47 protein-coding genes, 1 tRNA gene and 4 pseudogenes are annotated in these 57671 nt (G+C 68.2%); 35 read left to right on the plus strand and 17 right to left on the minus strand.

The annotated features are described in order from the left end of the window. Window positions 1–268: pseudogene (locus PK606_RS09145) on the plus strand (hypothetical protein); the annotation flags it as partial. Between the two features lie 52 nt (window positions 269–320). Here PK606_RS09145 and PK606_RS09150 read toward each other — a convergent pair. Together PK606_RS09150 and PK606_RS09155 are read right to left on the minus strand one after the other, a co-directional pair. After that, window positions 321–1106: a hypothetical protein gene (locus PK606_RS09150; RefSeq protein WP_324563042.1), complete on the minus strand. Its 786-nt coding sequence runs from the start codon at window positions 1104–1106 to the stop codon at window positions 321–323. Window positions 1107–1234: 128 nt separating this feature from the next. Next, complete coding sequence (locus tag PK606_RS09155) at window positions 1235–3136, minus strand: ATP-binding response regulator (RefSeq protein ID WP_324563044.1); 1902 nt, start codon at window positions 3134–3136, stop codon at window positions 1235–1237. Between the two features lie 215 nt (window positions 3137–3351). On the opposite strand from PK606_RS09155, the pseudogene PK606_RS09160 reads away from it, so the two are divergent. The 4 genes and pseudogenes from PK606_RS09160 to PK606_RS09180 form a co-directional block, all read left to right on the plus strand. Beyond that, window positions 3352–3879: pseudogene (locus PK606_RS09160) on the plus strand (PhnD/SsuA/transferrin family substrate-binding protein); the annotation flags it as partial. A 34-nt stretch (window positions 3880–3913) separates the two neighbouring features. Beyond that, window positions 3914–4327, plus strand: a complete 414-nt coding sequence (locus PK606_RS15945; RefSeq protein WP_502920811.1) for a PhnD/SsuA/transferrin family substrate-binding protein — start codon at window positions 3914–3916, stop codon at window positions 4325–4327. 163 nt (window positions 4328–4490) lie between these two features. Beyond that, window positions 4491–5822 (plus strand): type VI secretion system baseplate subunit TssK, encoded by a 1332-nt coding sequence (gene tssK, locus PK606_RS09175; protein WP_324563046.1) that lies wholly within the window; start codon window positions 4491–4493, stop codon window positions 5820–5822. A 27-nt stretch (window positions 5823–5849) separates the two neighbouring features. Continuing rightward, window positions 5850–7163, plus strand: a complete 1314-nt coding sequence (locus PK606_RS09180) for a DotU family type VI secretion system protein (RefSeq protein ID WP_324563048.1) — start codon at window positions 5850–5852, stop codon at window positions 7161–7163. Between the two features lie 397 nt (window positions 7164–7560). On the opposite strand, the pseudogene PK606_RS09185 reads toward PK606_RS09180, so the two are convergent. Beyond that, window positions 7561–7761, minus strand: a pseudogene (locus tag PK606_RS09185) (transposase); the annotation flags it as partial. 113 nt (window positions 7762–7874) lie between these two features. Here PK606_RS09185 and PK606_RS09190 point away from each other — a divergent pair. Together PK606_RS09190 and PK606_RS09195 are read left to right on the plus strand one after the other, a co-directional pair. Continuing rightward, window positions 7875–8357 (plus strand): TagF domain-containing protein, encoded by a 483-nt coding sequence (locus PK606_RS09190; RefSeq protein WP_502920812.1) that lies wholly within the window; start codon window positions 7875–7877, stop codon window positions 8355–8357. Beyond that, window positions 8266–8463, plus strand: a complete 198-nt coding sequence (locus tag PK606_RS09195; RefSeq protein WP_324563156.1) for a site-specific integrase — start codon at window positions 8266–8268, stop codon at window positions 8461–8463. Before PK606_RS09190 ends, PK606_RS09195 begins: the two co-directional genes overlap by 92 nt. Window positions 8464–8778: 315 nt before the next feature. Here PK606_RS09195 and PK606_RS09200 read toward each other — a convergent pair. The 3 genes from PK606_RS09200 to PK606_RS09210 form a co-directional block, all read right to left on the minus strand. After that, window positions 8779–8869, minus strand: a tRNA-Ser gene (locus PK606_RS09200). Window positions 8870–8925: 56 nt separating this feature from the next. Further along, entirely contained in the window at window positions 8926–9843 is a 918-nt protein-coding gene (locus PK606_RS09205) for an SPFH domain-containing protein (protein ID WP_324563052.1), read from the minus strand. 49 nt (window positions 9844–9892) lie between these two features. Beyond that, window positions 9893–10318: an NfeD family protein gene (locus tag PK606_RS09210; protein ID WP_324563054.1), complete on the minus strand. Its 426-nt coding sequence runs from the start codon at window positions 10316–10318 to the stop codon at window positions 9893–9895. Window positions 10319–10453: 135 nt separating this feature from the next. On the opposite strand from PK606_RS09210, the gene PK606_RS09215 reads away from it, so the two are divergent. After that, window positions 10454–12808, plus strand: coding sequence for an Orn/Lys/Arg family decarboxylase (locus PK606_RS09215; protein ID WP_324563056.1), 2355 nt, complete (start codon window positions 10454–10456; stop codon window positions 12806–12808). A gap of 50 nt (window positions 12809–12858) precedes the next feature. Then, window positions 12859–13092, plus strand: a complete 234-nt coding sequence (locus tag PK606_RS09220; RefSeq protein WP_324563058.1) for an HP1242/YdcH family protein — start codon at window positions 12859–12861, stop codon at window positions 13090–13092. Window positions 13093–13225: 133 nt separating this feature from the next. On the opposite strand, the gene fabI is transcribed toward PK606_RS09220, so the two are convergent. Beyond that, complete coding sequence (gene fabI, locus PK606_RS09225) at window positions 13226–14029, minus strand: enoyl-ACP reductase FabI (RefSeq protein WP_324563061.1); 804 nt, start codon at window positions 14027–14029, stop codon at window positions 13226–13228. A gap of 163 nt (window positions 14030–14192) precedes the next feature. Between fabI and PK606_RS09230 the strand changes: the two genes are divergently transcribed. Further along, complete coding sequence (locus PK606_RS09230) at window positions 14193–16007, plus strand: extracellular solute-binding protein (RefSeq protein WP_324563064.1); 1815 nt, start codon at window positions 14193–14195, stop codon at window positions 16005–16007. Between the two features lie 74 nt (window positions 16008–16081). Here PK606_RS09230 and mltB read toward each other — a convergent pair whose 3' ends face one another. The 4 genes from mltB to PK606_RS09250 form a co-directional block, all read right to left on the minus strand. Next, entirely contained in the window at window positions 16082–17179 is a 1098-nt protein-coding gene (gene mltB / locus PK606_RS09235) for a lytic murein transglycosylase B (RefSeq protein ID WP_502920813.1), read from the minus strand. Window positions 17180–17186: 7 nt separating this feature from the next. Next, complete coding sequence (locus PK606_RS09240) at window positions 17187–19232, minus strand: transglutaminase TgpA family protein (protein WP_324563066.1); 2046 nt, start codon at window positions 19230–19232, stop codon at window positions 17187–17189. After that, window positions 19229–20212, minus strand: coding sequence for a DUF58 domain-containing protein (locus PK606_RS09245; protein WP_324563069.1), 984 nt, complete (start codon window positions 20210–20212; stop codon window positions 19229–19231). Before PK606_RS09245 ends, PK606_RS09240 begins: the two co-directional genes overlap by 4 nt. A 96-nt stretch (window positions 20213–20308) precedes the next feature. Then, the gene (locus PK606_RS09250) at window positions 20309–21229 is read right to left on the minus strand and encodes an AAA family ATPase (RefSeq protein WP_324563072.1); all 921 of its coding nucleotides are present in this window, start codon (window positions 21227–21229) and stop codon (window positions 20309–20311) included. Window positions 21230–21282: 53 nt separating this feature from the next. Between PK606_RS09250 and PK606_RS09255 the strand changes: the two genes are divergently transcribed. The 7 genes from PK606_RS09255 (at window position 21283) to PK606_RS09285 (ending at window position 29497) form a co-directional block, all read left to right on the plus strand. Further along, the gene (locus tag PK606_RS09255; protein ID WP_324563074.1) at window positions 21283–22236 is read left to right on the plus strand and encodes a histone deacetylase family protein; all 954 of its coding nucleotides are present in this window, start codon (window positions 21283–21285) and stop codon (window positions 22234–22236) included. A gap of 292 nt (window positions 22237–22528) precedes the next feature. Further along, window positions 22529–23341 carry an enoyl-CoA hydratase gene (locus PK606_RS09260; RefSeq protein WP_324563076.1) on the plus strand — a complete coding sequence of 271 codons (813 nt, stop codon included), beginning with the start codon at window positions 22529–22531 and terminating at the stop codon, window positions 23339–23341. Next, window positions 23323–24708 carry a mechanosensitive ion channel family protein gene (locus PK606_RS09265; protein ID WP_324563078.1) on the plus strand — a complete coding sequence of 462 codons (1386 nt, stop codon included), beginning with the start codon at window positions 23323–23325 and terminating at the stop codon, window positions 24706–24708. Before PK606_RS09260 ends, PK606_RS09265 begins: the two co-directional genes overlap by 19 nt. A 136-nt stretch (window positions 24709–24844) precedes the next feature. Further along, complete coding sequence (locus PK606_RS09270; RefSeq protein WP_324563080.1) at window positions 24845–25594, plus strand: electron transfer flavoprotein subunit beta/FixA family protein; 750 nt, start codon at window positions 24845–24847, stop codon at window positions 25592–25594. 23 nt (window positions 25595–25617) lie between these two features. Further along, window positions 25618–26550, plus strand: coding sequence for an electron transfer flavoprotein subunit alpha/FixB family protein (locus tag PK606_RS09275; RefSeq protein WP_324563082.1), 933 nt, complete (start codon window positions 25618–25620; stop codon window positions 26548–26550). 106 nt (window positions 26551–26656) lie between these two features. Next, window positions 26657–28444, plus strand: a complete 1788-nt coding sequence (locus tag PK606_RS09280; RefSeq protein WP_324563085.1) for an acyl-CoA dehydrogenase — start codon at window positions 26657–26659, stop codon at window positions 28442–28444. Window positions 28445–28540: 96 nt separating this feature from the next. After that, on the plus strand, window positions 28541–29497 hold the full coding sequence (locus PK606_RS09285) for an NAD(P)H-dependent flavin oxidoreductase (RefSeq protein WP_324563088.1): 957 nt from the start codon (window positions 28541–28543) through the stop codon (window positions 29495–29497). 253 nt (window positions 29498–29750) lie between these two features. On the opposite strand, the gene PK606_RS09290 is transcribed toward PK606_RS09285, so the two are convergent. The 6 genes from PK606_RS09290 to PK606_RS09315 all read right to left on the minus strand — a co-directional run bounded on the left by PK606_RS09290 (window position 29751) and on the right by PK606_RS09315 (window position 34506). Next, window positions 29751–30569: a peptidylprolyl isomerase gene (locus PK606_RS09290; RefSeq protein ID WP_324563090.1), complete on the minus strand. Its 819-nt coding sequence runs from the start codon at window positions 30567–30569 to the stop codon at window positions 29751–29753. Window positions 30570–30655: 86 nt separating this feature from the next. Next, on the minus strand, window positions 30656–30922 hold the full coding sequence (locus tag PK606_RS09295) for a BolA family protein (RefSeq protein ID WP_324563092.1): 267 nt from the start codon (window positions 30920–30922) through the stop codon (window positions 30656–30658). After that, entirely contained in the window at window positions 30919–31482 is a 564-nt protein-coding gene (locus PK606_RS09300; RefSeq protein ID WP_324563094.1) for a septation protein A, read from the minus strand. The genes PK606_RS09295 and PK606_RS09300 overlap by 4 nt, the downstream gene beginning before the upstream one ends. Before the next feature lie 12 nt (window positions 31483–31494). Further along, entirely contained in the window at window positions 31495–31902 is a 408-nt protein-coding gene (gene msrB, locus PK606_RS09305) for a peptide-methionine (R)-S-oxide reductase MsrB (protein ID WP_324563096.1), read from the minus strand. Then, a complete protein-coding gene (locus tag PK606_RS09310) occupies window positions 31899–33383 on the minus strand; it encodes a protein adenylyltransferase SelO (protein WP_324563098.1) in 1485 nt (494 codons plus the stop codon). The genes msrB and PK606_RS09310 overlap by 4 nt, the downstream gene beginning before the upstream one ends. A gap of 112 nt (window positions 33384–33495) precedes the next feature. Next, on the minus strand, window positions 33496–34506 hold the full coding sequence (locus PK606_RS09315; RefSeq protein ID WP_324563100.1) for an AraC family transcriptional regulator: 1011 nt from the start codon (window positions 34504–34506) through the stop codon (window positions 33496–33498). Window positions 34507–34678: 172 nt separating this feature from the next. On the opposite strand from PK606_RS09315, the gene PK606_RS09320 reads away from it, so the two are divergent. From PK606_RS09320 to PK606_RS09400, 18 genes and pseudogenes are all read left to right on the plus strand, one after another. Beyond that, the gene (locus tag PK606_RS09320) at window positions 34679–36391 is read left to right on the plus strand and encodes a carboxylesterase/lipase family protein (RefSeq protein ID WP_324563102.1); all 1713 of its coding nucleotides are present in this window, start codon (window positions 34679–34681) and stop codon (window positions 36389–36391) included. 110 nt (window positions 36392–36501) lie between these two features. Further along, a complete protein-coding gene (locus PK606_RS09325) occupies window positions 36502–38130 on the plus strand; it encodes a 3-(methylthio)propionyl-CoA ligase (RefSeq protein ID WP_324563104.1) in 1629 nt (542 codons plus the stop codon). Window positions 38131–38259: 129 nt separating this feature from the next. Further along, window positions 38260–39492, plus strand: coding sequence for a branched-chain amino acid ABC transporter substrate-binding protein (locus tag PK606_RS09330; RefSeq protein ID WP_324563106.1), 1233 nt, complete (start codon window positions 38260–38262; stop codon window positions 39490–39492). Window positions 39493–39645: 153 nt separating this feature from the next. Then, window positions 39646–40680, plus strand: a complete 1035-nt coding sequence (locus PK606_RS09335) for a branched-chain amino acid ABC transporter permease (RefSeq protein ID WP_324563108.1) — start codon at window positions 39646–39648, stop codon at window positions 40678–40680. Continuing rightward, window positions 40680–41990, plus strand: coding sequence for a branched-chain amino acid ABC transporter permease (locus PK606_RS09340; RefSeq protein WP_324563111.1), 1311 nt, complete (start codon window positions 40680–40682; stop codon window positions 41988–41990). Before PK606_RS09335 ends, PK606_RS09340 begins: the two co-directional genes overlap by 1 nt. Window positions 41991–42076: 86 nt before the next feature. Next, window positions 42077–42523: pseudogene (locus PK606_RS15950) on the plus strand (ATP-binding cassette domain-containing protein); the annotation flags it as partial. 99 nt (window positions 42524–42622) lie between these two features. Beyond that, on the plus strand, window positions 42623–42778 hold the full coding sequence (locus tag PK606_RS15955; protein WP_502920814.1) for an ABC transporter ATP-binding protein C-terminal domain-containing protein: 156 nt from the start codon (window positions 42623–42625) through the stop codon (window positions 42776–42778). 1 nt (window position 42779) lies between these two features. Beyond that, complete coding sequence (locus PK606_RS09350; protein WP_324563115.1) at window positions 42780–43475, plus strand: ABC transporter ATP-binding protein; 696 nt, start codon at window positions 42780–42782, stop codon at window positions 43473–43475. 156 nt (window positions 43476–43631) lie between these two features. Next, on the plus strand, window positions 43632–45743 hold the full coding sequence (locus tag PK606_RS09355) for a 3-hydroxyacyl-CoA dehydrogenase NAD-binding domain-containing protein (protein WP_324563116.1): 2112 nt from the start codon (window positions 43632–43634) through the stop codon (window positions 45741–45743). 61 nt (window positions 45744–45804) lie between these two features. Further along, entirely contained in the window at window positions 45805–46980 is a 1176-nt protein-coding gene (locus PK606_RS09360) for an acetyl-CoA C-acyltransferase (RefSeq protein WP_324563118.1), read from the plus strand. Window positions 46981–47176: 196 nt separating this feature from the next. Then, entirely contained in the window at window positions 47177–49006 is a 1830-nt protein-coding gene (locus tag PK606_RS09365; protein WP_324563120.1) for an acyl-CoA dehydrogenase, read from the plus strand. A 130-nt stretch (window positions 49007–49136) separates the two neighbouring features. Further along, window positions 49137–49928, plus strand: a complete 792-nt coding sequence (locus tag PK606_RS09370; RefSeq protein WP_324563122.1) for an SDR family oxidoreductase — start codon at window positions 49137–49139, stop codon at window positions 49926–49928. A gap of 166 nt (window positions 49929–50094) precedes the next feature. After that, window positions 50095–50532: a PaaI family thioesterase gene (locus PK606_RS09375; protein WP_324563124.1), complete on the plus strand. Its 438-nt coding sequence runs from the start codon at window positions 50095–50097 to the stop codon at window positions 50530–50532. A gap of 25 nt (window positions 50533–50557) precedes the next feature. Beyond that, the gene (locus tag PK606_RS09380; protein ID WP_324563126.1) at window positions 50558–51574 is read left to right on the plus strand and encodes an NADP-dependent oxidoreductase; all 1017 of its coding nucleotides are present in this window, start codon (window positions 50558–50560) and stop codon (window positions 51572–51574) included. A 12-nt stretch (window positions 51575–51586) separates the two neighbouring features. Beyond that, a complete protein-coding gene (locus PK606_RS09385) occupies window positions 51587–53245 on the plus strand; it encodes an isovaleryl-CoA dehydrogenase (RefSeq protein ID WP_324563128.1) in 1659 nt (552 codons plus the stop codon). An 18-nt stretch (window positions 53246–53263) separates the two neighbouring features. Next, the gene (locus PK606_RS09390; protein WP_324563130.1) at window positions 53264–54175 is read left to right on the plus strand and encodes an SDR family oxidoreductase; all 912 of its coding nucleotides are present in this window, start codon (window positions 53264–53266) and stop codon (window positions 54173–54175) included. A gap of 71 nt (window positions 54176–54246) precedes the next feature. Beyond that, complete coding sequence (locus tag PK606_RS09395) at window positions 54247–55104, plus strand: diacylglycerol/lipid kinase family protein (RefSeq protein ID WP_324563132.1); 858 nt, start codon at window positions 54247–54249, stop codon at window positions 55102–55104. Between the two features lie 98 nt (window positions 55105–55202). Next, on the plus strand, window positions 55203–57578 hold the full coding sequence (locus PK606_RS09400; protein ID WP_324563134.1) for a Tex family protein: 2376 nt from the start codon (window positions 55203–55205) through the stop codon (window positions 57576–57578). Window positions 57579–57671 lie beyond the last annotated feature (93 nt).

Genomic DNA, 57671 nt, shown 5'->3' on the forward strand with positions numbered 1-57671 from the left:
GCCACCACCGCCACCACCGCCACCACCGCCGCCGCCGCCGACCGTGGCTTCGTTCGTGCCGGAGATCGTGCGCGAGGACAGCAACACCTACACCTTCGATCGCAACATCGCCCAGGCGCCGATCTGCCTGGCGTCGGCGCCGCTGGACGGCGAGCGCGACGAGGCGGCCAGCGATTCGCTGGCAAGGGAGTGGGCGCGCGTGCGGTCGAAGCCGCAACTGACCAATTGCGTCGACTCGCAGCGTCGCAACAGCTGCAGCGATTTCTGATCCGCGGCCTGCGGTACGGGGCGGGGCCGCGGTGCGCCGCAGTGACGCGCGGTCAGCGCAGACCGGCGCGCTGACGCATGGCCTGCTCGAAATCGCCGCCGAAGGTCTTGTGGCCGGTGTGCGTCAGTCTTGATCGCGCATCGGCGAAGATCCTGCCGCCGATGGCGCGCCAGCGGCGGCAGAAGGCGAAGTCCTCGCTGACGTAGGCGCCCGTGGCGGCGTCGATATCGACGTCGAAGAAGCGGTAACGGCAGTGGTCGCGCCCGTCGGGTGTGCTGCCGGGGCTGCGGTAGCGCAACTCGGCGTAGTGCTCGGCCATGCGTTCGAAGACGCGGCGCGCGATCAGCATGAAGCCGGTGCCGATCTCCTGCACCTCGACGAAACCGTCGGTGTCGACCGGCTGTGCGTCAGGCAGGACGTTGACGCAGAAGCGCGCATGGCGGGCCTCGAAATCCGCCTGGGTGGCACCGGCCGGCAGTGCCTGCGCCAGGCCGCCGGGCGGCCAAGCGTCGATGCGCAGCGGGTAGATGCCCGCGACCACGTCACGCCCGGCCCGCATCAGGCGCAGGGCCGCTTCCGGCTCGAAGCCGATGTCGGCGTCGATCCAGAACAGATGGGTCCAGGTTGCATCGGCCATGAACTCGGCCACCAGTTCATTGCGCGCCCGGGTGATCAGCGCGTCGCCGTCGACGAAGCGCGTGAGCAGCGGGAAGCCGTAGGTCCACGCGGCGTTGCTGAGTGCCAGCAGGCTGCGCACATAGTGGGTCGTCAGCGTGCCGCTGTACGCCGGGGTGGCGATGAAGGGGCGGATGGGGTCGATTGCAGTTGGTCGAGACATGAGGGAACGGATGGTTCAATAGTCGAGCAGGTGCGGCCTCGGTGTGGCGTGCGCCGGCCGGTTCCTGGTGGGGGAGGCGATGCCGGCCAGGCAGGGTATCGTCGGTCGCGCCGCGCGCGATCCGGTGTCTATGCCAGCGCTTCGACCACCGGCGCGCGCGGTGCGATCGTTGCGACCGGTGCGCGCGGGCGATTGCTGCGTGCAGCCGCCAGCTGCTGCTGGATCGCACGGCGCAATTCGGTCGGCGTGAGCGGCTTGTGGAATACCGGGATGCCGCTTTCGCGAGAGCAGCGCACTGCGTCGATCTCGGTGTCACCGGTGACGAAGATCTGTGCCGTGCGCGGGCCGATGCCGTGCGGATGCTGCCGCAGCGCCGTCAGCGCGTTCATGCCGTGCTCGCCATTGCGCAGCCGCAGGTCGATCACCACCACATCGGGCGGTGCGCGCCAGCGTGATGCCAGCTCGAGCGCCTCGGCGCCGTCGCGCGCGCACAGCACGCTCGCGCCCCAGCCGGAGAACACCAGGCGCAGTGCCGCCAGGATGGTCGGTTCGTCGTCGACGACCAGCACGCAGAGGCCTGCCAGGCTGTCGCTGGCCGGCATTCCGATGGCCTCGGGAGCGAAGATCGGGGCCGCTTCGCGATGGGGGGTTGCGGCGGCAATGCTGACGCGCACGCTGGTGCCGCGCCCGGGTGTCGAGCGCAGGGTGACGCCGGCCTTCAGCAGGCCGGCCAGGCGCTGCACCGTCGCCAGCCCCAGTCCCATGCCGCATGTCCGGCCATCAGGGCGGTTGTCGACCCGGTAGAACTCCTCGAAGATGCGTTGCTGGTGCTCGGGTGCGATGCCGACGCCGGTATCGACGACCTCGATGCTGACCTGCGTGCCGCGCCGGCGTGCCGCCACCAGCACGCCGCCGGCCGTCGTGTGCCGCAGCGCGTTGGAGACCAGGTTGCCGACGATGCGCGACAGCATGTAGTAGTCGCAGTTGACCCACAGGTCGGTCCGGCGCACCACCAGCCGCAGTTCCTGGGCTTCCGCGACCGGGCGGAAGTTGCGGCTGATGTCGTCGAACAGGCGGTCGAGCGCGAAGTCGCTGCGCTGCGGCTTGAGAACGCCGGCATCGATCTGCGAGATGTTGAGCAGCTCCAGGAACAGGTGGTCCAGCGACTCGACGCATTCGCGCACGTACTTGATGCGCTGCAGCCGTGCTGGATCGGTCTCGCCGGTGGCCAGGCTCTCGGAAAACAGCGTCAGTGCGTGCAGCGGCTGGCGCAGATCGTGGCTGGCGGCCGCCAGCAGCCGCGTCTTGGCCTGGCTGACCAGTTCGATCTGGCGGTTCTTCTGCTCGAGTTCGGTGGTGGCCTGCCGCACGCGCGATTCCAGCGTGCGCCGGCTGTCCAGCAGCGCGGCGGCAGCGCGGTTGAAGCCCTCTTGCAGCCGGCGGATCTCGGCTGTGCCCTGCTGTCTGACCCGTGCCGCCTGGCCGGCGCCCAGTTGATCCACCGCCGTGGCCAGTTCACGCACCGGGGCGCTGATGCGTCGTGCGGCCCAGGTGCCGACCAGCACCACGCCCGCCAGGCACGCGGCCAGCGCCAGCAGCACGTTCAGCCAGGCCCGATGCGCGGCGGCACGCACCTCCGCCAGGCTGAAGTCGATCACGACCTGGCCCCTGGGTTCGGTCAGGCCGATCGGCGCCGTGACCTGCAGACCGGGTGGTCCTGTGCGGTGTCGCTGGATGCCGCCGCCAGCAATTCGCCGTCCCAGGACCAGATGTGCACCTGCTGGATCAGGGTCTGCGACGCCCCGGAACGGGCCACGCGCAACAGCGCGCCGGTCCATCTCGGTCATCGGGCCTTGCGCCCATTGCGCCAGTTGCCGTGCCGCATTGCGGGCGTTGGCCTGGCTCAGCTCGCGCACGTCGCGCAGGTGCTGGCTTGCCATGACCAGCACCATGGCCGCGGTGGCCAGGATGGCCGGCACGACGGCAAGCAAGGCCAGTTGCAGCGTCAACGACGATCGGATCGCACGCATGGTGCCTGGTGATGGCGGCTCATCGGCGCTGAGCCAGTATGTAAACAGGTTGTAAAGGATTTCAATATTAAACTAGTCTTATGTCATAAGGTCATCACCTAAATGAATGAGCAACCGGCGCAGATCGGCGCGACAAGATCCATGCCGTCGGGCCAATGACACGCGCGCAGGATGGGGGGAACATGTTCTCGAGCAAGCGACGAAGGATGGCGTGGATGCTGCTGTTCGCGCTGGCTGGCGCGCCAGTGGCCTCGGCACGGAGCGTTGCGGAAAGCAGTGACCGAGTGCGCTTTGGCATCTTGCCGTTGGGAGGCGCCGTCGACTCCCGCAGCGACTGGGAGCCTCTGCTGGCGGATTTCGGACGTGCCATTGGCCGGTCGATCAGCCTGCTGTCCGTCGGTACCTATGAGGCTCTGGACCGTGCCATCCGTGCCGACGAGGTCGACATGGCGTTCCTGTCCGGCAAGATGGCGCTGGACGCGGTGGTGCGCCGCAGCATGCGGGTGGTGGCGCAGGTGCGCCGCCACGACGGCCTGGATGGCTACCGCGCCACGCTGCTGACGCGACGCAGCGGTGACTTCACTTCGCTGCAGCAGTTGCTGGCGCAGCCCGAGCGGTGGCGGCTGGCGCGTGGCGAGCCACGCTCGCTGTCGGGATTCGTGGTGCCGCAACTGCAACTGTTCCTGCCTCACCGCATCGCCATGGAAACCCGGTTCCAGAGCGAGATCGTCGGCACGCACCAGCGCACGGCACTCGCCGTCGCCAACAACGAAGCCGATGTGGCGACCAACAACACGGCGGACTTCGGCGCTTCAAGCTGCAGTTTCCCGCCGAGGCGCGCGGCTGCAGGTGATCTGGGAGTCGGATCTGGTGCCGCACGGGGCGATCGTGATCCGGCGCGACTATCCAGCCGGGTTCCAGCGTGCGGTGCAGCAGTTCCTGGTCGACTACGGGCAGCAGCCGGGCCCCTTGGGCGATGCGCAGCGCCGCGTGCTGAAGTCGCTGCACGATTTCGCCGGCTTTTCGCTGGCGGATGACCGCATCCTGCTGCCGGTGGCGCATCTGAACCACCAGCTGGCGCTGCAGCAGGCCGAGCAGGCGCAGTGGATCAATGCGGCAGCCAAGGCCGCGCGCCTGCGGCGCGTCGAGGCAGAGTACGCCGAACAGATCAGGATGCTCAAGGCGGATTGATCGAAGGCAGCGCAGCGTCTGGCACGCGGGCGCAGCGTAAGACCTTCGCGATAGGTGGGCCGGGCGGCTAGGCCGTAAGTCGGATTGGCCGACGCCGGGGCCGGCGATGACACTTGCTGCAGCGGCGCGCTGCGTCGCGACGCACGTCCCGACGGAGCCCCCATTGACCTGGCAATCGAAAGTGGTGTGGAGCGAAGGCATGCTGCTGCAGCCGCAGCACCTGCAGCAGACCGAGCGCCACCTGGACCACGTACGACACCTGACGCTGCGCGCCAGCACGCCGTACGCTTGGGGCTTCGTGGCGCTGGAGATCGACCAGGCGGCGCTGGCGCTGGGCAAGCTGGCCTTGATCAAGGCGGTTGGCGTGTTCGGCGATGGCACCGTGTTCGACATGCCGGCGGTCGATCCGCTGCCGCCGCCGCTGGAAGTGCCGCCAGACATGCGTGACGAACTTGCCGTGCTGGCGCTGCCGCTGCGTCGCCCGGGCGCGCGCGAGGCCGATGTCGAGGCGCCGGACGAACTGGTGCGCCACCGGGTGCTGGAATCCGAGGTGCCCGATTCCAACACCGCCGGCGAGCGCACCACCTTGCTGCAGCTCGGGCAGCTCAACGCACGGCTGGTGCGCGCCGGTGATTCGACCGACGCCTGGGCGACGCTGAACCTGGTGCGCGTGCAGGAACGGCGGCAGGACAACCAGCTGGTGCTCGACCGCGGCCGCATCCCGCCGCTGCTCGATTGCGCCGCGCATGCGGTGATGCGGTCCTGGCTCGACGAACTGCTCGGCCTGCTGCGCCAGCGTGCCGAGGCGCTGGCCGGGCGCATGACGCAGGGCGGCACCGGCGGCGTGGCCGAGATCGCCGACTTCATGCTGCTGCAGACCGTCAACCGGCACCAGGCGGTGTTCGGCCACCTGCACACCATGAACACGCTGCATCCGCGCGATTTCTACGAACACGCGCTGGCGCTGGCCGGCGACCTGGCGACGTTCAGGGACAGCCGCCGCGTGCGCGACTTTCCACCCTATGTGCACGACGACCTGGAAGCCACGTTCCGGCCCCTGATGGACGACCTGCGCCGCAGCCTGTCGATGGTGCTGGAGCAGTCGGCGATCCGCATCGAGCTGCACGACCGCAAGCATGGCGTGCGGGTGGCGCTGATCCCGGACGTCGAGCTGCAGCGGCACGCGACCTTCGTGCTGGCGGTCAACTCGCAGATGCCGGGCGAAGCCTTGCGCGCGCGCTTTCCGACCCAGGTCAAGATCGGTCCGGTCGAGCGCATCCGCGACCTGGTCAACCTGCACCTGCCGGGCGTGACCCTGACGCCGCTGCCAGTGGCGCCGCGCCAGATTCCGTTTCACAGCGGCGCCAGCTACTTCGAGCTGGAAACGCGCCAAAGCGATCTCTGGCGCCAGCTCGAGCAGTCCGGCGGCATGGCGATGCACATCGCCGGCGAGTTCCCGGGCCTCGATCTCGCGTTCTGGGCGATCCGGTCCTAGCGCCGGCGTGAGTGGAGGTTTGCCGACATGTCCTCGCCCGATCCCTTTGCCGGCTACGAGCCCGAGCGCACCATCATCAAGCCGACGCCGCGCAGCGGCACCGCGCCGCCGGCCATGGGTCGTAGCAGCACACCCGAGGTGGCCGACGCGGCCGGCGCCGACATCGCCCAGCTCAGCATCCTCAATCCGCTGGTCTCGGCTGCCGGCAAGCTGCTGGCGCTGGCGGCGCGCTTGCGCGGCCTGGCCGCGGTGCCCAACGTGGGCACGCTGCGTGCCACGGCGGCCGATGCGGTGCAGCGCTTCGACGCCGATGCGCGGCGCGCCGGCGTTCCCAACGAGTCGGTGCTGGGCGCGCGCTACGTGCTGTGCACCGCGGTCGACGAGGCGGTGGCCAACACGCCCTGGGGCGTGCAATCGGGCTGGAACAAGCAGAGCCTGCTGGTGCAGTTCCACAGCGAGACCTGGGGCGGCGAGAAGGTGTTCCAGCTGCTGGCGCGGCTGGCCCAGGACGTGCCCGCCAACCGCCAGCTGCTGGAGCTGATCTACTGCGTGCTGGCGCTGGGATTCGAGGGGCGCTACCGTGTCATCGACAACGGCAAGGCGCAGCTCGACACCTTGCGCCAGCGCCTGGCCGACCTGATCCGCAAGGATCGTCCGCCGGTGGAGGCCGAGCTGTCGCCGCACTGGCGCGGCCTCGGCGGCGGCACGGCGCGCCTGCGCGAGACGCTGCCGCTGTGGGTGTTCGGGGTCGGCTTTCTGCTGCTGCTGGCGCTGGTGTTCTTCGCCCTGCGCATGTGGCTGGCCAACCGCTCGGACGCCACTTACGCCGCGCTGTCGGAGCTGCGGCCGCCGGCGATGCAGATCGCGCCGCCGGCGGTGAAGGCCAAGACCCCGCGCCTGGCGCGTTTTCTGGAGCCCGAGATCCGTGAAGGCCTGGTGACGGTGACGGACGAGGTCGATCGCAGCGTGGTCAGGCTGCGCGGCGACAGCTTCTTCGCCTCCGGCAGCGCCGCGCCAACCAGTCGGTCGCTGCCGGTGCTGGGGCGCATCGGCGCCGCGCTGGCCGAGGTCAAGGGCGAGGTGCTGATCACCGGGCACTCCGACAACCAGCCGATCCGCTCGGTGCGCTATCCGTCCAACTGGCACCTGTCGGCGGCGCGCGCCGAGGCCGTCAAGGCGGCGCTGGTGGCGCAGGTCGAGCCGGCGCGCATGCGCGCCGACGGCCGCGCCGACTCGGAGCCGGTGGCCGCCAACGACAGCGCGGCCAGCCGCGCCCTGAACCGGCGCGTCGACATCATCCTGATCACCGGCGCAGCGACGCCGCAGGGAGCGGCGCGATGAGGAAGTTGCTGAGCCTGCTGTGGCAGCCGCTGCTGTTCGTGCTGCTGGCGCTGCTGGTGCTGTCGGTGTTGATCTGGTGGATGGGTCCGCTGGTGCGGATCGGCGCACTGGCGCCGCTGGCCAGCGAACTGGCGCGTGCACTGCTGATCGGCGCACTGGTGCTGCTGGTGCTGGGGCGCTACCTGTGGCGCCGCTGGCGCGCCCGCAGCGCCAGCCGGCAACTGGCCGAGGAGCTGGTCAAGCCGGAGCCGGTGGCCGCCACGGCGCTGCCCGATGCCGCGGCCGAGGAGCAGAAACTGCTGGCCGGGCGCTTTGCCGAGGCGATCCAGACGCTGCGCAAGATGCGCCTGCAGCAGGCCGGCGGCAAGCCCGGCTGGCGTGACTGGCTGTCGATCTCGGCCGCGAGCGCACCGTCCTTCTCGAGCCTGCGCCAGTGGAACAACTGGTTCGGGTTCACGCCATGCTGTCGCGCCACGAGCGACACCGACATCCCAGGCTCGTACGTCTGGCGCACCATCGACAGCTTCTCGGAGGCCGTCCACCGCCTGCGGCGCTGGACGGCCAACACTTCGACTTCTTTGCTCTTCGGACTAGTCATAGACACAGCTCTTTGCCTACCTCTTAGGTTAAGACAGAACATGCGTCCGGAGATTCAGGGGGCTACTTCACGAGTGGGTCGAGTCCTACCTCACGGCGCCGGTGTGGTGCTTCGTGCTGGCGCCCGGCATGCTCGAGCTGCGCGGTGCGCAAGGGGTGCTGATGCCCTCGGTGGACCGGGTCGGCCGCTACTTTCCCTTGACGCTGCTGCGCTGGCTGGCCGACGGCGACGCGCCATGCCGGCGCTGGTGGACGCTGGCCGGCCAGGCGGCGCTGGGCGGACTGCACGGGGACCTCGACGCGAACGACTTCGACCAACTGCTCCAGCGCAGGTTCTCGGCTGCCGACGCGGCAGCGGATGGCGCCGCGGAGCCGATGCTCGAACTGCCGCCGGCCGGCCACAGCCTGTGGGGCATCTTCGATGACGGCGGCGTGCCTACCAGTTCACTCAGCACTGGGGGAGTTGATAGATCGCTTGATGGGTGCAAGCCAGGATGGCTACCTCTTGTCCGGGCTGACCTTCAACAAGTATGGGGATCGCTCCAACGCCATCGGCAAACGCTTTGGGCGACTGAAGCAGTCTCTCGGGTTCTCTGAGAAGAAGGTCTTCCATTCGATCAGAAAGACCGTGGTCACCCTGCTGGAAGACGCAGGGGTCACCATTCCAGCAGCAATACGCCCACGCGTGCCGACGCGACAGTGACGCGTGCCGACGCGTGGCGTTGCATGGCGTTGCATGGCGTTGCCACAGCATGAAACCCACGGGAAACCAGCCACCCGAGAACACCGTTTCGGGGGTCTCGACAATGCACGCGCGTGGGGCATCCGACCTCGACCCCCGAAACGGGGTTGCAGGTCAAGGCACTGCTGCTAGCAAGGGGCGTTTGCCGACTTCGCCAACTGGCAAAAAAAGAGCATTACCCACGCCTACCGCAGTTTGCGGCATGGGTAGAAACGTGGGTAGACGCGAGCAGGCAAGAAAAAAGCCTAAGTGAATCAATCACTTAGGCTCTTGTAATGGCGGAGAGGGCGGGATTCGAACCCGCGGTGGGCTATTAACCCACACACGCTTTCCAGGCGTGCGACTTAAACCGCTCATCCACCTCTCCGGGAACCGGCAATTGTAGCTCGCACCAAGCGCTCGGCCATGTGGACGGCCGCGCGATCAGGCGCTGGTGCTTTGCGCCTGCACCATCTTCATGGCCGAGCTGACGAGGGTGGCAACTTCGGTCATGTTGCTGGGTACCACCAGGGTGGTCTTCGACTCGGCAGCGAGCCGGCTGTAGGCGTCGACCGCCTTCTCGGCCACCTTGAGCTGCACCGCGTCTTCGCCACCGGGTTCGCGGATGGCGGCGCCGACGCGCTCGATGGCGAATGCGGTGGCGTTGGCGACCTCGGTGATGGCGGCGGCCTCGCCCTGGGCGGTGTTGATGGCAGCCTGCTTGTCGCCCTCGGAACGCGCGATCGCGGCCTGCTTCTGGCCCTCGGCCAGGTTGATTTCCTCCTGCCGCTTACCTTCGGAGGTGGCGATGACGGCGCGCTTCTCGCGCTCGGCTGTGATCTGCGCCTGCATGGCGCGCAGGATCTCGGCCGGCGGCGTCAGGTCCTTGATCTCGTAGCGCAGCACCTTGACACCCCAGTTCAGCGCTGCTTCGTCGATCGCCTCGACCACCTTGGCGTTGATGATGTCGCGCTCCTCGAAGGTCTTGTCGAGCTCCAGCTTGCCGATCACGCTGCGCAGCGTGGTCTGCGCTAGTTGCGTGATCGCCATGACGTAGTTGCTCGATCCGTAGCTGGCGCGCATTGGGTCGGTGACCTGGAAGTACAGCACGCCATCGACCTGCAGCTGCGTGTTGTCGCGCGTGATGCAGACCTGGCTCGGCACGTCCATGGGGATTTCCTTCAGGCTGTGCCTGTACGCGACACGGTCGATGAAGGGCACCAGGAAGTTCAAGCCGGGCGACAGCGTGGTGCTGTACTTGCCCAGGCGCTCGATCACCCAGGCGTTCTGCTGCGGCACGATCTTGACGGAACGGGTGATGAAGATGACGGCGATGATGAGGAGGATAAGGGCGATTTCCACGGCGTGCCTTTCAGGTACTGGGGCTAGTAGAACAGACGATCGTGTCGGTTCAGACCGGATCGACCAGCAGCCGGCTGCCGACCAGCTCAGCCACGCGGTGCGGTCCTGGGCGCGGCTCGGTGCCGGGGCGGGCGATCGCCGTCCACTGGGCGCCGCGGTAGCGGATCTGTGCGGTGCCGTCGGCGTTCCAGCCGTCGATCTGCACGGTTTCACCGACGTCCAGATTGACGCTGCGCTCGGCGCGCGGCGAGGGATCGCCGGGGCGGCGCCGGCGCACCAGGTAGCAGGCAAAGGCCGCGACGCCGCCGATCACCGCCGCCACCGCCAGCTGGATCGGCAGCGGCGCACCGGCGTGGGCCGCCAGCGCGCCGGCGACGCCGCCGATGGCCAGCATCAGCAGATAGAAGGTGCCGCTGGCCAGTTCCAGCGCCACCAGCACGCCGGTGGCGATCCACCAGAGGGTCGATTCAGCCATGGGGTCTCCGATTCATGCCACTATCGGCGCTCATGTGTCTTCATTTTGCGATGCGCGTGCGTTTGACAAGGCCCTGCCACGGCAATTCCGTACACTTCGCCGCCACGCCGCCGCATCAAAGCTAGAGTCTGCCCCATGAAATTCCGCTTTCCCATCGTCATCATCGACGAAGACTACCGCGCCGAGAACACGTCCGGCTTCGGCATCCGGGCGCTCGCCGAGGCGATCGAGGCCGAGGGCTTCGAGATCCTGGGCGCCACCAGCTACGGCGACCTGAGCCAGTTCGCGCAGCAGCAAAGCCGCGCCAGCGCTTTCATCCTGTCGATCGACGACGAGGAACTGGGCACCGACCCCGAGGCCTCCCCGGCAGTGCAGGACCTGCGCAACTTCATCGTCGAGGTGCGTCGCAAGAACGCCGACGTGCCGATCTACCTGCACGGCGAGACCAAGACCAGCCAGCACTTGCCCAACGACGTGCTGCGCGAACTGCACGGCTTCATCCACATGTTCGAGGACACGCCCGAGTTCGTGGCCAAGCACATCGTGCGCGAGGCCAAGAGCTACCTGGAGGGCATCCAGCCGCCGTTCTTCAAGGCCTTGCTCGACTACGCCGACGACGGCTCGTACTCGTGGCACTGCCCGGGCCACTCGGGCGGCGTGGCGTTCCTGAAGTCGCCCATCGGCCAGATGTACCACCAGTTCTACGGCGAGAACATGTTGCGCGCCGACGTCTGCAACGCGGTGGAGGAACTCGGCCAGTTGCTCGACCACAACGGCGCCATCGGCGAGAGCGAACGCAACGCGGCGCGCATCTTCAACGCCGACCACTGCTTCTTCGTCACCAACGGCACCAGCACCTCGAACAAGATCGTCTGGCACCACACGGTGGCACCAGGCGACGTGGTGGTGGTGGACCGCAACTGCCACAAGAGCAACCTGCACGCCATCATCATGACCGGCGCGATCCCGGTCTTCCTGAAGCCGACCCGCAACCACTACGGCATCATCGGCCCGATCCCCAGGAGCGAGTTCGAGCCCGAGACGATCAAGGCCAAGATCCGCGCCAACCCGCTGCTCAAGCACGTCGATGCCGACAAGGTCAAGCCGCGCATCATGTCGCTGACGCAGTCGACCTACGACGGCGTGCTGTACGACACCGAGGCCATCAAGAGCATGCTCGACGGCTACGTCGACAACCTGCATTTCGACGAGGCCTGGCTGCCGCACGCCGCCTTCCACCCGTTCTACGGCTCCTACCACGCCATGGGCAAGAAGCGCGCGCGGCCGACGCAGAGCGTGGTGTATTCGACCCAGTCGATCCACAAGCTGCTGGCCGGCATCAGCCAGGCCAGCCACGTGCTGGTGCAGGACTCGCAGCACGTCAAGCTGGACCGCTTCCTGTTCAACGAGGCGTACCTGATGCACACCTCGACCAGCCCGCAGTACAGCATCATCGCCAGCTGCGATGTCGCCGCCGCCATGATGGAGCCGCCCGGCGGCACCGCGATGGTCGAGGAAAGCATCGCCGAGGCGCTGGACTTCCGCCGCGCCATGCGCAAGGTCGAGCAGGACTTCGGCCACGGCGACTGGTGGTTCAAGGCCTGGGGCCCGGACGAGATCGCCGAATCCGGCGTCGGCCGCGCCGACGACTGGATCATCAAGAACGGCAGCGGCAAGAAGAACTGGCACGGCTTCGGCAAGCTGGCGCCGGGCTTCAACATGCTGGACCCGATCAAGGCAACCATCGTTACGCCGGGCCTGAACCTGAACGGCAAGTTCGACAAGACCGGCATCCCGGCGTCGATCGTCACCAAATTCCTGGCCGAGCACGGAGTGGTGGTGGAGAAGACCGGCCTCTACAGCTTCTTCATCATGTTCACCATCGGCATTACCAAGGGCCGCTGGAACACGCTGGTGACGGCGCTGCAGCAGTTCAAGGACGACTACGACCGCAACCAGCCGATGTGGCGCATCATGCCGGAGTTCTGCGCCCAGCACCGCCGCTACGAGCGCATGGGCCTGCGCGACCTGTGCCAGCACGTGCACCAGCTCTACGCCAAGCACGACATCGCGCGCCTGACCACCGACATGTACCTGAGCGAACTGACGCCGGCCATGAACCCGGCCGACGCCTATGCCTGCATCGCGCGGCGCAAGGTCGAGCGGGTCGAGATCGACCAGCTGGAAGGGCGCATCACCACCGCGCTGGTGACGCCGTATCCGCCCGGCATCCCGCTGCTGATTCCGGGTGAGGTGTTCAACAAGAAGATCGTCGACTACCTGAAGTTCGCACGTGATTTCGCGCTCGAATGCCCCGGTTTCGAGACCGACATCCACGGCCTCGTCGAGATCGAAGAGGACAACGGCCGCGTCCGCTACTTTGCCGACTGCGTCGCTGCCGATGGCCGCAAGCACAAGGTGAAGCCGCTTTCCACCACGCAGGACATGCTGGCCACGGATAAGGATTCACCCTATTCACGCTTCATGTGAGGCCGGCGCTCGCTTATGATTTTGGTCCGTGTCATCGAAAAGGAGAAACGATGTTTCCTGAATACCGCGACCTGATCACCCGCTTGAAGGGCGAGGGCACGAACGCCCGCTTCCTTCACCTGTTCGAGAAACACAACGACCTGGACCACCAGGTCAAGGCGCTGGAAGACCACGACGCCGGCGGGACCCACGCCGAGATCGAGACCCTGAAGAGAGAGAAGCTGCGCGTCAAGGATGAGCTGTACGCCATCCTGCGCCAGGAGTCGGCAGCCGCCGGCACCTGAGCGGCTGCCGCGGTCATGCCGAAGCGCCCGGCCCGTGCAGGGCCCAAGTGCGTGAAAGCCCGCAGCGATGCGGGCTTTTTCACGTCCGGGGGCAGCTGGATCGTCGTCTGCCGCCGGACCGATCGACCAGGCGTCAGCCCACCATGTCGGCCGACAGCCCCGCCGTCTGGCTGAAGCCGCCGTCGACGTAGGTGATCTCGGCCGTCACGCCACTGGCCAGGTCGCTCAGCAGGAAGGCCGCCACGTTGCCGACGTCGTCGATGGTGACGTTGCGGCGCAGCGGCGCGGCGGCGGCGACGTAGCCCAGCAGCTTGCCGAAATCCTTGATGCCGCTGGCCGCCAGGGTCTTGATCGGACCGGCGCTGATGCCGTTGACGCGCACGCCCCTGCCGCCCAGCGCTTCGGCCATGTAGCGCACGCTGGCCTCCAGCGACGCCTTGGCCAGGCCCATGGTGTTGTAGTTGGGGATGCTGCGCAGCGCGCCCAGGTAGGACAGCGTCAGCAGCGCGGCCTTGTCGTTCAGGTAGGGCAGGGCGGCCTTGGCCATGCCGGGAAAGCTGTAGGCGCTGATGTCGTGCGCAATGCGATAGTTCTCGCGCGACAGGCCGTCGAAGAAGTTGCCCGCGATGGCCTCGCGCGGCGCGAAGCCGATGGCGTGCACGAAGCCGTCGAATTTCGGCCAGGTTTGCGACAGGTCGGCGAACATGCGCTCGATCTGCTCGTCGCTGCCGACGTCGCAGTCGAACACCAGCTTGGAGTCGAACTCGGCCGCGAACTCGCTGATGCGGTCCCTGAAGCGCTCGCCCACGTAGCTGAAGGCCAGCTCCGCGCCCTGCCTGCGGCAGGCGCGCGCGATGCCGTAGGCGATCGAGCGGTTGGACAGCACGCCGGTGATCAGCAGCTTCTTGCCTGCCAGGAAACCGGTGGGTTGGGTCATGGGGTCTAGCTCCTCAAGGAAATCGGGTGGAGCACTGCGATCGGCAGTCCGTTGGGCTTCTCACCCGCCGTTCGCCCTGTGCCGGCCGAAGGGCTTCGACAGGCTCAGCCCGAACGGACTGGAAACATCGCGGTGCCGGTTTGAATGGCGGCAGAATTGTCGCATGCGTGTTTTGCCCGCCCTGCTCGTGTCGCTGCTGCTGGCCGCCAGTGCGGCATCCGCCTTCGCCGCCCATGGCTACGCCCTGTGGGGCGACATGAAGTACCCGCCCGGCTTCGCGCATTTCGACTACGTCAACCCCGACGCGCCCAAGGGCGGCGAGATCCGGCTGGTCAGCAACCTGCGCCTGTCGACCTTCGACAAGTACAACCCCTTCACCATCCGCGGCGGCGCGCCGGCCTACCTGAGCCAACTCATGTTCGACAGCCTGCTGGCCGGCTCGCTGGACGAGGAGGGCGCCGGCTATGGCCTGCTGGCCGAGGACGTCGCGGTGGCGCCCGACGGACTGTCGGCCACCTTCCGCCTGCGGCCCGAGGCGCGCTTCCACAATGGCGACCCGGTGCTGGCACAGGACGTCAAGCACAGCTACGACACCCTGGTCGGCCCGCACACCTCGCCCGGCTACAAGACGCTGCTGATCGACGTCGCCGGCGTCGACGTGGTCGATGAGCGCACGGTGCGCTATCGCTTCCGGCGCGCCAACCGTGAACTGCCGCTCACGGTCGGTGGCCTGCCGGTGTTCAGCCGCAAGTGGGGCGAGGGCAAGCCCTTCAACGAGGTGGTGATGGAACCGCCGATCGGCTCCGGCCCGTACCGCATCGGCCCGGTCAAGTTCGGCAAGGACATCACCTACGTGCGTGATCCCGGTTACTGGGCGCGCGATCTCAACGTGCGCCGCGGCACCGCCAACTTCGACCAGATCCTGGTCAAGATCTACAAGGACAACACCGCGCGGCTGGAGGCGCTGAAGGCCGGCGAATTCGACCTCATGGCCTTTTATTCCGCCGGCGACTGGGCGCGGCGTGTCAACGGCAAGCGCTTCGACACCGGGGAACTGGTAAAGGGGGAGTTCCAGCACCAGTTGCCGACCGGCTTCCAGAGCTACGTGCTGAACACGCGCCGCGCCCTGCTGCAGGACGTGCGCGTGCGCGAGGCACTGGGCCTGGCGGTCGACTACGAGTGGATGAACCGCCAGATGTTCTACAACTCCTACACGCGGGTGCGCGGCCTGTTCGGCAACACCTCGTGCGCCGCCAGTGGCTTGCCCTCGAGCGAGGAACTGGCGCTGCTGGAGCCCTGGCGTGGGAAGCTTCCCGATGCCGTGTTCGGCCGCGCCTACGCGCCGCCGCGCACCGATGGCGACAGCAGCCTGCGCGACAACCTGCGCCGGGCGCAGAAGCTGCTGGCCGAGGCCGGCTGGCAGGTCGAGAACGCCACCCTGCGCAACGCCCAGGGCCAGCCCTTCGTGCTCGAATACCTCGACAGCAACGAAACCGGCGCCCGCGTCGTGTCACCCTGGATGCGCAACCTGGAAAAGCTCGGTGTCACGCTGCGCTTTCGGCCAGTCGATTTCGCGCTCTACCAGCAGCGCCTGCAGAAGTTCGACTTCGACATCACCACCATCGCCTATGCCGGCACCGCCAACCCCGGCCAGGAGTACGCTGACCTGTTCGGCAGCGCGGCAGCCGATACCGAGGATTCAGGCAACCTGGCCGGCGTCAGGAGTCCGGCGGTCGACGCCATTCTCGACCGCATGGTCGGCGCCAGGACCAGGCCCGACTATCTGGCCGCCTGTCAAGCGCTCGAGCGCGTCATCACCCACGGTCACTACCTGATCCCGCAGTGGTACGCCGGCACCCACCGCATGGCCTACAACGCCTGGCGGCTGGAGCGGCCGAAGGTGACGCCGCCGTACTTCCGGGGCGAGACCTGGGCGATCGATACCTGGTGGGCGAGGAATCCGCCGGGGTCGCGATAGCGCGCGTGATGCGCATCGGCGGCCGATCAATCGTGATCCGACCCCGATTGGAGTGCGGCCAGCCTGCCGCAGCATCAATAGCTGCCCTGCGCCAGCGCCGCTGCCACCTCCTGCCCCAACTCGATCACGGCCATGGCGTAGTAGCTGCTCCAGTTGTAGCGCGTGATGACGTAGAAATTCTCAGTGCCGGCGACGTGGCTGGCCTCGTTGCCGGCGATCGCGGGATCGCCGTTCTGCAGTTCGATCAGGGCCAACGGGCCCGCGTGCCCGCGCCCGGCTGCGCCCAGGATGGCGCCCCTGGCGCCGAAGTCGGCGACGCTGAAAGACGGCAGGATGTCGGGCGCCAGCAGCGTCCCCATGTCGGCTTCGGGCGCCAGGTACACCGGGTAGTGCGTCGGCAGGCCCGGCTGCCAGCCGTGCCCCTTGAAGTAGCTGGCGACCGAGCCGATCACGTCGGCCTCGCTGTTCCACAGGTCGATGCGGCCGTCGCCGTCGAAGTCGATCGCGTACCTGACCCAGCTCGAGGGCATGAACTGCGGCATGCCCATGGCGCCGGCGTAGCTGCCGAGCGGCTCCAGGGGGTTCAGGCCATGGCGCCGGCTCAGATCGAGGAACTGCTCCAGCTCGCCCTGGAAATAGGCCTGGCGCACCTCTGCGCGCGGGTGCGCTGCGGGCAAGTCGAAGGTCAGCGTGGCCAGCGCATCGATGACGCGGAAGCTGCCCATGTTCTGCCCGTAGATGGTCTCGACGCCGATGATGCCGACGACGATCTCCGGCGGCACGCCGAACTGGCTCTCAGCGCGGGCCAGGGTGCTGCGGTTGCGCTCCCAGAAGCGGGCGCCGGCGCGGATGCGCACCGGGTCGATGAAGCGGCTGCGGTAGACGCGCCAGTTCTTGGCCGTGCCGCGCGGCGGCGGCAGGATCAGGCGGGCGATGGACGGGATGAAGGCGGCCTGGCCGATGACTTCGCGCACCCACGCCGCATCCAGGCCGCGCCGCTGCGCCACCTCGTCGGCCCAGCGCATGGCCTCGTCGCGGCCGGCGTAGGTGCGCGGCTCCGGGGTTGGCGCCGTGCGCCGGGAGCGGCCTTGCGTCCAGGCCAGTTCGGGTTGCAGCAGGCCGGCGGCCAGCAGCGATGCGAGTGCGCGGCGGTGAACAAGGGTGCGGGACATGCAGGGGTCAGGCCGGGCGTGGCCAGGCGATTTGGCGGTACTCGCGCCGCAGTTTAGCCAGTCGCGATGCCATGTTGCCGGCAGCCGCCGGTGCGGTGGGCGCGTAGCGCAGGCGCTCCATGGCCAGCAGCCAGGCCTGCAGCTGCGACGACAACTCCGCCGGCAGCTGGCTGGCGGCGACGGCGCTCGCCAGCTGACGCGGCGAAGCCTGCGGTGGCACCGCCACCCCGACGCGCGTCAGCCGGTCGCGGGCGCGCGCCAGCAGGCGCAGCCAGGGGTCATGCTGGCTGCGTTCCCAGCGCGCCCAGGCGATGCCGACCAGGGTGGCGGCCACCAGCAGGCCGGCCAGGATGCGGCCCAGGTCCTGCCAACCCGGGCTGGCAAAGCCCAGGCGGCGCAGCAGGTCGAACTGGCGCGTCTGCGTGTAGTTCAGCACCCACTGGTTCCAGCGGTTGTTGGTGGCCTCCCAGACCGTGCGCAGCTGTGCCAGCAGGGTCGGGCTCAGGGTGCCGAGGGCGCCGGCCATCAGGCCGTCGGGCGCGCGCAGGCGCTGGAACTGGCCGATGCGGCCGGGCGACACCGCGCTGGTGGGATCGACGCGCACCCAGCCGCGCCCGGCCTGCCAGACCTCGGCCCAGGCGTGGGCGTCGGCGTTGCGCACGGTCCAGTAGCCGTCCACCACGTTCAGCTCGCCGCCCTGGAAGCCCGTGACGATGCGCGCCGGCACGCCGGCGGCGCGCATCAGCACCACGAAGGCCGAGGCGATGTGCTCGCAGAAGCCGGCCCGGGTGTCGAACCAGAACTCGTCCGCGCTGTGCTGGCCGCTGGCGCCGGGCTCCAGGGTGTAGCGGTAGCCGCCGCTGCGCAGGCGCTGCAGCGCCGCCTGCACCAGCGCCTCGGGATCGGCGTCGGGCTGCTCGCGCCGCAGTTGCTCGGCCAGTTCGATGGTGCGCGGGTTGAAGCCGGACGGCAGCTGCAGGTAGGCGCCGAGGTCCTGACGCGGCGCGCCGTCCCGGCCGCTGAGCCCGTACCGGAATCGCGGATAGCTCTCGGCGCGGTAGCGCAGCAGGTCGGTGATGGGCGTGAAGCTTAGCCACTGCAGGTCGGCCGTCATGCGCAGGCGGCGCTCGCCGGGCAGCTCGGGCGCCTTGGGCGCGACGTCCAGCGTCAGCAGCCAGGGCCGGCGGCTCGGCTCCAGCGTGACCTCGTAGCCGACCGGCGTGCCGCTGACCTGCAGGTCGGCCGCACCGGGCATCAGCGTGGCGTCGAATCCGGCGCCACCGCGCGCGCTCCACTGGCGGCCGTCGAAGCGGCTCAGCACCGGGCCCCGGAAGTAGAGCTGCTGGCGTGGCGGCGGTGCGCCGTCGAAGCGCACGCGCAGGGCGATGCCATCGTCCAAGGCCAGTTCGGCCACGTTGCCGACCTCCATGGTCGACGACAGCCCGGTGCGGCCCAGCAGGGCGTCGCCGGGGATGCCCCACAGCGGCGCGAAGCGCGGGAAGAACAGGAACAGCGCCAGCATGACTGGTGCGCCGGCCAGTGCCATCTTGCCGGCCACCAGCGCCGATTCGCGCAGGCTAGGGCGGCCGGTCGGCCGGTGCGCGTTGACCAGCGCTGTCAGCAGGCCGAGCAGGGCCAGCAGCATGGCCGCCGCCGTCGGCAGCGACTGCGAATGGAAGAAGTTGGTCAGCATGGCGAAGAAGCCGAGGAAGAACACCACCAGCGCATCGCGCCGCGCGCGCAGCTCCAGCGTCTTCAGCGTCAGCAGCACCACCACCAGCGTGACGCCGGCGTCGCGCCCGAGCAGGGTCCGGTGCGTGGCCCAGGTCGCGGCCAGCGTGATCGCGAGCAGCCCGAGCAGCCACCAGCGGGGCGGCAGCGGCCGGCCGGTCCAGGCGAGCCAGCCGCGCCACAGCAGCACGCCCGCCGCCAGTGCCGTGCACCACGGTGGCAAGCGGCCGACCTGGGGCAGGATCACCCAGCCGATCACCACCAGCAGGAACAGCGTGTCGCGCGTGTCGCGCGGCAGGTGGGCGAGGGCGGCGAGCTTCATGCCCTGGCCAGTGCTTCCAGGCAGCGCAAGCGCTGGGCCGGGCCGCCCGCCGGCGCGATCTCGACACCTGGCAGGCGCAGGCCGTAGTCCAGCCCCTGCGCGTCGGCCAGCAGCACCCAGGCCGCCAGGCGCGACAGGCGCGCCTCGGCAGACAACGCACCGGCGCGCGCGAAGTCCAGCCACAGCGCCTGGCGCTGCATCTGCTGGGTGTCGCGGCTGATCAGCTCGCTGGACTTGGCGAACTTCTTCCACACGATCAGTTTCATCGGGTCGCCGCGCTGATAGGGGCGCACGCCATCGAATTCGCCGCTGGCGCGGGGTCCGGCTGCCGTGCCGCTGCCCGAGCGCGGCTCGCCGGCCGGCAGGGCCGGTGGCAGCGGCTCGGGCGCTGGGTAGACCAGCAGCTGAGCGGCCGGCCGCCACACGGTCCAGATGCGGAAGGTGCCGAGCGGAAAGCGTGTTTCCGCCGTCAGCGCGGGCACGCGGTGCAGGCCGCGTCGCGCCGGCTGCAAGCTGATCTGCACCGTGGTCTGCCCTTGCGCCGGCACGTCGGCCCAGGACCAATGGGCGCTGTCCAGCAGCGCCACGCCGATGGCGTGCCGGGGCGTGCGGCGCCGGTTGAGCAGCTGCACGTCGAGCACCGCCAGCCCGCCGGCGAACAGCGGTTGCGGTGGCAGCAGCTGCAGCGTCAGGCCGCGCAGCGTGCCGTGACCCAGCACCATGCCCGCCGCCGCGCTGCCGGCCAGCAGGAAGGTGAGCAGGTAGCCCAGGTTGAGCTGGTAGTTGATCGAGCCGACCAGCAGCACGACGAGCGTGCTGGCCAGCATCCAGCCGGCGCGCGTGGGCAGGATGTAGATCCGGCGCTGCGTCAGCGTGAGGGTGTCGGACCGCGGCAGGCGCTCGAGCCACCACTGGCGCAGCCATGCGCGCATGCGGGTGCGCCAGGCCCACCAGGGAAGTGCGGTGACGGCGGCGGTCATGCGGGCGGCCTCGGGTATTGAGCTGCTGGGGGCTTGGGCGCCACGACGTTGCGCTTCACGCGTCGAGCACGCACGGCCGGGCGCTGCCGCCTTGTTTCATGGCAAGGGCACGTCATCGATCATCGCCCGCACCTGCTCCACCGCACCGCGGCCGGCGTTGCCGACCGGGATCATGCGGTGTGCCACGCACTGCGGCAGGATCGCCTGCACATCGTCCGGCGCCACGTAGTCGCGGCCGCTGATCAGCGCCTGCGCCCGGGCCGCGCGCATCAGCGCGATGCCGGCGCGCGGCGACAGCCCTTGCAGGAACCAGCGGCCGTCGCGGGTGGCGGCGATCAGGTCCTGCACGTAGTCGAGCAACGGCTCGGCCACATGCACGCGCTCGACCGCCTGCTGCAGGCCGGCCAGTTCGGCCGCCGACAGCACGGCCGGCAGCTGCGCCAGCAGTTCGCGCCGGCCGTTGCCGGTCAGCAGGGCGCGCTCGGCGGCGCGCTCGGGGTAGCCCAGGCTGATGCGCATCAGGAAGCGGTCGAGCTGCGACTCGGGGAGCAGGTAGGTGCCGAGCTGGTCGTGCGGGTTCTGCGTGGCGATGACGAAGAACGGCCAGGGCAGGGGGCGCGTCTCGCCCTCGACGCTGACTTGCTTTTCCTCCATGGCTTCCAGCAGTGCGCTCTGCGTCTTCGGGCTGGCACGGTTGATCTCGTCGGCCAGCAGCACCTGGGCGAACACTGGGCCCGGGTGGAACACGAAGCGTTCCTGGCCACGCTCGTACACCGACACGCCCGAGAGGTCGCTCGGCATCAGGTCGGCGGTGAACTGAACGCGCGCGAAGCGCAGGCCCAGGCTGCGGGCCAGCGTCTGCGCCAGCGTGGTCTTGCCGACGCCCGGCACGTCCTCGATCAGCAGGTGGCCGCCGGCCAGCAGGCAGGTTACGGCGTCGCGCACCTGGGCCGATTTGCCGACGATCACCGTGTTAAGCTGATCGAGCAAGGCGTTGAGCGTTCGTGTCACGTCCATGCAAGGAAGGTAACGGATATTCGGCGCCGCACCGTGAAACGAGGAGACAAAACGTGGGCAAGACCGGGTTCTACACTCATCCCGACTGTCGCAAGCATGACATGGGCGCCGGCCACCCGGAGTGCCCGGAACGCATCGATGCGATCGAGGACCGGCTGCTGATCACCGGCGTCGGTGACGCGCTTGACCGACGCGAGGCCACGCCCGCCGCCATGGGCGAATTGCTGCTGGCGCACGGCCGGCGCCACGTGGCGGCGCTGCGCGGCCTGAGCGAGATCCTGATCGAGGAGATGGAAGCCGGCGGCCCCGACCGCTACTCGCTCGATCCCGATACCTCGATGAACAGCTACACCTACCGCGCGGCGCTGCTGTCGGCCGGCGCGGCCATCGATGCGGTCGACGCGGTGATGTCCGGCGAGCTGGAGAATGCGTTTTGCTGCACGCGTCCGCCCGGCCACCATGCGACGCGCAACCAGGCGATGGGTTTCTGCTTCTTCAGCAACGTCGCCGTCGCCGCCAAGTACGCGCTGGAGCGCCATGAGCTGCAGCGCGTGGCGATCATTGACTTCGACGTGCACCACGGCAACGGCACCGAGGACATCGTCGCCGGCGACGAGCGCATCCTGATGTGCAGCTTCTTCCAGCACCCGTTCTACCCCGAGGGCGGTGCGCAGAAGCACGACGCCAACCTGGTCAACTGCCCGGTGCCGGCCTACACCAAGGGCATGGACATCCGCGAGCTGGTCGAGATGATGTGGATGCCGCGGCTGGAAGAGCACAAGCCGGAGCTGATCTTCATCAGCGCCGGCTTCGACGCCCACCGCGAGGACGACATGGGGCAACTCGGCCTGATCGAGTCGGATTACGCCTGGATCACCGAGCGCATGAAGTCGGTGGCGCAGCGCTTCGCCCAGGGTCGCATCGTGAGCTGCCTGGAAGGCGGCTACAACCTCAGCGCGCTGGCGCGCAGCGTCGAGGCCCATGTGCGCGTGCTGGCGGATGTTTGACGCGCTCCCTGTGCCGCTGACGCGGCTTTCTCCCAAGGGGGACAACGCGGGTGCTCCGGGGACCCCGAGCACGGCGTTCCGGCAACGACCTGCGCTGCGACCATCTGAAGTGGGCTTGCTGCGCAGCCCACGAGATTTCTTTGCGATTGGAAGGCAAGCCGGCCTGGTCCGTGATCCGACGGCGAGGGCCGGGTAACGCAGCCCGCACCATTGGAATTTTGACGGTGGTGGCGTCTGCGCCCCTATTTGCGGTCAAATGCGGCCATCCGCGTAGCAAATTGGAAGGCTTGTGATGTCCACATCGATCGATACCTCAACGGCGTCCGATGCGCCCGTGCTGCACCGGCGCGATGTGCGCGGCGTGCATGTGCTGACGCTGAACCAGCCCAGGTCCTTCAACGTGCTGAGCGAGCAGGTGCTGGGCGAGTTGCAGCGCCGGATCGACCTGATCGCCGCCGACGAGCAGGCGCGCGTGCTGGTCATCGCCGCCGAGGGCAAGGCCTTCTGCGCCGGGCATGACCTGAAGCAGATGAAGGCCAGCCCGCGGCTCGACTACTACCAGGACCTGTTCGGGCAGTGCAGCCGCGTCATGGTCTCGCTGCTCAAGCTGCCGATTCCGGTGATCGCGCGCGTCCAGGGTCTGGCGACGGCAGCGGGCTGCCAGCTGGTGGCGCAGTGCGACCTGGCTGTGAGCGTCGACAGCGCGCGCTTCGGCGTCAACGGCATCGATGTCGGCCTGTTCTGCTCCACGCCCAGCGTGCCGCTGGTGCGCAACATGCAGCCCAAGCAGGCGATGGAAATGCTGCTCACGGGCGGCTTCATCAGCGCGGCCGAGGCGCAGGCGCGTGGTCTGGTGAACCGCGTGGTGCCGGCCGAGCAGCTGGACGCCACGGTGGAGGAGCTGGTCGCCGCCATCCTGGCCAAGCCGCGCGCGGCGATTGCGGTCGGCAAGGAGTTGTTCTACCGCCAGCGCGAGCTCGGCATCGAGGCCGCCTACCAGCTGGCCGGCCAGACCATGTCCTGCAACATGATGCTGGAAGTGGCCCAGGAGGGCCTTCAGGCCTTCATCGACAAGCGGGAACCCGCGTGGCGCAAAGCGGGCTGACCAAGCTGGCGACACCCGAGCTGGCGCGCAGCGCCGGCCTGAGCATCGACGACTGGCAGGCCTGGTGGGAGGCGATTACGCAGCCGGAAACGCTGATCGAGATCGGCGTCATCGCGGTCTGCGGCCTGCTGGCCTGGGCGCTGGTGCAGTTGCTGCAGCGCGGCTGGCACGCCGATGCGCAGCAGGTCCGCGCGCCGATCCTGCTCGGTCATCGCGGCTTCGATGGCGCGCTGTTTCCGCTGCTGTGGCTGGGCCTGACCTGGGTCGCCAGCCTGGTGATGGCGCGCCTGGACATGGTGACGCTGCTGTTTCGCATCGCGCTGCCGGCGCTGATCGCGCTGGCCGCGATCCGGCTCGGCGTCAAGGTGCTGCGGCAGGTTTTCCCCGGGGTGCACGGCGTGCGCATGCTGGAGCGCACGCTGTCCTGGCTGGGCTGGATCGGCGTGGTGCTGTGGGTCAGCGGCCTGCTGCCAGTGCTGCTGGAAGAGGCCGATGGCGTCAGCTGGCAGTTCGGCGAGGACGACCTGACGCTGCGGGAACTGATCGAGGGTGTCCTCAACGTCGGCCTGGCGCTGCTGCTGGCGCTGTGGCTGTCGTCGGTGGTCGAGAACCGGCTGCTGCGCGGTGCGGTGGGCAGCAACCTGTCGCTGCGCAAGGTGCTGGCGCAGGGCTTGCGCGCAGTGCTGGTCTTCATGGCGGTGCTCATCGCGCTGACCGCGGTCGGGATCGACCTGACGGCGCTGTCGGTGTTCGGCGGCGCCATCGGCGTCGGCATCGGCCTGGGTCTGCAGCGGCTGGCGGCCAACTACGTGTCGGGCTTCGTGGTGCTGACCGAACGCGCGGTGCGCATCGGCGACATGGTGCGCGTCGACGGCTTCGAGGGGCAGGTGACCGACATCCGCGCGCGCTACACCGTGGTGCGCGCGCTGAGCGGACGCGAATCCATCGTGCCGAACGAGATGATGGTGACGCAGCGCATCGAGAACATGTCGCTGGCCGACCGGCGCATGTGGCAATCGACGGTGGTTTCGGTGGCCTACGACGCCGATCCCGAACAGGTGCAGCAGTTGCTGCGTCAGGCGGCGCTCAGTTGCGAGCGCGTGCTGCGGCAGCCGGCGCCGTCGGCGCTGCTGACGGGGTTCGGTGCTGACGGGCTGGAATTCACGGTGGGCTACTGGATGGACGAGCCGACCGCGGGGCAGCTCGGGCTGCGCTCGGAAGTCAACCTCGCCGTCCTGGCCGCGCTGCGTGCACACGGTATCGACATCCCGTACCCGCAGCGGGTGGTGCACCAGCTGCCGGTGCCCGGCGCAGTGCCCCCGCCGTCGCCGCATGCCGAGCCGGCGCCGCCGCTGTCGGCCGCCTGAGTGCGGGCGGTTGTCACCTGCGGGATGCCAAGGGGCGGAAGGCCGATGCCCCTGAACTAAAATCCCCAATGGTCAGCCCGTGCGGCAAGCGCCGCGCGAGGCCTGAGTCAGTGTTCAAGAACCGGAGAACCCAGCCATGAAAGCCCTCGTTGCCGTCAAGCGCGTAGTGGACTACAACGTCAAGGTGCGTGTGAAGTCGGACCAAAGCGGTGTCGACATCGCCAACGTCAAGATGAGCATGAACCCCTTCGACGAGATTGCCGTCGAAGAGGCCGTGCGCCTGAAGGAGAAGGGCGTCGTCACCGAGATCATCGCCGTCTCCTGCGGCGAGGCCAAGTGCCAGGAAACCCTGCGCACCGCCATGGCCATCGGCGCCGACCGCGGCATCCTGGTCGAGACTGCTGAAGAACTGCAGCCGCTGGCCGTCGCCAAGCTGCTCAAGGCCCTGATCGACAAGGAGCAGCCCCAGCTCATCATCCTCGGTAAGCAGGCCATCGACGACGACGCCAACCAGACCGGCCAGATGCTGGCCGCGCTGGCCGACCTGCCGCAGGCCACCTTCGCCAGCAAGGTCGAGATCGACGGCGGCCAGGCCAAGGTCACGCGCGAAGTCGACGGCGGCCTGGAAACCATTGCCATCAGCCTGCCGGCCGTCGTCACCACCGACCTGCGCCTGAACGAGCCGCGCTACGTCACCCTGCCCAACATCATGAAGGCCAAGAAAAAGCAGCTCGACGTCTTCAAGCCGGAAGATCTGGGCGTCGACGTCAGCCCGCGCCTGAAGACCCTCAAGGTGATGGAGCCGCCCAAGCGCGGCGCCGGCATCAAGGTGCCTGACGTCGCCACCCTGGTCGACAAGCTCAGGAACGAAGCCAAAGTCATCTGAAACCAGCAGGGAAGACCAACAACATGACCGCACTCGTCATCGCTGAACACGACCACGCCGCCATCAAGGGCGCCACTCTCAACACCGTCACCGCGGCCCTTGCCTGCGGTGGCGACGTCCACGTCCTGGTTGCCGGCCACAACGCCGGTGCCGCCGCCCAGGCCGCGGCGCAGATTGCCGGTGTCGCCAAGGTCCTGCGCGCCGACAGCGAAGCCTTCGCCCACGGCCTGGCCGAGAACGTTGCCGCTCAGGTGCTGGCGCTGGCCGGCGGCTACAGCCACATCCTGTTCCCGGCCACCGCCAACGGCAAGAACGTCGCCCCGCGCGTGGCCGCCAAGCTGGACGTCGCCCAGATCAGCGACATCACCAAGGTCGACAGCCCCGACACCTTCGAGCGCCCGATCTACGCCGGCAACGCGATTGCCGTGGTGCAGAGCCAGGATGACAAGAAAGTCATCACCGTGCGCACCACCGGCTTCGATGCCGCGGCAGCCGAGGGCGGCAATGGAGCTGTCGAAACCGTCAGCGCCACGCCCGACAGCGGCAAGAGCAGCTTCGTCGGCCAGGAGATCGCCAAGAGCGACCGGCCCGAGCTGACCGCCGCCAAGGTCATCGTCTCCGGCGGCCGCGCGCTGGGCAGCGCCGAGAAGTTCGACGAATTCATCATGCCGCTGGCCGACAAGCTGGGCGCTGCCATCGGTGCCAGCCGCGCCGCGGTCGATGCCGGCTACGCGCCCAACGATCTGCAGGTGGGGCAGACCGGCAAGATCGTCGCGCCCGAGCTGTACGTAGCGGTCGGCATCTCGGGGGCGATCCAGCACCTGGCGGGCATGAAGGACTCCAAGGTCATCGTGGCCATCAACAAGGACGAGGAGGCGCCGATCTTCAGCGTCGCCGACTACGGCCTGGTGGCCGATCTGTTCCAGGCCGTGCCGGAGCTGACCAAGGCCCTTTGACTGGTGTGGTGGCCGCGCCGGATGGCGGGCCGCCTTCCATCCTTGCAAGGGCGTCGCGTGCGATGCCCTTTGTTTTTTCGACCAAGAGCTGTTTGAGGAGCGAACCATGAGCTACAAGGCGCCCGTCAAGGACCTGCTGTTCAACATCGAGCATCTGGCGCGCATCGACGAGATCGCGCAGATCCCCGGCTTCGAGGACGCCGGCCTCGAAACCGCACAGGCCGTGCTGGAGGAGTGCGCACGCTTCAACGAGGAAGTGGTGGCGCCGCTCAACTACGAGGCCGACAAGGCGCCGTCCTCGCACGCCGGCACCGAGGTGACCACCAGCGCCGGCTTCAAGCAGGCCTACCAGCAGTACACCGAAGGCGGCTGGCAGGGCCTGCAGCACCCGGCCGACTTCGGCGGCCAGGGCCTTCCCAAGACCATCGGCGCAGCCTGCGGCGAGATCCTCAACTCGGCCAACCTCAGCTTCGCGCTGTGCCCGCTGCTGACCGACGGCGCCATCGAGGCGCTGCTGACCGCGGGTGGCGATGAACTCAAGGCGACCTACCTGGAGAAGCTGATCTCCGGCGAGTGGACCGGCACCATGAACCTGACCGAGCCGCAGGCCGGCAGCGACCTGGCCATGGTGCGCTCGCGCGCCGAGCCGCAGCCGGACGGTACCTACAAGGTGTTCGGCACCAAGATCTTCATCACCTACGGCGAGCACGACATGGCCGACAACATCGTGCACCTGGTGCTGGCGCGCGTGGCCGGCGCGCCCGAAGGCGTCAAGGGCATCAGCCTGTTCGTGGTGCCGAAGTTCCTGGTCCAGCAGGATGGCAGCCTGGGCGAGCGCAACGACGTCTACTGCGTCAGCATCGAGCACAAGATGGGCATCAAGGCCAGCCCCACCGCCGTGCTGCAGTACGGCGACCACGGCGGCGCCGTGGGCTACCTGGTCGGCGAGGAGAACCGTGGCCTCGAATACATGTTCATCATGATGAACGCGGCGCGCTACGCGGTCGGCGTGCAGGGCATCGCGATCGCCGAGCGCGCCTACCAGAAGGCAGTGCAGTACGCGGGCGAGCGCGTGCAAAGCCGCCCGGTCGACGGCAGCGTCAAGGGCCCGGCGACCATCATCCACCACCCCGACGTGCGCCGCATGCTGATGACCATGCGCGCGTTGACCGAGGGCTGCCGCGCCATGGCCAGCGTGGCCGCTGCCGCCTACGACGCCGCACACCACCACCCGGACGCGGAAGTCCGCCGGCAGAATCAGGCTTTCTATGAGTTCATGGTGCCGCTGGTCAAGGGCTACAGCACCGAGATGAGCCTGCAGGTCACCGACCTCGGCGTGCAGGTGCACGGCGGCATGGGCTTCATCGAGGAAACCGGCGCCGCCCAGTACTACCGCGACGCCAAGATCCTGACCATCTACGAAGGCACCAGCGCGATCCAGGCCAACGATCTGGTCGGCCGCAAGACCGCGCGCGACGGCGGCCAGATGGCCAGGGCCATCGCGGCCCAGATCGAGGCGACCGAGCGCGAACTGGCCGCCGGCGGCGCCGATGCGCAGGCGGTGGCCAGACGCCTGGCTGCCGGGCGTCAGGCCTTCCTCGACGTGGTGGACTTCATCGTGGCCCAGGCCAAGGCCGATCCGAACGCCGCCTACGCGGGCAGCGTGCCCTACATGCTGCTGGCCGGCAACCTGGTGGCCGGCTGGCAGCTCGGCCGGGCCCTGCTGGTGGCCGAGCAGCAACTGGCGCAGGGCCAGGATGCGGCCTTCATGAAGGCGAAAATTGCCACCGCGCGCTTCTATGCCGACCACATCCTGACGCGCATCCCGGGCGTGCGCGACGCCATCGTCGAGGGTGCCGACAGTATCACCGCGATGCCGCTGGAGGCGTTCTGAGCGCCTTGCGCTGACGCGTTGTTTTTCTGATCGCCAGCGCCTGCCGATCGGCAGGTCTGGACGCGATCGCCACGCATTCGTTTCAAGAAAGCATTTATGTCCACCTTGCCTCCCGTGCTGCAGCGGCTGAAGTTCCCCGTCATCGGGGCGCCACTGTTCATCATCAGCAACCCGAAGCTGGTCATTGCCCAGTGCACCGCCGGCGTGGTCGGCTCGATGCCGGCGCTGAACGCGCGTCCGGCGGCGCAGCTCGACGAATGGCTGGCCGAGATCACCGAAGGCCTGGCGGCGTGGGACAAGGCCAACCCGGACAACCCGGCGGCGCCGTTCGCCATCAACCAGATCGTGCACAAGAGCAACGATCGGCTCGAGCACGACATGCAGGTGTGCGCCAAGTACCGGGTGCCGATCGTCATCACCAGCCTGGGCGCGCGCGAGGACGTGAATCAAGCCGTGCACTCGTGGGGCGGTATCGTGATGCACGACGTCATCAACAACCGCTTCGCGCACAAGGCGATCGAGAAGGGCGCCGATGGCCTGATTCCGGTGGCCGCCGGCGCCGGCGGCCACGCCAGCGCCAAGAGCCCGTTCGCCATGGTGCAGGAGATCCGCGAGTGGTTCGACGGCCCGGTGGCGCTGTCGGGCGCCATCGCCTCGGGCGGCGCGGTGCTGGCGGCGCAGGCTTGCGGAGCCGACTTCGCCTACATCGGCTCGGCCTTCATCGCCACCCACGAGGCGCGCGCCGTCGATGCCTACAAGCAGATGATCTGCGAGAGCGATTCCGACGACATCGTCTACAGCAACTTCTACACCGGCGTGCTGGGCAACTACCTGAAGGGCAGCATCCGCAACGCCGGCATGGACCCGGACAAGCTGCCCGAGAGCGACCCCAGCAAGATGGATTTTGGTGCCGGCGGCGGCGCCAAGGCCTGGAAGGACATCTGGGGCTGCGGCCAGGGCATCGGCGCCATCAAGCAGGTGGTGCCGGCGGCCGAGCTGATCGCGCGCCTGAAGCGCGAATACGCCGAGGCGCGGGCGCGGCTGGCGCTGTGAGCTGATGACCTGATACCGATTGGCGCTCGGCAGCATGAATAACCGTTCACACTGAGCCCTTCGGCGAACTCAGGACAGGCCTGTCGAAGTGAAGGCGATTGGCAGGGCTTCGACGGGCTCAGCCTGAACGGTTCCATATTTTCGAACGCGATTCCGCATGAGCTGACTTTTTCAGTACAAGACAAAAGGCCTGCCGGGTTCTCCGGCAGGCCTTATGTCTTGATGCGGGTCGCGCGGACCTTCGGGTGCGTGCTTACTCGACCTTGGCCTTGGCGCGCAGTTCCTCCTGGAACTTGACCAGCTTCTGCTGCTGCAGCTGCTGCGTGATCTGCGGCTTGACGTCCTCGAACTTCGGCAGCTCGGGCGCTTTGGCGTCGCGCAGGTCGTCGACGCGGATCACGTGGTAGCCGAACTGCGACTTCACCGGCGCATCGGTCAGCTGGCCCTTGCCCAGCTTGCCGAGGGCGTCGGCGAACTCGCGCACGTAGCCGGACGGGTTGGCCCAGCCGAGGTCGCCGCCCTGGGCGCCGGAGCCCGGGTCCTTGGACTTGGTCTTGGCCAGTTCCTCGAAACTGCCGCCGCCCTTGATCTGGCCGATCAGCGCCTTGGCCTCGTCCTCGGTCTCGACCAGGATGTGGCTGGCCTTGTACTCCTTGGCGCCGGCCGCCGGTGCCTGCGCGGCGACGATGCGGTCGTATTCGGCCTTGGCCTCGGCGTCGGTCACCTTGTTCTTGTTCTGGAAGTCGGCGAACAGCTCGTTGATCAGCACGCCCTGGCGCGCCAGTTCCAGTTTGGCGCGAAATGCGGGCGTGGCCTGCAGGCCGCGGCGCTCGGCTTCCTGCATGAAGATCTCGCGTGCGACGACTTCTTCGCGCAACTGCCCCGCGACCTCCGCCGGCACCGGCCGGCCTGTGCGCTCGGCCTGCGCCTTGACTTGTTCCTCAAGCGCGGTCAGGCGCGTCTTGGGCACCGGCTTGCCGTTGACGACGGCGACGTTCTGCGCCATCACGGGCAAGGCCAGGGCGCTGGACAACAATGCCGCTGCGGACGCGGCCAGAAGCTGTTTTTTCATGGTCTCAAAACGGGAGGAAAGCCCTGCCGGGCCGGGGGAGGAACGCTTGCAAGCGGTGTGAGAGCGGGCCGGAGCCGAAAAAGTTCTCAGCGGGTCTCGATCGCGATGGCGTGCACGCCATCCTGGTCGATGAAAATCTGCAGCGCATCATACACAAGCCGGTGCCGCGCCACGCGGCTCTTGCCGTCGAAGCCGGGCGCCGCGATGCGGACCCGGAAATGGGTGCCGAAGCCGGTGCCGTTGGCGCCGGCGTGACCATCGTGCTGCCAGCTTTCGTCCAGCACCTCGAGCTCGGTCGGCTCCAGTTGCGTGCGCAGGTGTGCGGCCATGCGGTCGGCCAGGGCGGTACTCATGTCGATCCTCCGGGTGGTGTCTCGACCTCCGCCGTGTCGTCGCTCAGGTGGCGTGCCACGTACAGGCCCTGGCCGAGGATGAAGGCGACCGGGAACACGTAGCCCCAGAGCTTGAAGTTGGCCCAGGCATCGGTCGAGAAGTAGGCGGCGATGTAGCCGTTGAGCGCCGCCATGAACAGGCAGTACAGCACCCAGGCCACGGTGAGACGGTGCCAGACGGGATCCGGCAGGCTGAGCTGGCTGCCCAGCATCATCTTGAGGAAGTTCTTGCGGAAGGCCCACAGCGCCACCGCCAACGCCAGCGCCATGGCGGCGTAGAGCACCGTGGGTTTCCACTTGATGAAACGGTCGTCCTGCAAGGACAGGGTCAGCGCGCCGAAGATCAGGATCAAGGCCAGCGTGGCCTTGTGCATGGTGGTCAGCTTCTTGTCGATGGCGTAGATGATGGCCATCTGGACCACGGTGGCGGCCATCAGCACGGCGGTGCCGACGTAGATGCCCTGCAGCTTGTAGGCGACGAAGAACAGCAGGATCGGCAGGAAGTCGAGCAATACCTTCATGAGGCGCCGAGTTTACTTGGGCGCGAAGTCGAGCGAAGCCGAGTTCATGCAGTAGCGCAGGCCGGTCGGTGCCGGGCCGTCGTTGAACACGTGGCCCAGGTGGGCGCCGCAGTTGGCGCACACGGTCTCGACGCGCACCATGCCGTGGCTCAAGTCGCGCCGCTCCTCGATGGTGCCGGCAATCGCCAGCGAGAAGCTGGGCCAGCCGCAGCCGGCGTCGAACTTGGTGCCGGACTCGAACAGCTTGGTGCCGCAGCAGACGCAGTGGTAGCTGCCGTCGGCCCAGTGCTGCTCGTACTTGCCGGTGAAGGGGCGCTCGGTGGCGGCATGGCGGGTGACCTCGAAGGCCGGGGCTTCGGCGCCTTTTTTTTCCAGCAGGGCACGCCACTCGGCGTCGGTTTTCTGTACGGGATGGGTCATGATGAGCAACTGATCTGGATGTCGGACGCCCAGTCGGGCGGGAACCCGGCCCATTCCGGGTGGGCCGGGTGTTCGTCGCAGGGGTGTTCCAGCGCGGCCAGCAGATCCTGGATCATCTGGAAGTCCTTGTTCCTGGCCTGCGCGATGGCCTGCTCGGCCAGGTGGTTGCGGAGCACGATGGACGGGTTGTGGCGCAGCGCCAGACCGGCGTCGAAGGCCTCGGCCGGATCATGCATCAGCGCCTGGTAGCGCGCCAGCAGCGCGTCGATCGCGGCGCGGTCGAAGAACAACTCGCTCACGCTGGCGGCGGGCGCGCCGGCGGCGTGGTGGGCCAGGCGGCGCCAGAAGATCGTGAAGTCGGTACGCTCGCGCGCCATCAGCCGCAGCATGTCGTCGGCCAGCGTGCGCGTGCCCTCGGAGGCGGCAGTGAAACCGAGCTTGGCCGCCAGGCGCTGGCGCAGTTCGGCGGCAAAGACTTCTTCGTAAGGCGCCAGCGCCGCCATCGCGGTGTCCGGCTCGCCGATCAGCGGCAGCAGCGCCTGCCCGAGGGCGAACAGGTTCCAGTGCGCGATCGGCGGCTGGCGCCGGTAGGCGTAGCGGCCGCCGTGGTCGGAGTGGTTGCAGATGTGGTCGGGATTGAAGCCATCCATGAACTGGAACGGGCCATAGTCGATGGTCAGGCCCAGGATGCTCATGTTGTCGGTGTTCATCACACCGTGCATGAAGCCGACCGCCTGCCACTGCGCGATCAGCTGGGCGGTGCGCCGCGTGACGGCTTCGAGCAGCGCGGCGACCGGCGCGGCGGCGTCACCGCACTCGGGGAAGAAATGATCGATGACGAAATCCGCCAGCTGCTTCAACTCGGCATGCAGGCCATGGTGGCAGAAATGCTCGAAATGGCCGAAGCGGATGAAGCTGGGCGCCGTGCGCGTGATGACGGCGGCGGTCTCGATCTGCTCGCGCCGCACAGGCTGGTCGGAACCGGTGATGCACAGGGCGCGTGTGGTCGGGATGCCAAGCCCGTGCATGGCCTCGCTGACCAGGAATTCGCGGATCGACGAGCGCAACACGGCGCGCCCGTCGCCCATGCGCGAATAGGGCGTCAGGCCGCTGCCCTTGAGCTGCAGTTCGAGCGAGCCGCCGCCCGGCGTCTCGACCTCGCCCAGCAGGATGGCGCGGCCGTCACCGAGCTGGCCGGCCCAGACGCCGAACTGGTGCCCGCTGTAGACGCTGGCCAGCGGCTGGCTGCCGGCAAGCGGCCGGTTGCCGGAAAACGCCTCCAGCGCCTCCTGCGTACGCCACCAGTCGTCTTCCAGACCCAGTTCGCGCGCCATCGACCGGCTGCGCGCGACCCAGTACGGATCGCGCAGCGCGATCGGCGGCAACGCGGTGTAGAAGGCGGAGCCGAGGTTGGCAAAGCGGTTGCGCCAGACCCAGCCGAGATCAAGCTGAGGGCGCACCGGCAGCATCACATCTTGCATGACGCATTGTCGCCCCGCGCAACAGATCGTGCTCGCGGCCGGCGCCATGCGACCACCGCCATCGAAGGCTTGGCATCGGCTCCGTCAGCGCACGCCCGGTTCGCGGGTCGCGTCAGCTCAGCTGTGCCAGCTGCTCGCGGTAGCGCCCGGGCGAGACGCCAAACCAGCGCCGGCAGGCGCGGAAGAAGTTGCTCTGGTCGGCGAAGCCCAGCGCGTCGGCGATCTGGGCCAGGCTGTAGCGTGGGTCGGCCAGCTGGCTGGCCGCGAGTTCGCGCCGGACTGCATCGAGCACCTGCTGGTAACTGGTGTGCTCCTCCTGCAGCCGGCGCTGCAGCGTGCGGTCGGCCATGGCCAGGTGGTCCGCGATGTCCTGGCGGCGCGGCTCGCCCTGGTGCAGGCGGCGCAGGATCTCGTCGCTGACGCGCCGGCTCAGGCTGCTGTGGCCGAGTACTTCCAGCCGCTCGTCCATGGCGCGCGTCAGCATCGGCTGCAGCAGCGGGTTGTGCGAGGGCAGGGCGCCGTTCATGTCCTCCGACGCGAGCAGCATGCGCGTCCACGGTTGGTCGAAACGGACCGGACAGCCGAAGGCCTGCTGATAGGGCGCCGGATCGAGTGGGCGCGCGTGGCGCAGCTCGACCGCCAGCGGCTGGATCGGCCGCCGCGTGATCCAGCGACACAGGATCAGCGATGCCAGCAGGGCGTGTTCCTGCCGCTGCCGCGGCACCGGCCGCGTGGCACCGATGTGGTCGATGACATACCAGCAGCCACCCTGGTCGTTCACCAGTTCCAGCGTGGTCGCATCCGACAGCAGCGCCATGTAGCGTGACAGGCTGCGCAGGCCGGCCAGCAGGGTGGGGCTGCTCAGCATCGGGTAGGCGACTACATCGAAGTTGACGAAGCGCGTCACCCGCTCGCGATCCAGGCCCAGGTACGGGTTGCCCGACCAGGCCACCGCCAGCTCCCACAGTTCGGACAGCTTGTCGCCGCCGATGCGTGCATGCGGCTGCTCGAGCAGCTGCGGGTCGATGCCGACGGCGTCGAGCAAACGGGGCACGTCGATCCCCTGCGAGGCGAACATGTCGGCCAGGCTCCTGACCCAGGTGGACGAACTGGTGCGCTCCACGATGTTAGGGAAACCGATAGCTGCCGTGGCCTGAGAAGTCAGTGCTTTGGCCACATTGTGACAGCCGCTCGGGCGCCCGCGCTTTCTAGAATGGCGCAGTCAGCCGGGCCGGCGAATGCGTGGCCGATCGATGCTGACGGCATGGCAGGCAGCACCCGACAGGAGACAACACATGAGCAGACTGCGTGGTATTTTCCCGGCGCTGGCCGTGACGGCGGCCCTGGCGCTCAGCGCCTGCGGCGGCGGCTCGGATGACCCGGCCCGGCTGGCGCTGAAGACGACCAGCCACGGCGACGTCCAGGGCATCAACAACGCCGAGTTGGACGGCACCTACGCCTGGAAAGGCATTCCGTTCGCCAGGCCGCCGGTCGGCGAACTGCGCTGGCGCGCGCCGCAGGCGCCCGAGCGCTGGCAGGGCGTGCGCGACGCCACCCGGTTCGGCCACGCCTGCCTGCAGATGGGCCGCATCTACGGGCCCGGCGCCAACAACACCTACGACGCGACCATCGCCACCACGCTGAACACGCCGGTCGGCAACGAGGACTGCCTGACGCTCAACGTCTGGCGTCCCGCCACCGAGGATGACAAGCTGCCGGTGATCGTGTTCGTCTATGGCGGCAGCAACATTTCCGGCTACAGCGCCGATCCGCTGTACGACGGCGCGGCGCTGGCGAAGCGGGCCAACGCGGTCGTCGTGACGACCAACTACCGCGTCGGCGCACTGGGCTTCCTCAACCTGGCGCAGCTCAAGACCGGCGATGCGGCCGAGGATTCGGGCAACTTCGCGCTGCTCGACGTGGTGCAGGCACTGAAGTTCGTCAAGGACAACGCCGCCGCCTTCGGCGGCGACGCCGGCAACGTGACCCTGATGGGGCAGTCGGCCGGCGCCATCAATGTCTACGCGCTGATGACGGCGCCGAGTGCGGCCGGCCTGTTCCACAAGGCGGCGCCGCTGTCGGGCGGCATCTCGCTGGCCAGCAACCTGCCGGCCGGCCGGCTGCCGGTGCTGGCGCCGGCCGCGACCTACGCCGCGCAGGGCGCCGGCCTGCTGGCGGCGCAGCTGATCGCCGATGGCCTGGCCGCCGACGCCGCCGGCGCGCAGGCCTGGGTCGCCGAGCGCAGCGCCGCCGAGGTGGCCAGCTACCTGCGCGGCAAGGACGGCGGCGCCTTGCTGACCACGGTGCTGACCAAGGGCCTGGGCGGTTCGGGCCCGATTCCCGACGGCCGTTTCATGCCGCAGGATCCGATCGGCGCGATTGCCGCCGGCAACTACCACAGGGTGCCGGTGCTGGCCGGCATGACCGGCAACGAGGGCAAGCTGTTCGCGCCCTTCCTGACCCTGTTCGGCGGGCCGCCCGGCTTCAAGATGGGCGATGCCGAACGCTTCAACCTGATGATGGGCTTCAACCCCGACGCGCCGACCGCGCTGACCGAGGCCGACATCCTGAATCCGGCCTATGTGCCGTCGTCAGCGCCCGAGACCGGCTGGACCGCCAAGACCGATCTGCTGGGCTACCTGTTCATGACCGCCAACCGCGACAACGCGCTCGACACGCTGATCGCGCAGCAGTCGAACGTCTGGTACTACCAGTTCGACTGGGCGCAGGAGCCGGCGCCCTGGGACACCATCTACGGCGCCGCGCACGCGTTCGACCTGCCGTTCCTGTTCGGCAACTTCGGGCCCTCGCTGTTTTCCAACGCGATCGGCGGCGCGGCCAACAAAGCGGGCCGGCTGGCGCTGTCGGGCGCGATGATGAACAGCCTTGCGGCGTTCGCCCGCAGCGGCAACCCCAACCACCCGGGCCTGGGCGTGAACTGGCAACCCTGGCCGGCCAGGCTGGTGTTCGATGCCGGCAAGACCGAGCTCAGGATCCGCGCCGAGTGAGTCCGCTGGGGGAGGGCAAGGCGACGTGCGGATGGCGCTGCGGCGCTTGTGCGTGCAGGTTAACCAGTTAGTATTTGGCGCAGGCACAACCTGAAACAAGAGGAGAACCCATGCTGGGCTTGATGCAGAACCATCCGCTGCTGATTTCGTCGCTGATCGACTTCGCCGCCCGACACCATGGTGACGGCGAGATCGTGTCGCGGCGCGTCGAGGGGGACATCCACCGCTACACCTGGGCCGACGTGCAACAGCGCGCCAAGCAGGTGGCCAACGCGATCGACGCGCTGGGGTTGAAGGCGGGCGACCGGATCGGCACCCTGGCCTGGAACGGCTACCGGCACCTGGAGCTGTACTTCGGCGTCAGCGGATCCGGGCGCGTGCTGCACACCGTCAACCCGCGCCTGCTGCCGGAGCAGATCGCCTGGATTCTCAACCATGCCGAGGATCAGGCGCTGTGCTTCGACATGAGCTTCCTGCCGATCATCCAGGGCATCCACGCGCACTGCAAGACCGTCAGGCACTGGATCGCGCTGTGCGACGCCGACAAGCTGCCGGCGGACACCGGCATCCCGAACCTGATCAGCTACGAGGCCTGGCTTGGCAGTCAGTCGCCGGACTACGAGTGGCCGGTGTTCGACGAGAGCACCGCCTCGAGCATGTGCTACACCAGCGGCACCACCGGCAACCCGAAGGCGGCGCTGTACAGCCACCGCTCCACCGTGCTGCACGCCTACGCTTCGGCGCTGCCCGACGTGATGGGCCTGTCGGCGCGCGATGCCGCGCTGCCGGTGGTGCCGATGTTCCACGTCAACGCCTGGGGGCTGCCGTACTCGGCCGCGATGGTCGGCGCCAAGCTGGTGTTTCCGGGGCCGGCGATGGACGGCAAGTCGCTGTACGAGCTGATGGAGGCCGAGGGCGTGACCTTCGCTGCCGGCGTGCCGACGATCTGGCAGATGCTGCTGGGCCACACCTCGGCCAACAAGCTGCGCTTCTCCACCCTGACGCGCACGGTGATCGGCGGCTCGGCCTGCCCGCCAGCGATGATCGCCACCTTCCGCGACGAGTACGGCGTCGACGTGCTGCACGCCTGGGGCATGACCGAGATGAGCCCGCTGGGCACGGTGTGCACGCTGAAGGAGAAGCACCGTCGGCTGCCGGAACAGGACAAGATGAAGATCCGGCTCAAGCAGGGCCGCGCCATCTTCGGTGTCGACATGAAGATCGTCGACGACGACGGCCAGGAACTGCCCTGGGACGGCAAGACCTATGGCGACCTGCACGTCAAGGGCCCGTGGATCCTCGACCAGTACTTCAAGGGCGAGGGCGGCGACCCGCTGAAGAACGGCTGGTTCCCGACTGGCGACGTCGCCACCATCGACGCCGACGGCTTCATGCAGATCACCGACCGCAGCAAGGACGTGATCAAGTCGGGCGGCGAATGGATCAGCTCGATCGACATCGAGAACATCGCCATGGCGCACCCGGCGGTGGCGATGGCCGCCTGCATCGGCATGCCGCATCCGAAATGGGACGAGCGGCCGATCGTGGCGGTGGTGCGCAAGCCGGGTGTCGAGCTGACGCGCGAGCAGCTGATCGCCTTCTACGACGGCAAGGTGGCCAAGTGGCAGATGCCCGATGACGTGGTGTTCCTGGAGGCGATCCCGATCGGCGCCACCGGCAAGATGCTCAAGGCCAGGCTGCGCGAGCAGCTGAAGGATTACAAGCTGCCCGATGCCTGAGGCCCCGTGCGCGGCGTGCGCGGCTGCCGCGCAGGTGACAGCGCTCGCGGGCAAACCCGACTGCTTTTCTTCGTCGCCGGCGCTACGCTGCCGGCATCCATGGGTAGCCCAACTGAAGGAGACAAGGCTATGAAGTTCGCAATCAAACTGCTCGCCGCTGCGGCGCTGGTGACGGTGCTGGGCAGCGCCCAGGCGCAGAAGGGCGAGACCGTCAAGATCGCGCTGATCGATCCGCAGACCGGCCTGATGGGGCCGCTGGGGACCAACCAGATGCGCAGCTGGCAGTTTTTCGCCGAGGAGTTCAGCAAGAACAACCCGGCCGGCGTCAAGTTCGAGCTGGTGGCGTTCGACAACAAGCTCAGCCCGGCCGAGAGCGCCAACGCGCTGAAGGCGGCGATCGACCAGGGCATCCGCTACGTCGCGCAGGGCAACGGCTCGTCGGTGGCGGCGGCGCTGATCGACGGCATCAGCAAGCACAACGAGCGCAACCCCGGCAAGGAGCTGATGTACCTGAACTACGCCGCGGTCGACCCCGACTTCACCAACAGCAAGTGCAACTACTGGCACTTCCGCTTCGACGCCGACACCTCGATGAAGATGGAGGCGATGAGCAGCTTCATGAAGGACCAGAAGGACGTCCACAAGGTGTTCCTGCTGAACCAGAACTACTCGCACGGCCACCAGGTCGCCAAGTTCGCGAAGGAAACCTTGAAGCGCAAGCGTCCCGACATCGAGATCGTCGGCGAGGACCTGCACCCGCTGGCGCAGGTGCGCGACTTCGCGCCCTACATCGCCAAGATCAAGGCGGCCGGCGCCGACACGGTGATCACCGGCAACTGGGGTTCCGACCTGGCGCTGCTGATCAAGGCGGCCAAGGAGGGCGGCTACAACGGCAAGTTCTTCACCTACTACACCGGCGTGACCGGCACGCCGACGGCGCTGGGCAGCACCGGCGAGGGTCAGGTCTACCAGGTCGCCTACGCGCACTACAACATGACCGGACCGATGGCCAAGTGGATGCAGGATTTCAAGACCCGCTTCAAGGACGACATGTTCACCGGCGCCATCCCCAACGCCTTCGCCGGCCTGTCGCAGGCCATGGCCAACGCCAAGTCGACCGATCCGGTCAAGGTGGCCAAGGCCTTCGAGGGCCTGAAGTACCAGGGCTTCAACGGCGAGGTCGAGATGCGCCGCGCCGACCACCAGCTGCAGCAGCCGCTCTACATCACGGTGTGGCAGAAGGCCGGCGGCAAGTACACCTACAGCCCGGAGGGCACCGGCATGACGCTGGCGCCGGTGGCGGAATACCCGTCCTACGTGTCGAGCACGCCGACTTCCTGCCAGATGAAGCGGCCGGCCTGATGGCCGCCGGCGGGCGCTGCGCGTCGCGGGGCTGACGCGCCGCGCCTGCGAGCGCAGCTTGTCCATCCCCAGCCTGGCCGCGAGAATCCCGCGGCCGGGCGCAGCGGTGACGACAGGCCCGGCACACGGGCCAACCACGAGGAAAGACCACGGATGGAGTTTTTCATCATCTCCATGCTCAACGGGGTGAGCTATGGATTGCTGCTGTTCATGCTCAGCTCGGGGCTGACGCTGATCTTCAGCATGATGGGCGTGCTGAATTTCGCCCATGCCAGTTTCTACATGGTGGGCGCGTACTTCGGCTACACCCTGTCCGGCATCATCGGCTTCTGGCCGGCGCTGGTGCTGGCGCCGATCCTGGTGGCGGCGCTGGGTGCGCTGTTCGAGAAGTACAGCCTGCGCAAGGTGCACAAGTACGGCCACGTGCCCGAACTCCTGATCACCTTCGGCGCGTCCTACATCATCCTCGAGCTGGTGCAGCTGATCTGGGGCCGGCCGGCGGTCGAGTTCCTGCCGCCCGAGGTGCTGCGCGGGCCGGCCTTCACGCTGATCAACCACTCCGTCGACGGCATGCGCATGGTGTGGGGCGCCGCGCCGGCCGAGGCCTGCCGCGCCGCCGATGCCGCGGTGCGGGTGGTGTGTTCGCCGTTCCCGGCCACGCGCGCCATGATGATGCTGGTGGCGGTGCTGATGCTGGTCGGCATCTGGCTGCTGCTGACGCGCACCCGCATCGGCTACATCATCCAGGCCGCGCTGACGCACCCGGAGATGGTCGAGTCGCTCGGCCACAACGTGCCGCGCGTGTTCATGCTGGTGTTCGGCGCCGGCACCGGACTGGCGGCGCTGGCCGGCGTGATCGGCGGCAGCACCTACGTCACCGAACCGGCCATGGCGGCCACCGTCGGTGTGATCATCTTCGTGGTGGTGGTGGTCGGCGGCATGGGCTCGCTGGCCGGCGCCTTCGTCGCCTCGCTGCTGATCGGCGTCCTGCAGACCTTCGCCGTGGCCTTCGACTACTCCTTCATCACTCTGGCCGGGCAGTTCGGCATCCCGCTCAGCGACGCCATGCGCGAGAACTCGCTGGTCAAGCTGACGCTGTCGCAGGTGGCGCCGATCCTGCCCTACCTGCTGATGGTGCTGATCCTGATCGTGCGCCCGCGCGGGCTGCTGGGGGCGCGGGAAAACTGATGAACACGCAAGCTCTCGCGACCCCGGTCGCGCCACCGCGCCTGAACGCCCGCCGCCTGGGGCTCTGGGGCGGCTTCGCCCTGCTGCTGGTCGTGGCGCCGCTCATCTTCACCAGCAACCTGTCGGTCACCATGCTGGCGCAGATGGGTATCGCCATCATCGCCTGCCTGTCCTACAACATCCTGCTGGGGCAGGGCGGCATGCTCAGCTTCGGGCACGCGGTCTACACCGGGCTGGGCTCCTACGTCGCCATCCATGCGCTGAACGCGGTGACGGCGGGGCGCTTCAACATCCCGGTCAGCCTGCTCCCGCTGGTGGGCGGCCTGGCCGGCCTGTTCTTCGCCGTGCTGCTGGGCTGGGTCACCACCAAGCGCGCCGGTACCACTTTCGCCATGATCACGCTCGGCATCGGCGAGCTGGTGTTCGCGATGTCGCTGATGGTGCCCGAGTTCTTCGGCGGCGAGGCCGGCATCTCGGGCAACCGCGTGGTCGGCGAGCCGGTGATGGGCATCAGCTACGGGCCGGCACGGCAGGTGTACTACCTGATCGCGGTCTACACCTTCGTCTGCGTGCTGCTGATGTACGCCTTCACGCAGACCCCGCTGGGGCGCATCCTGAACGCCGTGCGCGACAACCCCGAGCGGGTCGAGTTCGTCGGCTACAACGCCCAGCGGGTGCGCTACCTGGCCTTCATCGTGGCCGGCTTCTTCGCCGGCATCGCCGGCGGGCTGGGCGCGCTGCAGTTCGAGCTGGTCACCGCCGAGGTGGTCGGCGCCAACCGCTCCGGCGCCTACCTGCTGTTCACCTTCCTCGGCGGCGCGACCTTCTTCTTCGGCCCCATCATCGGCGGCGTGCTGATGGTGATCGCCTTCGTGCTGCTGTCGGAGCTGACCAAGGCCTGGTTGCTGTACCTGGGCCTGATCTTCGTCTTCATGGTGATGTACGCGCCGGGCGGCATCGCCAGCCTGATCATGATGAACCTGCGCGTGGCCGCGCACGGCAAGTTCGGCCGCATCGCGCCGCAGCTGGCGCTGGTGCTGGTCGCCGGCGTGCTGACGCTGGTCGGCGCCGGCGCGCTGATCGAGATGATCTACCACCTGCAGCTCAACCGCGCCATGGGGGACGAGGTGAACTACCTGGGCCTGACCTTGCACGCCAGCAGCGCCGCGCACTGGGCCGTGGGCGGCGCGCTGTTCGTGCTGGGCACCGGTGCGCTGGAGTGGGCGCGCCGGCGCTTCGCGCGCAACTGGAGCGCCGTCAACGCCGAGATCGAGGGTGTGCTCAAGCGCCAGCAGGAGGGCGAAGCATGAACGCCAGCGCGGCGGCGGCCGGCTACGCCATCGAGATGCGCGACTTGCGCAAGAGCTTCGGCAAGACCGAGATCATCCGTGGCGCCAGCCTGGCGGTGCGGCCGGGCGAGCGCGTCGCCATCATCGGGCCCAATGGCGCCGGCAAGTCGACCCTGTTCAACCTGATCAGCGGGCGGCTGGCGCCGACCAGCGGCGAGGTGCTGCTGCACGGCGAGCGCATCGACGGCAAGCCGCCCTACGAGATCAACCGCATGGGGCTGGCGCGCAGCTTCCAGATCACCAACCTGTTCCCGAAGCTCAGCGTGTTCGAGAACCTGCGCTGCGCGCTGCTGTGGAAGCTGGGCTACCGCTACACCTTCCTGCGCTTCCTGTCGCGCATGCACGATGCGAACGCGCGCACCGAGGAACTGCTGCGCATGATCCAGCTCGAGCGCAAGCGCGACGTGCTGGCGATGAACCTGCCCTACGCCGAGCAGCGCGCGCTGGAGATCGGCGTGACGATTGCCGGCGGCGCTGACGTCATCCTGCTGGACGAGCCGACCGCCGGCATGAGCCGCAGCGAGACCCGGCACTTCGTCGAGCTGATCCGCAAGGTCACCGAAGGCAAGACGCTGCTGACGGTGGAGCACGACATGGGCGTGGTGTTCGGCCTGGCCGACAAGATCGCGGTGGTGGTGTACGGCGAGGTGATCGCCTTCGACACGCCCGAGGCGGTGCGCGCCAACGCGCGCGTGCAGGAGGCGTATCTCGGCTCCTCCGTCGCCGACGCGCAAGTGGCAGGACATTGACATGCTGACCGTGAAGGATTTGCACGCCTACTACGGCAAGAGCCACGTGCTGCACGGCGTCGATTTCGACGTCCAGCCGGGCGAGATCGTGGCCTTGCTGGGTCGCAACGGCTCGGGCCGCTCGACCACCGCCAAGGCCATCATGGGCCTGGTGCACAGCGAAGGCATCATCGCCTGGAAGGGCCGGAACATCCACGGCCGCAAGGCCTACGAGATCGCCCACATGGGGCTCGGCTACGTGCCGGAGAGCCGCGACGTGTTTCCGCGCCTGACGGTGCACCAGAACCTGCTGCTCGGGCAGAAGGGTGCGGGACAGGGCAGCCGCTGGTCGTTCGACGACATGTACGCCATGTTCCCGCGCCTGAAGGAGCGCGAGCACACGGAGGCCGGCGTGATGTCGGGCGGCGAGCAGCAGATGCTGACGCTGTGCCGCACGCTGATGGGCAACCCGGACCTGATCATGATCGACGAGCCGACCGAGGGGCTGGCGCCGAAGATCGTCGAGCTGGTCGCCGAGTACCTGAAGACGCTGAAGGAGCGCGGCGTCTCGGTGCTGCTGATCGAGCAGAAGCTGACCATCGCGATGCAGATCTCCGATCGCGCGCTGGTCATGGGTCGCGGCAGCATCGTGTTCGACGGCACGCCCGAGCAGCTGCGCGCCGATGCCGCCACGCGCAAGGAATGGCTGGAAGTGTGAGGCCGGTCCGCAGCCGTGGCCGGCGCCGGTCCCACCGGTGACAGGCGCCTGCCAGGGCGGCGGCGAAACTCACTAAACTCGAAACGCCACCGGCAACCAGGGCGGCCACGACCGACCGGCGGTTGACCGGTTCATCCCGTCCCACGAGGAGCAAGCATGACTGCTGAATACCAGGTCCGCGGCGATGTCGCCGTCATCACCATGAACAATCCGCCGGTCAACGGCCTCGGTTACGAGACCCGCGTCGGCATCACCAGTGGGCTGGAGCAGGCCAACGCCGATCCGGCCGTCAAGGCCATCGTGCTCACCGGCGGCGGCAAGGCGTTCTCGGGCGGTGCCGACATCAGGGAGTTCAATTCGCCCAAGGCGATGCAGGAGCCGATCCTGCTGTCGGTCATCAGCGCGGTCGAGAACTCGCGCAAGCCCGTGGTCGCTGCCGTGCACTCGGTCGCCATGGGCGGCGGGCTGGAACTGGCGCTGGGCGCGCATTACCGCATCGCCGCGCCGGGCGCCAAGATCGCGCTGCCCGAGGTCAAGCTGGGCCTGATCCCCGGCGCCGGCGGCACCGTGCGGCTGCCGCGCGTGCTGGGCGTCGAGACGGCGTTGAACATGATCGTCAAGGGCGATCCGGTCAACAGCGAGCTGCTGGCCGGCCTGCCAGGGCAGAAGCTGTTCGACCGCATGGCCTCGTCGCCCGAGCAGCTGCTGGATGAGGCCATTGCCTTCGCGAAAGAGCTTGCTGTCAAGCACGCCGACGGTTCGGCACTGCCGCTGGTGCGCAACCTGCCCTGCAAGCATCCGCAGGGCGACGCCTATTTCCAGTTCGCGCGCAACATGGTCAAGGGGATGGCGAAGAACTTCCCGGCGCCCGTCAAGTGCGTGGACGCGGTCGAGAACGCCACCCGGTACCGGTTCGACGACGCGCTGGCACGCGAGCGCGAGATCTTCATCAACCTGATGCAGACGCCCGAGTGCAAGGCGCTGCGCCACATCTTCGCCGCCGAGCGTGCCGCCAGCAAGATCCCGGACGTGGGCAGCGACATCAAGCCGCGCGAGATCAAGAAGGTGGCGGTGATCGGTGCCGGCACCATGGGCGGCGGCATCTCGATGAACTTCCTCAACGCAGGCATCCCGGTCACGATTCTGGAGACGAAGCAGGAAGCGTTGAACCGCGGGGTCGACGTGATCAGCAAGAACTACGAGGCACAGGTCAGGAAAGGCAAGCTGAAGCAGGACAAGTACGAGCAGCGCATGAGCCTGCTCAAGACCACGCTGAACTACGAGGACATCAAGGACGCCGACCTGGTGATCGAGGCGGTGTTCGAGGAGATGGGCGTCAAGGAGCAGGTCTTCAGGAAGCTCGACGAGGTGATGAAGCCCGGTGCCATCCTGGCGTCGAACACCTCGACGCTCGACGTCGACCAGATCGCCGGCTTCACGAAGCGCCCGCAGGACGTGGTCGGCATGCACTTCTTCAGCCCGGCCAACGTGATGAAACTGCTGGAGGTGGTGCGCGGCGAGAAGACCGCCAAGGACGTGCTGGCCACGGTGATGGCGATCGCCAAGAAGATCAAGAAGACGGCGGTTGTGTCGGGCGTCTGCGACGGCTTCATCGGCAACCGCATGATCGAGCAGTACAGCCGTCAGGCCGGTTTCCTGATCGAGGAGGGCGCGACGCCGCAACAGGTCGACAAGGCGATCGAGAAATTCGGCTTCGCCATGGGTCCGTTCCGCATGGGTGACCTGGCCGGCAACGACATCGGCTGGGCCATCCGCAAGCGCCGCTACGTCGAGAAGCCTGACATGAAATACAGCAAGACCGCCGACCTGCTGTGCGAACTGGGCCGCTTCGGCCAGAAGACCGGCGCCGGCTGGTATGACTACCAGCCCGGCAAGCGCGACGCCATCCCGAGCAAGCTGGTCGAGGACATGATCGTCAAGTATCGGCAGGATCAGGGCATCACGCCGCGCAAGATCAGCGACCAGGAGATCGTCGAGCGCCTGGTGTATTCGCTGGTCAACGAGGGCGCGCGCATCCTCGAGGACGGCATCGCCAGCAAGGCCAGCGACATCGACATGGTGTACCTGACCGGCTACGGCTTCCCGCTGTGGCGCGGCGGCCCGATGAAGTACGCCGACCAGGTCGGCCTGTTCAACGTCGCCGAGAGCATGAAGCGCTTCGCCCGCAACCCGCGCGACGACGCCGGGTTCTGGCAACCGGCGCCGCTGCTGCGGAAACTGGTCGCGGAAGGCAAGACCTTCAACTGAGCGCACGCCTTGTTGCCGAGCCGGATCAACCGAAAACGCCCATCATTCAGGAGCTGAGTCCATGACTTCTGCCGTCATCGTTTCCACCGCACGCACGCCGCTGGCCAAGAGCTGGAAGGGCGCCCTCAACATGACCCATGGCGCCACCATGGGTGGCCACGTCGTCCGGCACGCGCTGCAGCGCGCCGGTATCGAGGCCGCCGAGGTCGACGACGTCATCATGGGCTGCGCCAACCCCGAGGGCGCCACCGGCATGAACATCGCGCGCCAGATCGCGCTGATGGCGGATTGCCCGGTCAGCGTCTCGGGCATGACCGTCAACCGCTTCTGCTCGTCCGGACTGCAGACCATCGCGCTGGCGGCGCAACGCATCATCGCCGGCGAGGCCGACGTGTACGTCGCCGGCGGCGTGGAAAGCATTTCCTGCGTGCAGCAGGAGATGAACCTGCATATGATCCAGGACCCCAACCTGGTTGCGAAAAAACCCGAGATCTACTGGAGCATGCTCCAGACCGCCGAGCAGGTTGCGAAGCGCTACGGCATCGGCCGTGACGCCATGGACGAGTATGGCGCCGCCAGCCAGCAGAAGGCCTGCGCCGCGCAGGCCGCCGGCAAGTTCGACGACGAGATCGCGCCGATCACCGTCACCGCTGGCGTGGCCGACCCGGTACTGGGCCTGCGCACCAGGGAAGTCACCTTGTCCAAGGACGAAGGCACGCGCGAAGGCACGACCAAGGAAGGCATCAGCGGCATCCGCCCGGCATTGCCCGGTGGCCTCATCAGTGCCGGCAACGCCAGCCAGTTCAGCGACGGCGCCGGCGCCTGCGTGGTGGTGAGCGAGGACTACGCCAGCCGCAAGGGCCTGAAGCCGCTGGGGCGCTTCCTCGGCTTTGCCGTGGCCGGCTGCGAGCCCGACGAGATGGGCATCGGCCCGGTGTTCGCCGTGCCCAAGGTGCTGGCCAGGCTCGGCCTGAAGGTCGGCGACATCGACCTGTGGGAGCTGAACGAGGCCTTTGCCGTGCAGGTGCTGTACTGCCGCGACAAGCTGGGCATTCCAGCCGACAAGCTCAACGTCAACGGCGGCGCCATTGCCCTGGGCCACCCCTATGGCGTCAGCGGCCAGCGCCTCACCGGCCATGCGCTGATCGAGGGCAAGCGCCGCGGCGCCAGAAAAGTGGCGGTGACCATGTGCATCGGCGGCGGCATGGGCGCGGCGGGCATCTTCGAGGTGCTTTGACCTGAAGGCGTCCAACAGCCGGACGCAGGGGACGCCAGGGTTTCGCAGAAGACGCGAAAGAAACCGCCTCCAGAAGGGGGTGAGGAACCAAACGCGGACCTGGCAAGGTTCTTCGGTTTTTTCCTGCGTCTTCGGTGATATTCCAGCGTCCTCTGCAGCCTGCTGTTCATTTGTTGTCCACCAACCTGGCTAGAAGATGAACCTGCGCGACACGCTCGACTTCCTGCTCTACGACTGGCTCGACGCCACCGCGCTCGCGCAGCGTGAGCGCTTCGCCGAGCATTCGCGCGAGACCTTCGACGCGGTGATGGACACCTGCGAGCGCATCGCGCGCGAGAAGTACGCGCCGTTCAACCGCCTGGTCGACACCGAGGAGCCGCGCACCGAGCCATGCGCAGACAGCAGCCTGCGCGTGCTGCTGCCGCAGGCCACGCACGAGGCGCGCCAGGCCTACGCCGAGTCCGGCATGCTGGCCGCCGCGCAGGACTACGAGCACGGCGGCATGCAGCTGCCTTATCTGGTCGAGGCGGCTGCCAACGCCTTCTTCGGCAAGGCCTCGATCAGCATCGGCTCCAACCTGCTCACGGTGGGCAACGCCAACCTGCTGATGGTGCATGGCACCGACCTGCAGAAGCAGGTGTTCGCCGCCAACCAGTTCAACGGCCGCTGGGCCGGCACCATGTGCCTGAGCGAGCCGCAGGCGGGCTCCTCACTGTCCGACATCACCACCCGCGCCACGCTGGAGGATGAGAGCGATCCGCTTGGTCCGCGCTACCGCCTGCGCGGCAACAAGATGTGGATTTCCTCCGGCGAGCACGAGCTGACCGAGAACATCGTGCACTTGGTGCTGGCCAAGATTCCCGGCGCCGACGGCAGGCTGATCCCGGGTGTCAAGGGCATTTCGCTGTTCATCGTGCCAAAGCAGCTGGTGGAAGCGGAAGGCAGGCTGACTGGCGTGCGCAACGACGTGGCGCTGGCCGGCCTGAACCACAAGCTGGGCTGGCGCGGCACCACCAACACGCTGCTCAACTTCGGTGAAGGGCAGTTCAAGGTAGACGGCGAGGCCGGCGCCGTGGGCTATCGGGTGGGCAAGCCGCACGAAGGCCTGCGCTGCATGTTCCACATGATGAACGAGGCGCGCATCGCCATCGGCATGGCTGCCGCCATGCTGGGCTTGGCCGGCTACGAGGCGTCGCTCGACTATGCGAAGACGCGCACGCAGGGCCGCCCGGTCGGCCCGGCCGGCAAGGACCCGGCCCAGCCGCCGGTGCGGCTGATCGAGCACGCCGACATCCGGCGCATGCTGCTGGCGCAGAAGAGCACTTGCGAAGGCGCGCTGGCGCTGCTGCTGTACTGTGCCCGCCTGGTCGACGAGCAACACACCGGCGACGCGGCCACCGCCGACGAGGCGCGCCTGCTGCTCGAGGTGCTGACGCCGATCGCCAAGAGCTGGCCGAGCGAGAACTGCCTGGAAGCCAACTCGCTCGCGATCCAGATCCATGGCGGCTATGGCTACACGCGCGACTTCCCCGTGGAGCAGTACTGGCGCGACAACCGCCTGAACATGATCCACGAGGGCACGCACGGCATCCAGGCCATGGACTTGCTGGGCCGCAAGGTGCTGATGGAAGAGGGCAGGGGCCTGCAACTGCTGGCCGGACGCATTCAGGCCACCATCGCGAAGACCCGTCCGCAACCCGCGCTAACCGGGTACGCCGATGCACTGGCACAGGCGCTGGCGCGCGTCGGCGCCGCCACCAAAGCCGCCTGGGCCACGGGCGAGCCGACCGAGGCGCTGGCCAATGCCGTGCCCTACATGCAGGCCTTCGGCCACGTGGTGATCGCGTGGGTCTGGCTGGAGCTGTCGCTGGCTGCCCGCGCCTCCAAGGATGAGGCACACCGCGCCGGCGTGGCGGGCGCCACGGCCTATTTCTACCAGTACGAACTGCCCAAGATCGACGCCTGGCTGCGCGTGGTCGAAAGCCGCGACATGACCTGCGCCCACATGCCCGAGGCGGCGTTCTGATGACAGGCCGGCATCGCGGGCAAGCCCGCTCCCACAGGCCCCACCCCTTGTGGGAAGCCCCAGCCTTTGTGGGAGCGGCCCTGGCCGCGATCAGCGCATCGCCACCCTTGAGACAACACACGAGAACCCGATGACCCGCACCGTTCAACAACTGTTCGACCTCAGCGGCAAGACCGCCCTCGTCACCGGCGGCTCGCGCGGCCTGGGCCTGCAGATGGCGCAGGCGCTCGGTGAGGCCGGCGCGCGCATCATGCTCAGCTCGCGCAAGGCGGCTGATCTGGAGGAGGCCGTGGCCGAACTGCAGGCCGCCGGCATCGACGCGCGCTGGATCGCCGCCGACTGCGCGGTCGAGGCCGACATCCACCGCCTGGCCGACGAGACGCTGGAGCGCATGGGCGACATCGACATCCTGGTCAACAACGCCGGCGCCGCCTGGGGCGCGCCGGCCGAGGACCACCCGATCGAGGCCTGGGACAAGGTGATGAACCTGAACGTGCGCGGGTATTTCATCCTGAGCCAGCGCGTGGCCAAGAAGAGCATGATCGGCAGACGACAGGGCCGCATCATCAACCTGGCCAGCATCGCCGGCTTAGGGGGAAACCCGCCCGAGATGCAGACCATCGCCTACAACACCAGCAAGGGCGCGGTGGTCAACTTCACGCGCGCGCTGGCCTGCGAGTGGGGCAGGTACGGGATCACCGTCAACGCGATCTGCCCTGGCTTCTTCCCCAGCAAGATGACGCGCGGCACGCTGGAGAAGCTCGGCGAGGACCAGCTCGCCGCGCACGCGCCACTGCGCCGCCTGGGCGATGACGAGGATCTGAAGGGCATCACCTTGCTGTATGCCAGCGACGCCGGCAAGCACATCACCGGGCAGTGGCTGGCGGTGGACGGGGGTGTGAGCGTGGTCACCGGAGGATGAGCCCGATGCGGACGCGCCGGTGTTTCTCCCTCTCCCCTCGGGGAGAGGGCAGGGGTGAGGGGGCGGCAGCGCCTGCCGAACCGTTGACCTGCCCGTCGCGCCGCAGCCCGGCCCTCACCCCAACCCTCTCCCGCAAGCGGGAGAGGGAGCAGAAATCGATACTGCCATGAGCCTCGACTTCGGCGCCGTCATCCCCTTCGTCCACCATCTCGGCTTCACGCTGGAGCGTTTCGAGGGCGGTGAATCGACCCTGCATTACACGCCCGGGCCCGAGCACTGCAACTCCTTCGGCGTCACCCACGGCGGCGCGGTGATGACCTATCTGGACGTCATCATGGCCACCGCCGCGCGCAGCGTGCAGCCCGACATTGGCGTGGTCACGATCGAGATGAAGACCAGCTTCATGCGCCCCGCGCCCGCCACGCCCGGAGTGCCGCTGATCGGCCAGGGCAAGCTGCTGCACCGCACGCGCAGCATGGCCTTTGTCGAAGGCCGCATCATCGACGCCCAGGGCCAGCTGTGCGCCCAGGCCACCGGCACCTTCAAGTATGTGGCGCCGGCCGAACGGCCCGACCAGACCAGGGGCCCCTTGCCCACCGATTGACCACCCTTGCACCAGAGGACACCACATGCCCAGCAACCGCCAGATCCTGCTCGACAACCGCCCCGAGGGCGAAGCCAGCGCCAGCAACTTCAAGCTGGTCAGCACCGACACGCCCGCATTGCAGGACGGCCAGGTGCTGGTGCGCCACCATTACCTGAGCCTCGACCCCTACATGCGCGGACGCATGAACGAGAGCAAGAGCTACGCCCAGCCGCAGCCGCTCGGCGAGGTGATGATCGGCGGCACGGTGGGCGAGGTGGTCGAATCGCGCCACCCGAAGTTCGCCGCCGGCGACCCCGTGGTCGGCATGGGCGGCTGGCAGGAGTACAGCGTGGTCGACGGCAACGCCCCGGGCCTGCTGCGCAAGGTGGACACCACGCACGTGCCGCTGTCCTACTACCTGGGCGCCGTCGGCATGCCGGGCGTGACGGCCTGGTACGGCCTGACCCAGATCATCGCGCCGAAAGAGGGCGACACCGTCACGGTGAGCGCCGCCACCGGCGCCGTCGGCAGTGCCTACGCCGCGCTGGCCAGGGCACGCGGCTGCCGCGTGGTCGGCATCGCCGGCGGACCGGAGAAATGCGCCTACGCGGTGGACGAACTCGGCTTCGACGCCTGCATCGACTACCGCCAGCACCCGGACATCAAGAGCATGGCCAGGGCCCTGAAGGACGCCTGCCCGGATGGCATCGACGGCCACTTCGAGAACGTCGGCGGCACCATTCTGGATGCCGTGCTGCTGCGCACCAACGCCTTCGCGCGCGTCGCCGTGTGCGGCATGATCGCCGGCTACGACGGTGCGCCGCTGCCCTTGCAGAACCCGGCCTTGATCCTGATCAACCGCCTGAAGGTGCAGGGCTTTATCGTCAGCGAACACATGGAGCTGTGGCCGCAGGCGCTGCAGGAACTGGGTACGCTGGTGGCGCAAGGCAGACTGAAGCCGCGCGAGAGCATCGCCCAGGGCATCGACAGCGCGCCGGAAGCCTTTCTCGGCCTGCTGAAGGGCCGCAACTTCGGCAAGCAACTGGTCAAGCTGATCTGAACGGAGGCCGTCATGGCAGTCACGCATGAAGTCTTCAACCAGCCGACGCCGCTGGTGGACGTCAACCTGTTCGAAGGCAACCGCGGGCTGCAGGATGCGCTGAAGTTCAACGCGCCCGGCCTCGACACGGCGCCGCTGGTGCACCTGGGTCAGCGGGTCGGCAGTGCCGAGATGCAGCGCCACGCGCGCCTGGCCAACGTGCACACGCCCGAGCTGCGCACGCACGACCGCTTCGGGCACCGCATCGACGAGGTCGAGTTCCACCCCAGCTACCACGCGCTGATGACGACTGCGTGCGAAGCGGGCCTGCACGGCACGCCCTACGCCGAGGACGAACAGGCCAGCGGCCACGCGCAGGTCAAGCGCGCCGCCAGCTTCATGCTGTTCACCGAGGTCGAGCCCTCGGTGCTGTGCCCGATCTCGATGACCTACGCCGTCACGCCGTCGCTGCGCGACAACCCGGCCATCTACCGCGACTGGGCGCCGCAGCTCACCTCGCGCGCCTACGACCCGGCGCTCAGGATTTGGCGCGACAAGCCCGGCGTGACCATGGGCATGGGCATGACCGAGAAGCAGGGCGGATCGGACGTGCGCGCCAACACCTCGCGCGCCGAGCACGACGGGCGCGACGACTGGGGCGAGCGCTACCGGCTCACCGGCCACAAGTGGTTCTTCTCGGCGCCGATGTGCGACGCCTTCCTGATGCTGGCCTACGTCGAGGGCCTGGGCGAGGCGGGCCTGTCCTGCTTCTTCATGCCGCGCGTGCTGCCGGACGGCACGCGCAACGGCCTGCGCATCCAGCGCCTGAAGGACAAGCTGGGCAACAAGGCCAACGCCAGTTCCGAGGTCGAGTTCGACGGCTCGCTGGCCTGGCTGGTGGGCGAGCCCGGGCGCGGCGTGCCGCAGATCCTGGCCATGGGCACCATGACGCGGCTCGACTGCGCCCTCGGCACCAGTGGCCTGATGCGCCAGGCGCTCAGCCAGGCGCTGCACCACACGGCCGGGCGCAAGGCATTCGGCCGGCTGCTGATCGAGCAGCCGCTGATGAAGAACGTGCTGGCCGACCTGGCGCTGGAGAGCGAAGCCGCCACCGCGCTGGCGCTGCGCGTGGCGCGCGCCTTCGACCGCCAGGCCGACGAGCACGAGCGCCTGCTGGCCCGCGTGCTGACGCCGATCGCCAAGTTCTGGATCTGCAAGCGCGGCGCCGCCATGGCGCAGGAAGCCATGGAATGCCTGGGCGGCAACGGCTACGTGGAGGAGGGCGGCGAGGGCGTGCTGGCGCGCATCTACCGCGAGATGCCGGTCAACAGTATCTGGGAAGGCGCCGGCAACATCATGGCGCTGGACCTGCTGCGGGCACTGCGCAAGGGCGACGTCGCCGCCGCGCTGGCGCAGGAGTTGGCACCCGCCAAGGGCCAGCACGCGGCGCTGGACCGGCTGGTCGAGACCCTGCCGGCGCGCATGGATGGCGGCACCGGCGAGATCGACGCCCGCATGCTGACGCGCGACGTGGCGCTGGCGGTGCAGGCCGCGCTGCTGGCGCAGAGCGCGCCGCCGGCCGTGTTCGGCGCTTTCTGCGAGTCGCGCCTGAAGCAGCCGCACGACGTGTTCGGCACGCTCGGTGGCGGTACCGATTTCGACGCCATCATCCGGCGCGCGATGCCGTACTGAACCCATTCAAGGACGAGCATGATCAAGGACTTTGGCGGCAAGACCGCCGTACTGACCGGCGCCGGCTCCGGCTTCGGGCTCGAATGCGCGCGCATCGCGGCCCGACGCGGCATGAACGTGGTGCTGGTCGATATCCAGACCGAAGCGCTGGCGGCGGCCGCGGCCGAGGTCCAGGCCTTGGGCGTGCAAACCCTGGCGCGCCGCGTGGACGTTAGCCGGACCGAGGCCGTTGATCAGCTTGCGCGCGAGGTGGAGCAGACCTTCGGCGCGCCGCACTTTGTCTTCAACAATGCCGGCGTCGGTGCCGGCGGGCTGGTCTGGGAGAACTCGGTCAAGGACTGGGAATGGGTGCTCGGCGTCAACCTGTGGGGCGTCATCAACGGCGTGCGCGCCTTTGTGCCGATGATGCTGGAGGCCGCGCGCGCCGACGCCGCCTACCAAGGTCACATCGTCAACACCGCCAGCATGGCCGGCCTCCTGAGTCCACCCAACATGGGCATCTACAACGTCAGCAAGCACGCGGTGGTGGCGCTGACCGAAACCCTGTACCAGGATCTGCGGCTGGTCACCGACCAGATCTCGGCCAGCGTGCTGTGCCCGTACTTCGTCGCCACCGGCATCCACGCCAGCGAGCGCAACCGGCCGGCCGAGTTGCCTGCGGCTGAGCTCACGGCCAGCCAGCGCATCCAGCAGGCGATGATCGAGAAGGCCACCGGCAGCGGCAAGGTGACGGCGGCCGACGTCGCCGCCAAGGTGTTCGCCGCCATCGAGCAGGATCAGTTCTACGTCTTCAGCCACCCGAAGGCACTGGGCAACGTCAAGTCGCGTACCGACGCCATCGTGAACATGCAGAACCCGCCCGACCCGTTTGCCGAGCGGCCCGAGATCGGCGCCGAACTGCGTGCGGCGCTGCGCCAGCAGGCTGGGTGAGCCGCCTGGCGCACGGAGCCGGGCGATATCGGCCGACAGCGCGAGCGCCCGCCATGCCTTAGATTGCGGGCATGCATACCGGTGCGTCCCTGCTGTTCATCGTCTTCGATGCCGCGTCGCTTGAAGGCGACACGCAGGCGCTGGCTGACCGCCTGGACGAGCGGCTGAATGCAGCAGGCCGGGTGTACGAGCTCTTCGTGGTGCGGCAGACCGACGAACTGGGCGCCGCCACCGGACGCGCGCTGCACGCGGCGCGTGCCGCCGGCGGCGCGGTGGTGGCCGCAGGCACCGATGGCACGCTGCACGCCGTCGCGCAGGCGGTGTGGAACGCCAGCCTGCCGTTGGGCCTGTTGCCGCTGGGCGGTGCCAGCCAGCTGGCTCGGGCGCACGGCATCCCGGGCGAACCCGATGCGGCGCTGGACGTCTTGCTGCATGCACACGTGGAATCGGTGCCGGTTGGCATGCTGGGCGATCGCATCTTCCTGCTCGGGGCGGGCGTCGACATGTACCCGGGGATGTCACATGGGTTGGCCCACGCTGCCCGGCGCGCGCTCACGCTCGAGCTGCACCAGCAGGGTCGGATGCGTCTGCTGCGCGCCCGCGCCTTGTTCGTCGGCTCCGATGTCGCGCTGCTGCGCGGGTTGGGCGTGCAGCAAGTGCCGACGCCGGCACCGGGCCAGTTGCTCGTGACCGCGCAGCAGCCGATGCCGCTGTGGCGCACCGCCTGGCAGGCACTGCGCGGCGCCCGTGGCGGGTCGGAAGAGGCCGAAAGCATCGACAGCCTGGCCTTCGATCGCCTGGTATTGCGATCGGGACGCGGCCAGAAAGCGGTCGATGTCGTGGTCGACGGTGTGCATCGGCAGCTCGCAACGCCACTGCAGTTCGAGTGCGCGCCGAAGCCCATACACCTGCTGCTGCCGACAGTCTGAACCAGCCCCTGACTCACGGACAGCCTGTGGCAAACTCGCAGGCTTTTTTCGACCAGACACCCGCGCCGTATCTTAGCCGTGCGGATGTCCTCAAGCCCATGCAGTCCATCCCATTGCAGCTCGCCTCCGAGCTGAAAGTGCGCGAATCCCAGGTGCAGGCCGCCATCGACCTGCTCGACGGCGGCGCCACCGTGCCCTTCATCGCCCGCTACCGCAAGGAGGCCACCGGTGGCCTGGACGACGTGCAGATGCGCGAGCTGGAAGCACGCCTGGCCTATCTGCGCGAACTGCACCAGCGCCGGGCGGCGATCCTCAAGAGCATCGACGAACAGGGCAAGCTGACGCCCGATCTGCGCGCTGCCATCGAGGCCGCGCCGACCAAGCAGGAGCTGGAAGACCTGTACCTGCCGTACAAGCCGAAGCGCCGCACCAAGGGTCAGATCGCGCGCGAGTTCGGCATCGAGCCGCTGGCCGACCAGCTCTGGGCCGACCCCACGCTGGACCCGCAGGACGCCGCCAAGCCCTTCGTGAAGGCCGAGAAAGGCGAGGGCGGCGAGGATTTCACCAGCGTGCCCGCCGTGCTCGATGGCGTGCGCGACATCATGAGCGAGCGCTGGGCCGAGGACGCCCAGCTGCTGCAGTCGCTGCGCGAATGGCTTTGGGCCGAGGGGCTGCTGAAAGCCAAGCTGGCCGCCGGCAAGAACGAGAACGACCCCGAGGTCGCCAAGTTCCGCGACTACCACGACTACGACGAACCGATCGGCCGCGTGCCCAGCCACCGCGCGCTGGCGGTGTTTCGCGGGCGGGCGCTGGAGATTCTGGACTTCAAGCTGGTGCTGCCCGAGCCGGTTGCTCCCTCCCCCAGCGGGGAAAGGGGCCAGACCGCCCCCAGCCTCGCCGAAGGCCGCATCGCCCGCCACCTGGGCTGGTCGCACCAGGGGCGCGCCGCCGACGACCTGCTGCGCAAGTGCGTGGCCTGGAGCTGGCGCGTGAAGCTGTCCCTGAGCACCGAGCGCGACCTGTTCGCCCGCCTGCGCGACGAGGCCGAGAAGGTGGCGATCAGGGTCTTCGCCGACAACCTGCGCGACCTGCTGCTGGCAGCGCCCGCTGGCGCCAGGGCGGTGATGGGGCTCGACCCCGGCATCCGCACCGGCGTCAAAGTGGCGGTGGTGGACGCCACCGGCAAGCTGCTGGAGACCGCCACCGTGTACCCGCACGAGCCGCGGCGCGACTGGGACGGCAGCCTGCACACGCTGGCCGGCCTGGCTGCCAGGCACGGCGTGCAGCTGATCGCGATCGGCAACGGCACGGCCAGCCGCGAGACCGACCGGCTGGCGGGTGATCTGATCAAGCTGGTGCAGAAGCAGGCGCCAGCGGCGATCGAGAAAGTGGTGATCAGCGAGGCGGGTGCCTCAGTCTACTCGGCGTCAGAATACGCCAGCCAGGAGTTGCCCGACGTCGATGTCAGCCTGCGCGGCGCCGCCAGCATAGCGCGCCGCCTGCAGGATCCGCTAGCTGAACTGGTGAAGATCGACCCCAAGAGCATCGGCGTCGGCCAGTACCAGCACGACGTCAACCAGAGCGAGCTGGCGCGCCAGCTCGACGCCGTGGTCGAGGACTGCGTCAACGGCGTCGGCGTCGACCTGAACACCGCCAGCGCGCCGCTGCTGGCGCGCGTGTCCGGCCTGTCGGGCACGGTGGCCAGGGCGGTGGTGCGCTGGCGTGAGCAGCACGGCGCGTTCAGGAGTCGCCAGCAACTGCTGGAAGTCAGCGGGCTCGGCCCCAAGACCTTCGAGCAGAGCGCGGGCTTCCTGCGCATCCGCGGTGGCGACAACCCGCTGGACATGACCGGCGTGCACCCCGAGACCTACCCGGTGGTGGAGCAGATCATCGTCAAAGCCGGCAAGCCGATCGACCAACTCATGGGCCGTGCCGAACTGCTGAAAGCCCTCGAGCCCGAAGCCTTCGCCACCGAGCAGTTCGGCGCCGTCACGGTGAAGGACATCCTCACCGAGTTGGAAAAGCCCGGCCGCGACCCGCGCCCGGACTTCAAGGTGGCGCGCTTCAACGAGGGCGTGGAAGCCATCACCGACCTCCAGCCCGGCATGGTGCTGGAAGGCACGGTGAGCAATGTCGCCCAGTTCGGCGCTTTCGTCGACCTGGGCGTGCACCAGGACGGGCTGGTGCACGTGAGCCAGTTGGCCAACAAGTTCGTCGCCGACGCGCGCGAGGTGGTCAAGACCGGCCAGATCGTCAAGGTGAAGGTGCTCGAGGTCGACGTGGCACGCAAGCGCATCAGTCTGACGATGAAGCTTGACGCCCAGCCGCCGCGGCGCGATGCACCGCGCGAGAACCGCTTCGAGCACGCCGGCCGCGGCGGCCTCGCTGCAGGACAGCGCCGAGGTGGCCCTGCGCCAACGGCTTCGACCGCGATGGCGTCGGCGTTCGAGAAGCTGAAGACGCGCCGGCCCTGAGCGCGCCGCTTCCGCCATGCACCGCGCAGCCTGCTCGCGCATGGCATGGAACGAGATCACATGGCGCCTGCGTCAGTCGGACGCGCTCGTTTC

Origin of the sequence: Ottowia sp. (genome assembly GCF_035444425.1) — a bacterium.
Classification (GTDB): Bacteria; Pseudomonadota; Gammaproteobacteria; order Burkholderiales; family Burkholderiaceae_C; genus Ottowia.

Bases quoted from the DNA above. Each gene is read 5' to 3' on its own strand.
- PK606_RS09150 (WP_324563042.1), bottom strand. From the start codon at position 1,106: ATGTCTCGACCAACTGCAATCGACCCCATCCGCCCCTTCATCGCCACC.
- PK606_RS09155 (WP_324563044.1), bottom strand. From the start codon at position 3,136: ATGCGTGCGATCCGATCGTCGTTGACGCTGCAACTGGCCTTGCTTGCC.
- PK606_RS15945 (WP_502920811.1), top strand. From the start codon at position 3,914: ATGTGGCGACCAACAACACGGCGGACTTCGGCGCTTCAAGCTGCAGTT.
- PK606_RS09180 (WP_324563048.1), top strand. From the start codon at position 5,850: ATGTCCTCGCCCGATCCCTTTGCCGGCTACGAGCCCGAGCGCACCATC.
- PK606_RS09210 (WP_324563054.1), bottom strand. From the start codon at position 10,318: ATGGCTGAATCGACCCTCTGGTGGATCGCCACCGGCGTGCTGGTGGCG.
- PK606_RS09215 (WP_324563056.1), top strand. From the start codon at position 10,454: ATGAAATTCCGCTTTCCCATCGTCATCATCGACGAAGACTACCGCGCC.
- PK606_RS09220 (WP_324563058.1), top strand. From the start codon at position 12,859: ATGTTTCCTGAATACCGCGACCTGATCACCCGCTTGAAGGGCGAGGGC.
- fabI (WP_324563061.1), bottom strand. From the start codon at position 14,029: ATGACCCAACCCACCGGTTTCCTGGCAGGCAAGAAGCTGCTGATCACC.
- PK606_RS09230 (WP_324563064.1), top strand. From the start codon at position 14,193: ATGCGTGTTTTGCCCGCCCTGCTCGTGTCGCTGCTGCTGGCCGCCAGT.
- mltB (WP_502920813.1), bottom strand. From the start codon at position 17,179: ATGTCCCGCACCCTTGTTCACCGCCGCGCACTCGCATCGCTGCTGGCC.
- PK606_RS09240 (WP_324563066.1), bottom strand. From the start codon at position 19,232: ATGAAGCTCGCCGCCCTCGCCCACCTGCCGCGCGACACGCGCGACACG.
- PK606_RS09245 (WP_324563069.1), bottom strand. From the start codon at position 20,212: ATGACCGCCGCCGTCACCGCACTTCCCTGGTGGGCCTGGCGCACCCGC.
- PK606_RS09250 (WP_324563072.1), bottom strand. From the start codon at position 21,229: ATGGACGTGACACGAACGCTCAACGCCTTGCTCGATCAGCTTAACACG.
- PK606_RS09260 (WP_324563076.1), top strand. From the start codon at position 22,529: ATGTCCACATCGATCGATACCTCAACGGCGTCCGATGCGCCCGTGCTG.
- PK606_RS09270 (WP_324563080.1), top strand. From the start codon at position 24,845: ATGAAAGCCCTCGTTGCCGTCAAGCGCGTAGTGGACTACAACGTCAAG.
- PK606_RS09275 (WP_324563082.1), top strand. From the start codon at position 25,618: ATGACCGCACTCGTCATCGCTGAACACGACCACGCCGCCATCAAGGGC.
- PK606_RS09280 (WP_324563085.1), top strand. From the start codon at position 26,657: ATGAGCTACAAGGCGCCCGTCAAGGACCTGCTGTTCAACATCGAGCAT.
- PK606_RS09285 (WP_324563088.1), top strand. From the start codon at position 28,541: ATGTCCACCTTGCCTCCCGTGCTGCAGCGGCTGAAGTTCCCCGTCATC.
- PK606_RS09290 (WP_324563090.1), bottom strand. From the start codon at position 30,569: ATGAAAAAACAGCTTCTGGCCGCGTCCGCAGCGGCATTGTTGTCCAGC.
- PK606_RS09295 (WP_324563092.1), bottom strand. From the start codon at position 30,922: ATGAGTACCGCCCTGGCCGACCGCATGGCCGCACACCTGCGCACGCAA.
- PK606_RS09300 (WP_324563094.1), bottom strand. From the start codon at position 31,482: ATGAAGGTATTGCTCGACTTCCTGCCGATCCTGCTGTTCTTCGTCGCC.
- msrB (WP_324563096.1), bottom strand. From the start codon at position 31,902: ATGACCCATCCCGTACAGAAAACCGACGCCGAGTGGCGTGCCCTGCTG.
- PK606_RS09310 (WP_324563098.1), bottom strand. From the start codon at position 33,383: ATGCAAGATGTGATGCTGCCGGTGCGCCCTCAGCTTGATCTCGGCTGG.
- PK606_RS09320 (WP_324563102.1), top strand. From the start codon at position 34,679: ATGAGCAGACTGCGTGGTATTTTCCCGGCGCTGGCCGTGACGGCGGCC.
- PK606_RS09325 (WP_324563104.1), top strand. From the start codon at position 36,502: ATGCTGGGCTTGATGCAGAACCATCCGCTGCTGATTTCGTCGCTGATC.
- PK606_RS09330 (WP_324563106.1), top strand. From the start codon at position 38,260: ATGAAGTTCGCAATCAAACTGCTCGCCGCTGCGGCGCTGGTGACGGTG.
- PK606_RS09335 (WP_324563108.1), top strand. From the start codon at position 39,646: ATGGAGTTTTTCATCATCTCCATGCTCAACGGGGTGAGCTATGGATTG.
- PK606_RS09340 (WP_324563111.1), top strand. From the start codon at position 40,680: ATGAACACGCAAGCTCTCGCGACCCCGGTCGCGCCACCGCGCCTGAAC.
- PK606_RS15955 (WP_502920814.1), top strand. From the start codon at position 42,623: ATGGGCGTGGTGTTCGGCCTGGCCGACAAGATCGCGGTGGTGGTGTAC.
- PK606_RS09350 (WP_324563115.1), top strand. From the start codon at position 42,780: ATGCTGACCGTGAAGGATTTGCACGCCTACTACGGCAAGAGCCACGTG.
- PK606_RS09355 (WP_324563116.1), top strand. From the start codon at position 43,632: ATGACTGCTGAATACCAGGTCCGCGGCGATGTCGCCGTCATCACCATG.
- PK606_RS09360 (WP_324563118.1), top strand. From the start codon at position 45,805: ATGACTTCTGCCGTCATCGTTTCCACCGCACGCACGCCGCTGGCCAAG.
- PK606_RS09365 (WP_324563120.1), top strand. From the start codon at position 47,177: ATGAACCTGCGCGACACGCTCGACTTCCTGCTCTACGACTGGCTCGAC.
- PK606_RS09370 (WP_324563122.1), top strand. From the start codon at position 49,137: ATGACCCGCACCGTTCAACAACTGTTCGACCTCAGCGGCAAGACCGCC.
- PK606_RS09375 (WP_324563124.1), top strand. From the start codon at position 50,095: ATGAGCCTCGACTTCGGCGCCGTCATCCCCTTCGTCCACCATCTCGGC.
- PK606_RS09380 (WP_324563126.1), top strand. From the start codon at position 50,558: ATGCCCAGCAACCGCCAGATCCTGCTCGACAACCGCCCCGAGGGCGAA.
- PK606_RS09385 (WP_324563128.1), top strand. From the start codon at position 51,587: ATGGCAGTCACGCATGAAGTCTTCAACCAGCCGACGCCGCTGGTGGAC.
- PK606_RS09390 (WP_324563130.1), top strand. From the start codon at position 53,264: ATGATCAAGGACTTTGGCGGCAAGACCGCCGTACTGACCGGCGCCGGC.
- PK606_RS09395 (WP_324563132.1), top strand. From the start codon at position 54,247: ATGCATACCGGTGCGTCCCTGCTGTTCATCGTCTTCGATGCCGCGTCG.
- PK606_RS09400 (WP_324563134.1), top strand. From the start codon at position 55,203: ATGCAGTCCATCCCATTGCAGCTCGCCTCCGAGCTGAAAGTGCGCGAA.